General features: G+C 59.2%; 48 protein-coding genes, 3 tRNA genes and 1 pseudogene (1 of these 52 cut by a window edge). 31 read left to right on the top strand and 21 right to left on the bottom strand.

The window, feature by feature from the left end; genetic code table 11:
- On the top strand, positions 1–291 hold the final stretch of the coding sequence (locus M2447_RS08710) for a LysE family translocator (RefSeq protein WP_277509147.1). Its footprint begins 354 nt before the window's first position; 291 of the gene's 645 nt are visible here — the last part of the coding sequence; the start codon falls outside the window, past its left edge; it ends in the stop codon at positions 289–291.
- Between the two features lie 5 nt (positions 292–296).
- Here the strand turns inward: M2447_RS08710 and M2447_RS08705 are convergent, their stop codons facing one another.
- Positions 297–1,274, bottom strand: a complete 978-nt coding sequence (locus M2447_RS08705; protein ID WP_277558286.1) for an NADPH:quinone reductase — start codon at positions 1,272–1,274, stop codon at positions 297–299.
- A gap of 52 nt (positions 1,275–1,326) precedes the next feature.
- Between M2447_RS08705 and M2447_RS08700 the strand changes: the two genes are divergently transcribed.
- Together M2447_RS08700 and M2447_RS08695 are read left to right on the top strand one after the other, a co-directional pair.
- A complete protein-coding gene (locus M2447_RS08700) occupies positions 1,327–2,109 on the top strand; it encodes a hypothetical protein (protein WP_277558285.1) in 783 nt (260 codons plus the stop codon).
- A 115-nt stretch (positions 2,110–2,224) separates the two neighbouring features.
- Positions 2,225–2,998: a class I SAM-dependent methyltransferase gene (locus M2447_RS08695; RefSeq protein WP_277509145.1), complete on the top strand. Its 774-nt coding sequence runs from the start codon at positions 2,225–2,227 to the stop codon at positions 2,996–2,998.
- Between the two features lie 93 nt (positions 2,999–3,091).
- Here the strand turns inward: M2447_RS08695 and M2447_RS08690 are convergent, their stop codons facing one another.
- On the bottom strand, positions 3,092–4,462 hold the full coding sequence (locus tag M2447_RS08690) for an oligogalacturonate lyase family protein (RefSeq protein WP_277509143.1): 1,371 nt from the start codon (positions 4,460–4,462) through the stop codon (positions 3,092–3,094).
- A gap of 206 nt (positions 4,463–4,668) precedes the next feature.
- On the opposite strand from M2447_RS08690, the gene M2447_RS08685 reads away from it, so the two are divergent.
- Positions 4,669–5,979 (top strand): FAD-dependent oxidoreductase, encoded by a 1,311-nt coding sequence (locus M2447_RS08685; RefSeq protein WP_277558284.1) that lies wholly within the window; start codon positions 4,669–4,671, stop codon positions 5,977–5,979.
- 268 nt (positions 5,980–6,247) lie between these two features.
- On the opposite strand, the gene miaB is transcribed toward M2447_RS08685, so the two are convergent.
- A complete protein-coding gene (gene miaB / locus M2447_RS08680) occupies positions 6,248–7,615 on the bottom strand; it encodes a tRNA (N6-isopentenyl adenosine(37)-C2)-methylthiotransferase MiaB (protein ID WP_277558283.1) in 1,368 nt (455 codons plus the stop codon).
- A 222-nt stretch (positions 7,616–7,837) separates the two neighbouring features.
- Here miaB and M2447_RS08675 point away from each other — a divergent pair, with 222 nt between their 5' ends.
- Together M2447_RS08675 and M2447_RS08670 are read left to right on the top strand one after the other, a co-directional pair.
- Complete coding sequence (locus tag M2447_RS08675) at positions 7,838–11,494, top strand: MFS transporter (protein WP_277558282.1); 3,657 nt, start codon at positions 7,838–7,840, stop codon at positions 11,492–11,494.
- A 93-nt stretch (positions 11,495–11,587) separates the two neighbouring features.
- Positions 11,588–12,529: an alpha/beta hydrolase gene (locus tag M2447_RS08670; RefSeq protein ID WP_277558281.1), complete on the top strand. Its 942-nt coding sequence runs from the start codon at positions 11,588–11,590 to the stop codon at positions 12,527–12,529.
- 215 nt (positions 12,530–12,744) lie between these two features.
- Here the strand turns inward: M2447_RS08670 and M2447_RS08665 are convergent, their stop codons facing one another.
- Entirely contained in the window at positions 12,745–13,458 is a 714-nt protein-coding gene (locus tag M2447_RS08665; protein ID WP_277558280.1) for a PP2C family serine/threonine-protein phosphatase, read from the bottom strand.
- Positions 13,459–13,622: 164 nt separating this feature from the next.
- Positions 13,623–15,725 carry a helicase C-terminal domain-containing protein gene (locus tag M2447_RS08660; RefSeq protein ID WP_277558279.1) on the bottom strand — a complete coding sequence of 701 codons (2,103 nt, stop codon included), beginning with the start codon at positions 15,723–15,725 and terminating at the stop codon, positions 13,623–13,625.
- 417 nt (positions 15,726–16,142) lie between these two features.
- On the opposite strand from M2447_RS08660, the gene M2447_RS08655 reads away from it, so the two are divergent.
- The 5 genes from M2447_RS08655 to M2447_RS08635 all read left to right on the top strand — a co-directional run bounded on the left by M2447_RS08655 (position 16,143) and on the right by M2447_RS08635 (position 24,012).
- Positions 16,143–16,586, top strand: a complete 444-nt coding sequence (locus M2447_RS08655; RefSeq protein ID WP_277558278.1) for a hypothetical protein — start codon at positions 16,143–16,145, stop codon at positions 16,584–16,586.
- A gap of 20 nt (positions 16,587–16,606) precedes the next feature.
- Positions 16,607–17,287, top strand: a complete 681-nt coding sequence (locus M2447_RS08650) for a DUF6794 domain-containing protein (protein ID WP_277509133.1) — start codon at positions 16,607–16,609, stop codon at positions 17,285–17,287.
- A gap of 116 nt (positions 17,288–17,403) precedes the next feature.
- The gene (locus M2447_RS08645; protein WP_277558277.1) at positions 17,404–18,300 is read left to right on the top strand and encodes a hypothetical protein; all 897 of its coding nucleotides are present in this window, start codon (positions 17,404–17,406) and stop codon (positions 18,298–18,300) included.
- Positions 18,301–18,394: 94 nt separating this feature from the next.
- On the top strand, positions 18,395–19,807 hold the full coding sequence (locus tag M2447_RS08640; protein ID WP_277558276.1) for an MATE family efflux transporter: 1,413 nt from the start codon (positions 18,395–18,397) through the stop codon (positions 19,805–19,807).
- 383 nt (positions 19,808–20,190) lie between these two features.
- Positions 20,191–24,012: an autotransporter-associated beta strand repeat-containing protein gene (locus M2447_RS08635; RefSeq protein ID WP_277558275.1), complete on the top strand. Its 3,822-nt coding sequence runs from the start codon at positions 20,191–20,193 to the stop codon at positions 24,010–24,012.
- A 178-nt stretch (positions 24,013–24,190) separates the two neighbouring features.
- Here the strand turns inward: M2447_RS08635 and M2447_RS08630 are convergent, their stop codons facing one another.
- Positions 24,191–25,120 carry a LysR family transcriptional regulator gene (locus M2447_RS08630; protein ID WP_277558274.1) on the bottom strand — a complete coding sequence of 310 codons (930 nt, stop codon included), beginning with the start codon at positions 25,118–25,120 and terminating at the stop codon, positions 24,191–24,193.
- A gap of 710 nt (positions 25,121–25,830) precedes the next feature.
- Here M2447_RS08630 and M2447_RS08625 point away from each other — a divergent pair.
- The 4 genes from M2447_RS08625 to M2447_RS08610 all read left to right on the top strand — a co-directional run bounded on the left by M2447_RS08625 (position 25,831) and on the right by M2447_RS08610 (position 28,541).
- Positions 25,831–25,907, top strand: a tRNA-Glu gene (locus M2447_RS08625).
- A gap of 3 nt (positions 25,908–25,910) precedes the next feature.
- Positions 25,911–25,988: transfer RNA gene (locus tag M2447_RS08620), tRNA-Lys, on the top strand.
- Between the two features lie 546 nt (positions 25,989–26,534).
- Positions 26,535–26,610: transfer RNA gene (locus tag M2447_RS08615), tRNA-Arg, on the top strand.
- A 209-nt stretch (positions 26,611–26,819) separates the two neighbouring features.
- On the top strand, positions 26,820–28,541 hold the full coding sequence (locus tag M2447_RS08610) for a TROVE domain-containing protein (protein WP_277558272.1): 1,722 nt from the start codon (positions 26,820–26,822) through the stop codon (positions 28,539–28,541).
- Between the two features lie 273 nt (positions 28,542–28,814).
- On the opposite strand, the gene M2447_RS08605 is transcribed toward M2447_RS08610, so the two are convergent.
- Both M2447_RS08605 and M2447_RS08600 read right to left on the bottom strand, forming a co-directional pair.
- Complete coding sequence (locus M2447_RS08605) at positions 28,815–29,096, bottom strand: hypothetical protein (RefSeq protein ID WP_277558271.1); 282 nt, start codon at positions 29,094–29,096, stop codon at positions 28,815–28,817.
- Between the two features lie 17 nt (positions 29,097–29,113).
- Positions 29,114–29,479: a hypothetical protein gene (locus tag M2447_RS08600; RefSeq protein WP_277558270.1), complete on the bottom strand. Its 366-nt coding sequence runs from the start codon at positions 29,477–29,479 to the stop codon at positions 29,114–29,116.
- A 622-nt stretch (positions 29,480–30,101) separates the two neighbouring features.
- On the opposite strand from M2447_RS08600, the gene M2447_RS08595 reads away from it, so the two are divergent.
- From M2447_RS08595 to M2447_RS08585, 3 genes are all read left to right on the top strand, one after another.
- Positions 30,102–30,752 carry an HNH endonuclease gene (locus tag M2447_RS08595; protein WP_277558269.1) on the top strand — a complete coding sequence of 217 codons (651 nt, stop codon included), beginning with the start codon at positions 30,102–30,104 and terminating at the stop codon, positions 30,750–30,752.
- A gap of 122 nt (positions 30,753–30,874) precedes the next feature.
- Positions 30,875–32,404: an RtcB family protein gene (locus tag M2447_RS08590; protein WP_277558268.1), complete on the top strand. Its 1,530-nt coding sequence runs from the start codon at positions 30,875–30,877 to the stop codon at positions 32,402–32,404.
- Positions 32,405–32,683: 279 nt separating this feature from the next.
- On the top strand, positions 32,684–33,418 hold the full coding sequence (locus tag M2447_RS08585) for an ElyC/SanA/YdcF family protein (RefSeq protein WP_277558267.1): 735 nt from the start codon (positions 32,684–32,686) through the stop codon (positions 33,416–33,418).
- 249 nt (positions 33,419–33,667) lie between these two features.
- Here M2447_RS08585 and M2447_RS08580 read toward each other — a convergent pair whose 3' ends face one another.
- From M2447_RS08580 to M2447_RS08555, 6 genes are all read right to left on the bottom strand, one after another.
- Positions 33,668–34,687 carry an HD domain-containing protein gene (locus M2447_RS08580; RefSeq protein ID WP_277558266.1) on the bottom strand — a complete coding sequence of 340 codons (1,020 nt, stop codon included), beginning with the start codon at positions 34,685–34,687 and terminating at the stop codon, positions 33,668–33,670.
- Between the two features lie 12 nt (positions 34,688–34,699).
- Complete coding sequence (locus tag M2447_RS08575; protein WP_277558264.1) at positions 34,700–35,650, bottom strand: 5'-nucleotidase; 951 nt, start codon at positions 35,648–35,650, stop codon at positions 34,700–34,702.
- Between the two features lie 14 nt (positions 35,651–35,664).
- Entirely contained in the window at positions 35,665–36,237 is a 573-nt protein-coding gene (locus tag M2447_RS08570) for an isochorismatase family protein (protein WP_277558262.1), read from the bottom strand.
- A gap of 146 nt (positions 36,238–36,383) precedes the next feature.
- A complete protein-coding gene (locus M2447_RS08565; RefSeq protein ID WP_277558261.1) occupies positions 36,384–37,952 on the bottom strand; it encodes a glucose-6-phosphate isomerase in 1,569 nt (522 codons plus the stop codon).
- A 179-nt stretch (positions 37,953–38,131) separates the two neighbouring features.
- On the bottom strand, positions 38,132–39,253 hold the full coding sequence (gene holA, locus M2447_RS08560) for a DNA polymerase III subunit delta (RefSeq protein WP_277558260.1): 1,122 nt from the start codon (positions 39,251–39,253) through the stop codon (positions 38,132–38,134).
- A 252-nt stretch (positions 39,254–39,505) separates the two neighbouring features.
- Positions 39,506–39,916 (bottom strand): cytidine deaminase, encoded by a 411-nt coding sequence (locus tag M2447_RS08555; protein WP_277558258.1) that lies wholly within the window; start codon positions 39,914–39,916, stop codon positions 39,506–39,508.
- A 124-nt stretch (positions 39,917–40,040) separates the two neighbouring features.
- Here M2447_RS08555 and M2447_RS08550 point away from each other — a divergent pair, with 124 nt between their 5' ends.
- Entirely contained in the window at positions 40,041–40,637 is a 597-nt protein-coding gene (locus M2447_RS08550; protein WP_277558257.1) for a mechanosensitive ion channel domain-containing protein, read from the top strand.
- Between the two features lie 232 nt (positions 40,638–40,869).
- Here M2447_RS08550 and M2447_RS08545 read toward each other — a convergent pair whose 3' ends face one another.
- Both M2447_RS08545 and M2447_RS08540 read right to left on the bottom strand, forming a co-directional pair.
- Positions 40,870–42,021, bottom strand: a complete 1,152-nt coding sequence (locus tag M2447_RS08545; RefSeq protein ID WP_277558256.1) for a homoserine O-acetyltransferase — start codon at positions 42,019–42,021, stop codon at positions 40,870–40,872.
- Positions 42,022–42,066: 45 nt separating this feature from the next.
- Positions 42,067–43,125 (bottom strand): inorganic phosphate transporter, encoded by a 1,059-nt coding sequence (locus M2447_RS08540; RefSeq protein WP_277558255.1) that lies wholly within the window; start codon positions 43,123–43,125, stop codon positions 42,067–42,069.
- Between the two features lie 452 nt (positions 43,126–43,577).
- On the opposite strand from M2447_RS08540, the gene M2447_RS08535 reads away from it, so the two are divergent.
- From M2447_RS08535 to M2447_RS08500, 8 genes are all read left to right on the top strand, one after another.
- Positions 43,578–44,150, top strand: coding sequence for a TetR/AcrR family transcriptional regulator (locus tag M2447_RS08535; RefSeq protein ID WP_343215388.1), 573 nt, complete (start codon positions 43,578–43,580; stop codon positions 44,148–44,150).
- Positions 44,151–44,209: 59 nt separating this feature from the next.
- Positions 44,210–45,481, top strand: coding sequence for a multidrug effflux MFS transporter (locus M2447_RS08530; protein ID WP_277558253.1), 1,272 nt, complete (start codon positions 44,210–44,212; stop codon positions 45,479–45,481).
- An 87-nt stretch (positions 45,482–45,568) separates the two neighbouring features.
- Entirely contained in the window at positions 45,569–45,805 is a 237-nt protein-coding gene (locus M2447_RS08525) for a hypothetical protein (RefSeq protein ID WP_277558252.1), read from the top strand.
- A 36-nt stretch (positions 45,806–45,841) separates the two neighbouring features.
- On the top strand, positions 45,842–46,657 hold the full coding sequence (locus M2447_RS08520) for a hypothetical protein (RefSeq protein WP_277558251.1): 816 nt from the start codon (positions 45,842–45,844) through the stop codon (positions 46,655–46,657).
- Between the two features lie 453 nt (positions 46,658–47,110).
- Entirely contained in the window at positions 47,111–47,296 is a 186-nt protein-coding gene (locus tag M2447_RS08515) for a hypothetical protein (protein ID WP_277558250.1), read from the top strand.
- 52 nt (positions 47,297–47,348) lie between these two features.
- Positions 47,349–47,600, top strand: a complete 252-nt coding sequence (locus M2447_RS08510) for a hypothetical protein (protein ID WP_277558249.1) — start codon at positions 47,349–47,351, stop codon at positions 47,598–47,600.
- Positions 47,601–47,617: 17 nt separating this feature from the next.
- Entirely contained in the window at positions 47,618–48,028 is a 411-nt protein-coding gene (locus tag M2447_RS08505) for a hypothetical protein (protein WP_277558248.1), read from the top strand.
- Complete coding sequence (locus M2447_RS08500; RefSeq protein ID WP_277558247.1) at positions 48,015–48,467, top strand: hypothetical protein; 453 nt, start codon at positions 48,015–48,017, stop codon at positions 48,465–48,467. The genes M2447_RS08505 and M2447_RS08500 overlap by 14 nt, the downstream gene beginning before the upstream one ends.
- Positions 48,468–48,745: 278 nt before the next feature.
- Here M2447_RS08500 and M2447_RS08495 read toward each other — a convergent pair.
- The 4 genes and pseudogenes from M2447_RS08495 to M2447_RS08480 form a co-directional block, all read right to left on the bottom strand.
- Positions 48,746–49,426: pseudogene (locus tag M2447_RS08495) on the bottom strand (IS256 family transposase); the annotation flags it as partial.
- 194 nt (positions 49,427–49,620) lie between these two features.
- Positions 49,621–50,691 (bottom strand): inorganic phosphate transporter, encoded by a 1,071-nt coding sequence (locus M2447_RS08490; RefSeq protein ID WP_277558246.1) that lies wholly within the window; start codon positions 50,689–50,691, stop codon positions 49,621–49,623.
- 65 nt (positions 50,692–50,756) lie between these two features.
- A complete protein-coding gene (locus M2447_RS08485; RefSeq protein ID WP_277510821.1) occupies positions 50,757–51,398 on the bottom strand; it encodes a DUF47 family protein in 642 nt (213 codons plus the stop codon).
- Positions 51,399–51,580: 182 nt separating this feature from the next.
- Positions 51,581–52,195 (bottom strand): hypothetical protein, encoded by a 615-nt coding sequence (locus M2447_RS08480; protein ID WP_277558244.1) that lies wholly within the window; start codon positions 52,193–52,195, stop codon positions 51,581–51,583.
- Here M2447_RS08480 and M2447_RS08475 point away from each other — a divergent pair.
- Entirely contained in the window at positions 52,182–52,406 is a 225-nt protein-coding gene (locus M2447_RS08475) for a hypothetical protein (RefSeq protein WP_277558242.1), read from the top strand. The two genes, M2447_RS08480 and M2447_RS08475, sit on opposite strands and share 14 nt — an antisense overlap.
- Before the next feature lie 71 nt (positions 52,407–52,477).
- On the opposite strand, the gene M2447_RS08470 is transcribed toward M2447_RS08475, so the two are convergent.
- Complete coding sequence (locus M2447_RS08470) at positions 52,478–53,524, bottom strand: nucleoside hydrolase (protein WP_277558240.1); 1,047 nt, start codon at positions 53,522–53,524, stop codon at positions 52,478–52,480.
- Between the two features lie 403 nt (positions 53,525–53,927).
- Between M2447_RS08470 and M2447_RS08465 the strand changes: the two genes are divergently transcribed.
- The 3 genes from M2447_RS08465 to rbsK all read left to right on the top strand — a co-directional run bounded on the left by M2447_RS08465 (position 53,928) and on the right by rbsK (position 57,058).
- The gene (locus tag M2447_RS08465) at positions 53,928–54,956 is read left to right on the top strand and encodes a LacI family DNA-binding transcriptional regulator (RefSeq protein WP_108824764.1); all 1,029 of its coding nucleotides are present in this window, start codon (positions 53,928–53,930) and stop codon (positions 54,954–54,956) included.
- A 130-nt stretch (positions 54,957–55,086) separates the two neighbouring features.
- A complete protein-coding gene (locus M2447_RS08460) occupies positions 55,087–56,112 on the top strand; it encodes a GRP family sugar transporter (RefSeq protein WP_277510814.1) in 1,026 nt (341 codons plus the stop codon).
- Between the two features lie 16 nt (positions 56,113–56,128).
- Positions 56,129–57,058: a ribokinase gene (gene rbsK, locus M2447_RS08455; protein WP_277558237.1), complete on the top strand. Its 930-nt coding sequence runs from the start codon at positions 56,129–56,131 to the stop codon at positions 57,056–57,058.
- Positions 57,059–57,202 lie beyond the last annotated feature (144 nt).

Below are 57,202 nucleotides of genomic sequence, written 5' to 3'. Positions count from 1 at the left end.
GAGGGGTTCCTGTGCAACGTCACCAACGTGAAAGTGTTCGTGTTCTTCACGAGTTTGTTTTCGCAATTCGTGGTGGCGGGTTCGCCCATGAGCTGGCGGGTTTTCATGCCGGTGGTGGTCGTGATTCACGGGCTCGTCATGTGGTCGCTGATCACTTGGGCGTTGCTGTTTCCGCCGGTGGCGCGGCAGCTCACGCGCACGCAACGCTGGCTGCCGCGCGTGTTTGGCGTGATCCTGATCGCGTTCGCCTTGTTTGTCGTGTGGGAAAGCCTGCGCGGACTACTCGCGTGATTTTCTCACGGCACGAGCACGGTCGAGCCGGTTGTGCGGCGTGACTGGAGCGCGGTGTGCGCGGCGGCGGCCTCGGCCAGCGGAAAGCGCTGGTTGATTTCGATGCGCAGAAGCCCGGCGCCAATCAACGCAAACAACTCCGCGCTCATCTCCGCGAGCCGCTCCGGCGTGTTTGCGTAATGGGCGAGCGTGGGGCGCGTCACATAGAGCGATCCCTTGCGCGAGAGGACGCCCAAGTCCACGCCCGTCACCGGTCCCGATGCGTTGCCAAAGCTGACCATCAGGCCGCGAGGCGCCACGCAATCGAGCGAGCGCTCCCAAGTGTCCCGGCCCACCGAATCATAGACGACGGGGCATTTTTCGCCGCCGGTCAGTTCGTGCACGCGCGCGACAAAATCCTCGCGACTCATGTCAACGGCCTCCCACGCGCCGTGCGCCCTGGCGAGCGCGGCCTTCTCGGCATTGCCCGCCGTGCCGATGAGTTTCACGCCGAGCGTCTTTGCCCACTGGCACGCGATCAATCCCACGCCGCCCGCAGCCGCGTGAAACAGAATCGTCTCGCCGCCGCGCAACGGATACGTCTGGCGCAACAGGTATTGCACAGTGAGCCCCTTGAGTATCACCGCCGCCGCCTGCTCGAAACTGACCGTGTCGGGAATGCGCACGGGCGCGCTTTCCGGCAACGCGTGGTATTCCGCGTAGGCGCCGAGCGGACCCGACGCGTAGGCGACGCGATCGCCGGCCTTGAAGCGCGAAACCTCCGCGCCGACCGCCTCGATCACGCCCGCGCCCTCCGTGCCGAGGCCGGATGGCAGCGCGGGCACCGGATACAATCCACCGCGGTAATAAGTATCAATGTAGTTGAGACCGATGGCGTGATTGCGCACGAGCACATCGCGCGGCCCGAGCGCGGGCGGTTTGCAATCGCAATAATGCAAAACCTCCGGCCCGCCGTATGAGTTGAATTGAATTCTTTTTGGCATGATTATGTGAAGCAAGATTGCAACCCATTCCGCGGCTAATTTCCAGCAAACGATGACGGCATTTTGGCGGGCGTTCACCGGACTTGCGCTTGCCAAGGGCCGCTGCCCGCGCAATCATTTTCCGCATGCCTCCTTTCACATCAAAGACACCGGATTTTGGAATAATTTTATGAAAACTATCAAGATACTGGGAGTTTATATATCATTGTGCGTTGCCGCCATAGGCTACGGTCAGGAATCTTTAGTTCTTGATGAAGCTATATCAAAAGGGTTTAGGGATGCCCGGAAGAATAATTACAAGCCTATGGATTTCACGTCCTGGTTTCCGTGGGTCAAGAACGGGAAGGTGTTCTTTCAAAGAATGAACTCTCTTCATAGAGATTTATCTATTCATATTTATGTTTCAAAGGAGGGAAAATGTTTTTATTTGAATAACCAACTGGATTCTATAAACATGATGCTTGCCTGCGAAGTCGCCGAGGACAAGGCAACAGTTTTTTTAAAAAAGGAGATGGCTTCATTTGTTAAAACAATGCTCGAGGACCCGGCGGTGAAAAGCAGTCAAATAACCGGTCAGTTGATCAAGGGTTATAATTCCAGTGACATGAAAATAATTGGGAAATATGAATTAACTGGGGAAAGCGTAATAATAAAAGAAAATGAATGGACCGCGATTATTAACGTGGTAACCCAACATGGGGCAATCGAAAGCTGGACCGCAATCGGAACAATTAAGCCGCTGGCCGTAGGCACGTTTTCCAAGGCGCTGCTTGAGCCGCATGGAACAGTTGCTGGTTGGACATATGTAGGAGGGCGATCCGATCCATGTCGGTAGAACAAGAGATTGCACCCCGTGCGGCGTTGGGATGAATGGCATTGGCGCACAATCACAAGGGCGAAACGGGCATAGTTCCGATTTTTTTATCAATACCAAAAATCACCATAAAACCATGAGCGACGAAAACAAATCCATCCACGAATTCGATTTCAACTTGATCTGTGAATACTTTTCCAGCGTGGAGCGGCAGGGGCCCGGCAGCCCCGAGGTGACGATCAAGGCGTTGAGTTTTATAGACGGCCTCACCGAAAAATCCCGCATCGCGGACATTGGTTGCGGCACGGGCGGGCAAACGATGGTGCTCGCGCAAAACGCGCCGGGGCGCATCACAGGCGTCGATCTGTTTCCCGCATTTGTCGACCGGTTCAATGCCAACGCCGCCAGGCTGAATCTTCAGGATCGGGTGAAGGGCATCACGGGTTCGATGGACAGCCTTCCGTTTCAAGACGCGGAGCTCGATCTGATCTGGTCGGAAGGGGCGATTTACAACATCGGCTTTGAGCGCGGGTTGAGTGAGTGGGGGCGTTTTTTGAAGCCCGGCGGCTGCATCGCCGTCACGGAAGTCTCGTGGTTCACTGATGAGCGGCCTGACGAGATTCAGGCGTTTTGGCGCGACGCCTATCCCGGGATAAACACGATTCCCGCCAAGGTTGCCCAGATGCAAAAAGCCGGATACGTCCCCGTCGCCACATTTATCCTTCCGGAGAATTGCTGGACGGAGCACTTTTACGCCCCGCAAGTCGCCGCGCAGGAGGCGTTCCTGAAAAAGCACGCCGGCAACAAAGCAGCCGGGGAATTTATATCAAACCAGCGCCACGAGACCCAACTATATAATAAGTATAAAGCGTATTACGGTTATGTGTTTTATATTGGGAAAAAGACATAGCCGCGAAGATTTTTCATGCGGGCGCGCGCGACAATCCGCCGTCCGCCCCGCCATTGGCGTCGCCCAAAGGGTAAAGCTCGTTCGCAAACGCCCTTATTCTTCCGGCAGCGCGACGACCATCAGGTTGAGGGCCTTGCCGTTGGTGAGCATGCCGGACTGGATGAGCACGCGCTTGCTGTCCTTGCTCACGATCGGGTGCGTGTGGTCGGGGCGCATTTTGTGGCCGGTGGTGAGCATCGTGCGTTTGCCGGTGGCGCGGTTGATCGCGTAAACGCTGCCTTTGAAGGTGTCGCCGACCGCCCATTTGCCGTCGGGGGAGCCGTTGCTGTGCCAGAAGCCGCCGAGCTGGCCGTTGCCCATGTCCTCCTCGACCTGGCCGAGCAGTTTCATCTCTTTTGTTCGGAGATTGATCACGGCGATGCCGGTCGGGTGTTCGCGAAGGTAGGGGAGGTGGCCCATGATGTTGAATATGAGTTCGTCGGGGCCGGCCACGGTCTCGTGCGTGATCCACTCGTCGTCGGTTTCGACGTAGATGGGGCGATTGTTGGAGCCGTCGGCGTTGCAGGCCCAGATGCGCTGCACGGCGTCACCGGTGGTTTCGTGACAATAGATGATTTCGCCGGGCGTCCACGGGTTGGCCTGCAGGTGGCCGAGGCGGAAGGGGACTTTGATGACGTCGGTGATTTTGCCGGTGGCGATGTCGATCATCTTGATGCCGCAGTCGCCCTTGCCCGCCTCGGCGAAGCGCTTGCGGTTGGCTTCGCGGTCAACTTTCGGGTCGGTGTTGCTTTTGTCGATCTGGCGGGCGCCCTTGGAGTCGCGCGCGGCGGCAGCCTGGCGCTGGCGCGCCTGCAGGTCGGGTTTCGCGTAGTTGACGCCCCAGTAGAGGCGCGTCTCGTCGGCGTCGAGCGCGAGACCGCCGTCGCGCACATCGCCGGGAAGCGTGACGACAATGCGCTCGTAGGTTTCGGGAGCTTTCAGTTCGCCGGCCATGCTGTCGGCGATGAGGTCGCCGATGTTGAGCTCGATGACTTGGAGAGGCCTCGGGGCTTCCAGCGTGGTCACCGAGCCGGGCGGCAGGCGGCGCGGACCGCCGCGCGAGTAGAAGAGCTTCATTTCCTTGCGCGAAAGATTGATCGAGCCGGTGTTGGTGGCGGGATCGTCAGTGAGCTGGATGATGTCGCCGGTGATTTCGCTCACGACAAAAATCTGGCCGTTTTTGGCGCCGTCGCGCGTGGAGCGGAAGATGATCCAGTTGCCGTCGGCCGTCCAGGTGTCGTGCGTCTGATAGGGCTTGGCGTCGCTGAAGCTGGACGCGGTGAGCACGGTGAGCGTGGCTCCGGTGACGCGGTCGGTCATGGTGCGCATTTCCGACGGATAACGCTTGCCGGCGTTGGACGCGCCGAGCGCGACGGGAACGATAAATGCGCAGAGCGCGGCGATGAGAAGGGTGCGTGTTTTCATTTTTGGTTTTGGGAAAGGTGCGGATGAGGCAAAGACTGCGCAATTGGTGCGCATTGTCGCCGAATGTTTTGGTGGACTGTCAACTGGACGGACGCGCTCTTGCATTGAGGCGCGTCTCGCAAAATTTCAGATGATGGATGGACAGCGGCCGGTCGCCGTCTATTGTCCCGGATGCGACAAAGAAACGAACAACCCCCATCATCACCATGACTGACCCTGTTAATAATCTTTCGAGGCGAACTTTTTTGCAAACCGGCCTTGGCGCCGGCGCGGTTGCGTGGGCGAGCATTGCGTTTGGCGCGAAAAGCGCGTCCGGAAAAAACGCGTTGCCCGGGGCGCTTGAGCGACAATCGGCCAGCACGCAGTTTCTGGAAAACGAGGTCGATGTCCTGGTTGTCGGCGGCGGCACGGCGGGGCATGTCGCGGCCATTCAGGCGGCGCGCGCCGGGGCGAAGACCTTGCTTGTCGAACGCTCGTCCATGCTTGGCGGAACCATGACGCTCGGCGGCGTGGCCTGGCCGGGCATCTTTCACGCATGGGGCAGGCAGATCATCGGAGGGTTTGGCTGGGAGCTTGTCAAAAAGGCGGCCGAGTTTGACGGCGATCCCATTCCGGATTTCACGGTGCCCTACGAGGGTCGCAAACACTGGCAGCACCAGATCAGGATCAATCAACATTTATACGCGCTTCTCGCGGAGGAGGCGGTGCTGGGCGCGGGCGCGGAGCTTTGTTATTACGAGTTTCCCGCGGGCATACGCGCGGAGCCGGACGGCTGGGTTGTCGCCACCGCCGGGCCGGGAGTCTGCCGCACGATTCGCGCGCGCCAGCTCGTCGACGCCACCGGCGGCGCCGACATTGCGGGCATGGCCGGGTTGGCGCGGCTCCGTGAAAATGAAACCCAGCCGGGCTCGATTTTATACAAGGCGGGGAGCGGCTTCATTCCTGGGCGCGACAAAACCCGCGCGATTTATGTTCATGGCGCGGACTCCTCGTCGGCGCTCACGCGAACGCGCGACAACCAGCGGGCGCGGAGTTCCGTTTTGAAACGCCTGCGCGCGATCAGGGAAAAGACGCCGGAGAAGGCAAAGCTCACGCATTTGATGCCGGAGGTGTCCATCCGCGAAAGCTGGAGAATCGACGCGGAATACAACGTGACCGTCGATGACTACCGCTCCGGGCGAAAATTCCCCGACGCGGTGTGCAATGCGTTTTACCCGGTTGACCTGCACACAAAAACCGGCGTGCGTCCCGAGCAGCTAGGAGAGGGAACCGTGCCGACGATTCCGCGGCGCGCGTTGATACCGAAGGGCGGGAAAAACATTCTCGTCGCGGGTCGCTCGGTCGGCAGTGACCGGCTGGCCAACTCCGGCTTCCGCGTCCAGGCCCCGTGCATGGCGATGGGGCAGGCCGCCGGCGCAATCGCGGCGCTGGCCGCGAGGAAAAAATGCCAGCCGCTCGACGTTCCCTTCGGGGAGGTTCGCGCGTTGCTCGAACAACACGGCGCGGTCGTTCCCTGAAACCGCCGTGGCCGCGCCACCAACACGGCGCGCTCATTCCAACGCGCAAACAAATTGGCGTCGTAGGGGCGTCACTGGGTGCAATCCAAAGTAAGGGAGTGAATTACGCTTGCAGCGGAGCGGCGGTCTCCAGGCCGCCGGACGAGGCGCAACGCGCCTCGCAAAAAGATCGTTCGCATAACTCAAAGGGCGCGACTTCGTCGCGTCCGGCGACCTGGAGATCGCCGCTCCGGGGCGCTTTTTGCGCCGTTTTGAACGCGCGTTGGTATCAGGCGAGGTGGCCGTAGAGCGAGCTTACCGTGGCGCGCTCAATGCGGAGCGGCACGAGCTGGCCGACGCGGTGCGGCTGCGTGTCGAATATCGCGACGCGGTTGCCGCGCGTGCGGCCGGTGAAGTGGAGGCCGGTCTTGTCGCGCCCCTCGACGAGCACCTCCTGCACGGTGCCGACAAGCGACTCGTTTCGGCGGAGGGAATTGCGGTGCAGGATGTCGAGCAGGATTTGGTTGCGACGCTCCTTCACCTCGTCGGGAACCTGGCCGGCGAGCGCGCCGGCGGGCGTGCCCGTGCGTATCGAATATTTGAATACATAGGCCATGTCATAATTGCATGCCTCGAAGAGTTCGCGCGTTTGCTCGAAGTCCTCGTCCGTTTCGCCGGGGAAACCGACGATCACGTCGGTTGAAAAATAAATGCCGGGGTTTGCCGCGCGCAGCGAATCGACGATTTCCTTGTAGCGCGCGGGTGAGTAAGGCCGGTTCATCGCCTTGAGGATGCGCTCGCTGCCCGATTGCATGGGCAGGTGCACTTGCTCGCAAAGTTTCGGCATGCGGCCCGGCGCGAAGGCGTCGACCAAGTCCTGCTTGAACCCGCGCGGATGCGGCGAGGTGAAGCGGATGCGCTCGATGCCGTCGACGGCGTGCACGCGCTCAAGCAGTTGCACGAAGGGCGAAATGCCGCCGGTGTGCGTGTAATCGCGACGCCCGTAGCTCGTCACAATCTGGCCGAGCAGGGTGATCTCGCGCACGCCGCGCTCCGCAAGCCGCCGGCATTCCTCCACGATGTCGTCCATCGGGCGCGAGCGTTCGTCGCCGCGCGTTTTTGGCACGATGCAAAACGCGCAATCCATGTTGCAGCCCTGCTGGATCGAGACGAACGCGCTCACTTGTTTTTCGCCGGCTTCGTCCGAGTCGAACACGCGGTGATCCTTGATCGTGTTCTGGGAGCCGGCCTCCTCGGCAATGTCCACGATGGTTTCGCCGACGGGCAGGCCCGCTTCGCGCGCGGCGCGGATGTTGTCGAGATAACCGGGCACCTGGTGAAACTTTTGCGTGCCGATGACCAGGTCGACGTCGGGCAGTTTGTCGAGCAGCGCGGCGCCGCGGTTCTGCGCCATGCAGCCGAGGATGCCGAGGACGAAGTCGGGATTGCGGCGCTTGCGGCCCCGCATGTAGGACGCCTTGCCGATGGCTTTCTGCTCGGCGGCGTCGCGCACGCTGCACGTGTTCAGCAGCATGATGTCGCACTCGTCCTCGCTCCGCACGATGCGGTAGCCCCGGGCGCGCAACATCGCCGCGACCGCCTCGCTGTCGCGCTCGTTCATCTGGCATCCGTATGTCTTGATGTAAACCCGGTTCATCTTTTTTGCGCGCTGTTATGCGCGAATTGAGGGTGAATGAACAGACGCAAGGGGCCGCGTTCGTCAAACGGGAAAGCGCGTTTATTTGCGCGTTTGCCCCGCCATTTTGCCGCCGCATTAATCCACGCTTTGTGTTTTTCCAATCGTTGCGCAGCCTTGCGTCGGCTGGTTTTTCGGGCGTGACTCTCCGCTTTGCCAGCACTTCATATCACACACTTTCGCATGTCACAGCCCTCGAGCAGCCTGAACCTTCTTCGCACCCGCCGTTTTTTGCCGCTTTTTGTCGTGCAATTTTTCGGGGCGTTTAACGACAATTTTTTCAAGAACGCCTTTGCCATTCTCGCCACGTTTCAGTTCGCGGTGACGCACGGCTGGAACGTCGCCGTGGTCACCCAGGTCATCGCGGTGTTGTTCGCGCTGCCGTATTTTTTGTTCTCGGCGTTCGCGGGGCAGTTGTCGGACAAGCTTGAGAAGTCGCGGTTGGTGCGCATCAACAAGCTGTGCGAAATCGTGATCGTGGCCTTCGGCTCGGCGGCGCTGATCATGGGCGTGGCGTGGATGCTGTTCGCGACGATTTTTTTTCTGGCGGTGCAATCGACCTTTTTCGGGCCGCTCAAATACAGTTTGCTGCCGCATCATCTGCGGGAGAGCGAGCTGGTGGGTGGCAACGCGATTTTTGAGGCGGCCACGTATGTCGCCATCATCGGCGGGACGCTGCTCGGCGGCGTGCTGATCATGGTGAAGGGCGGCGCGTATATCGTGAGCGCCGGGCTGGTCGCGTGCGCGCTGGTCGGCTGGGGGGCGAGCCATTTCATTCCACAGGCTCCCTCGGAGACGCCCGGCCTGAAAATCGACCGCAACATTTTCACGTCCACGCGCGACCTGCTGGTTTTCACGTCGCGGCGGCGGCGTATTTTCTTGGCGATCCTGGGCATCTCGTGGTTCTGGCTCATCGGCGCGTTCTGGATCAACCTCACGCTGCCGTTTGTGAAGACGCAGTTGCACTCGGACAACCACACGGTGACGGCGATGCTGATTATCTTCGCCGTGGGCGTGGGCGCGGGGTCGATGTTTTGCAACCGCCTGCTCGGCGGAAAACCGTCCGCGACCTACGTGCCGCTGGCGGGGCTGGCGATCTCGGTTTTCATGGTGCACGCGGCGCTGCTGACCGCGGGCATCGGCGACCGGTATGAGACGGAGACGTTCACGTTTTTCTCGTTCACGGGCCTTTGGCTTTGCGTGGATTTGCTCGGCGTGGCGGTGTGCGGCGGTATTTTCAGCGTGCCGCTCTACGCGCTCATGCAGCTCTGGTCGCCGCCCGCGTATCGCTCGCGGATCATCGCGGCGAACAATGTCATCAACGCGTTTTTCATGGCGGTCGTCGCGATTGTGTGCGGGGTGCTTTTCAAGCTCGGCGCGAGCGCGTCGCTGTTGATTCTGTTGCTCGCAATCGTCAACGCCGTGATCGCGATCTACATCATCGCGCTGGTGCCGGAGGCGGTGCTGCACACGTTTTTGCGCTGGCTGCTCAAGGCGTGCTTCAAGGTCGAGGTGCGCGGGCTGGAGCACTTCGACGAGGCGGGCAAGCGGCGCGTGATCATCGCCAACCACACGTCGTTTCTCGACTCGGTGCTTCTGACGGCGTTCCTGCCGGTGCGGCCGACGTTTGCGATCAGCCCGGACTGGGCGGCGAAGTGGTGGCTGAAACCGTTTTTGCGACTGGTGAATGTTTACCCGGTCGATCCGACCAAGCCGATGGCGATCAAGGCGCTCACGGCGCTCGCGCGCACGGGCGTGCCGATCGCGATTTTCCCCGAGGGGCGGCTCACCGTGACGGGCGGAATCATGAAGGTCTACGAGGGGCCGGGATTGATCGCGGACAAGGCCAACGCGGACTTGATCCCCGTGCAGATCGACGGCGCGGTGCACACGATCTTCTCGCGCATGAGCGGAAAATTCCGCCGCCGCTGGTTCCCGAAAATCACCATCAGCATTTTGCCGCCGCGCAAATTTCACCCGCCCGAGGGGCTTCACGGACGCGACGGGCGCGCGCACATGGCGCGCGAGCTCTACGACATCCTCGTGCAGATCAACGTGGCGACGGCGGACTGCGGGCGCACGCTCTTCCGCAGCGTGATCGAGGCGGCGCTGCGCCACGGGCACAAGGTGCCGATTCTCGACGACACGAATTTCAGGCCGATCAGCTACCGGAAGCTGCTCGCGGCGAGTTTGTTTCTCGGCCGGAAAATGTGCGTCGGCACGAAGGCGGGCGATCCGATCGGCCTCTTGATCGCGACCAGCTCCGCGGCGGTGTGCGCGTTTTTCGGCGTGCAGTCGATGGGGCGCGTGTGCGCGATGCTCAACTACTCGGCGGGCCCGGCGAGCATCAAGGCGGCGTGCGAGTGCGCGCGGATTCGCGTGGTGTGGACCGCGCGCAAATTCATCGAGGTTGGAAAACTGCAGCACTTGGTTGACGCGATGCTCGAGTGCGGCGTCGAAGTGCGCTACCTTGAGGACGCGGCGAAGCGCAATTTCGGCGACTACCTGCGACTGCCGTTTTACCTGCGCGCTGCGCGCTGGGTGGCCACGAGCCGCGAGCGCCGCGCGGCGGAGGAATTGTTCGCGCGCAACCATTCGGGAAATGTTTACCAGACCGGCAGGACCACGCCGCCGATGCCGGTGCCGCCCGTCACATCAAACGACACTGCAAACGCCCCCGCGCTGAGCGGCGCGGCGGCGCGACGCCAGCGGCTCTACGACATGCTCGCGAACGCGCGTTCGCGGTTGGTGAAGACGATCGAGCGGTTTGCGCGCTACGACGAATCCGTGCTCGCGGACAAGCCCGCCGTCATCCTGTTCACCTCGGGCTCGTCGGGCACGCCGAAGGGCGTCGTGCTTTCGCATCGCAACCTGATTTCGAATTACCAGCAGTTGCTCGCCGGCGTGGACATCACGAGTTCCGACCGCTTTTTCAGCGCCCTGCCGATCTTTCACGCGTTCGGGCTGACGGGCGGCGTGGTCGCGCCGATCCTGAACGGAACGCCCACGTTCATGTATCCGACGCCGCTGCACTACGGCATCATTCCGGAAATGATCTACCAGACAAACGCGACGCTCATTTTCGGCACGAACACATTTCTCGCCGGCTACGCGCGCCGCGCGCATCCCTACGACCTGTTCTCCGTGCGCTACATCGTGAGCGGCGCGGAAAAGCTGAAGACCGAGGTGCGGCAGTTTTACTCGGAGCAATTCGGCGCGCGCATATTCGAGGCCTACGGCTCGACCGAGGCGTCGCCCGGCATTTGCCTGAACACGCCCATGTATAACCGCCCCGGCTCCGTGGGCATGTTCCTGCCCGGCCTGGAATGGCGGCTCGATCCCGTGCCCGGCATCGAGCACGGCGGACGCCTCTGGGTGCGCGGCCCGAACGTGATGCTCGGTTATCTGCTCGTGGAAAATCCCGGCGTGCTCGTGCCGCCGCCCGGCGGCTGGTATGACACGGGCGACATCGTGGACGTGGACGACGAAGGTTACGTCACGATCATCGGCCGCGCGAAACGCTTTGCAAAAATCGCCGGCGAAATGGTGTCGCTGGCGGCGGTCGAGGAGCTCGCCTCGGCGACCTGGCCGGAGGCGCTGCACGCGGCGATCTCGCGCAACCATCCGCAAAAAGGCGAGGAGATCGTGCTCGTGACGGACCAGGAAAACCCGCAACGCTCCGAGCTGCTCGCCAAGGCGAAGGAAAAGGGATTGGACGAGTTGCAAGTGCCGCGCGTGCTGATTGAGCGCGCCGTGCCCGTGCTCGGCTCCGGCAAACCGGACTACCTGACGCTGGAAAAAGAACTGCGCGAACCGGCGGAGGCGAATGCCGCGCAATAAACCGCCAAACCGCCTTTCCGTGTAAAAAAAATAAATCGAAAAAGCTCGTCACGTCACCGTCGAATTGGCCGCATCTTGAAAACATCCCCGTTCATGAAAAAACCTCATACTTCCCCCCGCAGTCGCATGCTCCGCCTTCAGATTATGGCACTGGTTGCCGTTGTGATTTGTTTCAACGCCGCGACCGCCTTTGCATTGGAAACGGGGCCGGGCGAATACCGGCACGAGGACCGCGAAACCGGCAAGACGCTCACCGTGTGGTATTACAAGCCGGCGGATTTCAACGCGCGGACTCCGGTCGTGATCATCATGCACGGGATGGGGCGCAACGGTAAAAGTTATCGCGATTCGTGGATACGCCACGCGCAGGCAAAGAGTTTCATGCTTCTGGCACCCGAGTTTTCCAAGAAGGACTTCCCCGGCAGCGAGGCCTATAATCTCGGCAACTACATGCTGCCCGACAAGCGGGTCAACCCGAAGTCGAAGTGGAGCTACACAATCATCGAAAGAATCTTTGATGATTTCAAAACCCGCCGCGAAAAAACCGATGTCCGGAAATACTACCTCTACGGGCACAGTGCCGGCGCGCAATTTGTCCATCGCCTGCTGCTGATGCTGCCCGAGGCCCGCGTGCGGCTCGCCGTCAGCGCCAATGCCGGTTTCTACACCGTGCCTGATTTCACGAAGGAATGGCCCTACGGCATCAAGGACACGAACATTCCCAAGGATTCGCTTCGCCAATACCTGGCTGTGCCGATGGTGGTTTTGCTCGGCGAGAAGGACAACGATCCCAACCACTCAAGCCTCCCGCGCGCGCCCCAGGCCTACGAGCAGGGCGACAATCGCTTCGCGCGTGGAAACTACTTTTTCGACTTCTGCCAAAACGCCGCAAAAAAAAGCGACGCTCCCTTTAATTGGAAGAGGCAAACCGTCCCCGGCGCCGGTCACAGCAACAAGCTGATGTCCGTTGCCGCCGTGGAGATATTTGCCGCCGACATGGCCCGCGACAAAGCCGCCCCGGCAAAGACGAAATAGCGCACCCTCGCTATATTTTGTCGCATTTTGAGGTAGGGCGAACCCTCCGGGTAAGCCGCGACATTCTCGGCTCACCCGGAGGGTTCGCCCTACCCAAAGGCATTTTCATGAGACAATCAAAACCGGGAAAATTCCGGGGTCTGTCCGAATGAACTTTGATCTTTCGCGGGTGGGGCGCGCTCGCCGAGCGCGCCGGGAATGGCGGGAGCCGGCGCTCAAAGCGCGTCCACTTGCACGAGCACACAGGTGGCGTTGTCGCGGCCGCCGCGTTCGTTGGCGGTGTCGATGAGGCGGGCGAGGATGTCGGCGGGCGCGTCGTCCTTTGTCAGCATGACGGCGAGCTCAAGTTCGTTGATGGCCTTGTTGATGCCGTCGCTGCAGAAAAAATAGCGGTCGTTTGCCTGGAGGGGAAGCTGGAGCGTGTCGACTTCCGGATATCCTTGCTGGCCTATGCAACGGGTGAGCGATTTTCGCTGCGCCTCGTTGTAACCCGCGTATCCGGCGGCGGCGCGGCGGCGCGCGTCGTTTTCGACGGTGTGATCCATCGTGAGCGGGGTGAGCTTGCCGCCGCGTATCCGGTAGCAGCGGGAATCGCCGACGTGCGCGAGGCAGAATTGGTTTTCGCGCAAAACCGCGTAGGTGAGCGTGGTGCCCATGCCGATCGGGCTGATTTTCGCGGCCAGCGAACAAACCGCCTGGTTAATGCGGCGAGTGGCGGGCACGAGGTCGGGGATGGCTCCGTCGGGCATGGCGGTGATTTCCTTGCGCAGGGTGGTGACGGCTATCTGGGCGGCCTCCGCGCCGCCGGGCAATCCGCCAATGCCATCCGCCACGCCGTAGAGATGCAGCGCGTCGTCGCAAACGAAGCGGTCTTCGTTTGCGCGGCGGACTTTTCCAATGTCAGTGGCTGCTGCGCTACGGATCTGCATATGTAGGTAATGTGCAAAAAACTGTGAGGGTATTCCGCGGCAAATAAAAGATGATTTTTCTTTTTGTTGTTTGTGCGGATGAAGGCGCATGTTTTCGAGCTCCGCCCGACTCCGCAAGATTCGTCCCGGATCGGTTTATGCCGGGGAATGCGAATGGGTGACAATCACTCAAACGGAAGAAATGCGTCGTCGCGGTTTTCGCGCGTCATGCGCGTGACGCGGCGCTGGGGCAGGCATTCGAGAAAGAGGCGTCCGTAGGTTTTGGCGTGGAGGCGCGAGTCGAGCAGGGTGACGACACCGCGGTCGGCGGCGGTGCGGATGAGGCGGCCCACTCCCTGGCGAAATTTTATTAGCGCGTCGGGCAGCGTGAGTTCGTTGAAGGGGTTGCCGCCGCGGTTGCGGATCCATTCGGCGCGCGCCTCAAGCACGGGGTGCGTGGGCACCTCGAAGGGCAGGCGCGTGATGACGACTTGCGAGAGCGCGGGGCCGGGCACGTCGATGCCCGTCCAGAACGAGTCGGTGCCAAAGAGGATGGCGTTTCCCGCCTCGCGCATGAGGCGAGCGAGCTCGGTGCGCGAGCGTCCGTCGCCTTGCATGAGAAAGGGGCGCGCGTGGTCGGTGAAATCGCGCGCGAGCGCCTGCGCGGCGGCGCGCATGTCGGCGTAACTGGTGAAGAGCACGAGCGAGCCGCCGGGGACGCGCAGCGTGCAGTGGCGCAGGTAGTCGATGAGCGCGTCGAGCGCGAGGCGCGCGTCCTTGGGCGAGGGAAGCGGGATGTCGGTCGCGGCGAAGACGCGCATGTGGCGCTCGAAGTCGAAGGGCGATTTTTCGACGGCCCAGCGCACGCCGGTCGCGCCGATGCGTTGCTGGAAGGGCTCGATGGCGCCGCCCATGGCGAGCGTGGCGCTGGTGAAGAGCACGGAGGTGTTGCGCTCGAGGAGCGTTTCGCGGAGCGCGGGGGCGATGTCGATGGGGGCGTTGCGGAGGGTGACGATGGTGTGGCGGCGGCCCGTGCGCTCGACCCAGTAAACGGATTCGTCGTCGGAGAGTTTCAGGAAGTCGCGCAGCGTGGAGAGGCAGGTGTTGAGCTTGCGGTATTGCTCCAAAAGTTCCTCGCGGGCGCGACCGGCCTCGCCGTTGTCGTCGAATTTGTCGGCGTAAGTGCGCACGGCCTTGATGAGCGCCTGGAGGGGCGGGTTGAGCCAAGGCTCGGCGATGCCTGGCTCGCGCACGCGGACGATGGCGCGCTGGGCGAGGACGCGCTCGGCGATGTGCGAGAAAAACTGGTGCGCGGCCTCGATGGCGTCGCTGACGAGCTGGAGGGTTTCGAGCGGGGCGCGGAGTTTGACGAGGAGGCCGCGTTTGTTTTTCGGGTTGTAGAGGTATTTGAGCATGCGGTCCACGCCGTAGCTGGAGAGGCGCATGCCGAAGTGGTCGGTGGCGACGCCGGGCACGGTGTGCGCCTCGTCGAGCACGACAAAGTCGTCGGGAAAAAGGATGCCGCGCGTCGCGCCGCCCTTTTCGCGCGCGCCGCCGGCGTTGATGAGGGCGAAGAGGAGCGCGTGGTTGACGATGATGAGATTGGCCTTGGCGATGCGGGCGCGGGCGCGCTGGTAGAAGCATTTTTCGCAATCGCAATATTTGCGCGCGCAGGCGGACGAGTCGGCGTTGACCATTTCCCAGACGTCGGGCGAGGGCGGCGGGTTGAGTTCGTGGCGGAGTCCGTCGCGTGAGGTGTCGGCCCATTCGGCGATGCGCCGGAGTTCGTCGTGCTCGGGCGTGGAGAAGAGCTCGTGCTTGTCCTTGAGCGCGGCGGCGAGTCGCGTGGTGCACAGGTAGTTGGATTTGCCGACGAGGACGGCGCTTTTGAAATCGGCGTATTTTTTGAGCTCCGGGCGCGAGGAAAAGATGCCGCGGCAGTGAGGGATGTCCTTTTTCTCAAGCTGTTCCTGAAGCGCGATGGTGTGCGTGGAGACGACGAGCTGGCGCGACTGGTCGACGGCGTGGATGATGCCGGGCAGGAGGTAGGCGAGCGATTTGCCGACGCCGGTGCCGGCCTCGAAGAGGAGCGGTTCGTCGTCCCGCATGGCCGCGGCGACGGCGCGCGCCATGGTTTCCTGCTGCGGACGGTGCTCGAGGTCGTGCCCGGACTGGAGCCAGCCGCCCTCGGCGAAGATGCGCGCGGCCAGCCGCGGCGCGTGCGAAGGCGGCGGCTCTGGCGGCGGAGGCATGTCCTCCGGCGAGTGCGGGTTGGAGAGTCCGATCATGTTGGCGGAGTGAAGGGAAAACAGTGAGTGCGCGGATGCGCGCGGCGCGAGCCTTGTTTTCCTCGGTTAGCCGCCGGCACACCTTTGTGTTTTCAGGCGAGCTGGGTTTGGAGGGTGCTCTTTCCACGGCGCATGGGGAGGCAATGCCCGCGTGCACAGTATTTCGAGCAGTGTGCCTTTAAGCATGACAAAATTGTGACTTCATAATGAACAACAAGCAGGTTCCAATGTGCTGGCGGAGAGTTGGAGGAGTCGCTCATTGGCGTGGATGGTGAAGGCAAAGTGAGCGCATGGTTATGCGGAGCGCCGCAGCCTATTTTTCCACGGGCGCGACGTGATGTGGCGGGGAAATGCGCGAGAAATGTTTGCCGCATGGAAGGCTTGCTCCGGGAAGGCGAGGCGGGAAATATGTTTTGCATGAACACGCCCCCGCCCTTGTTCCCCGAGCAAAGTAAAACAGATGACGGCCATTTGCGGGCTTTGGTGATTTGCCACTATGTGAACGCCGGGCTGGGCTTCCTTTGGCTAGGCTTCATCGGCATGCATTACGCGTTTATGCGGATGTTTTTCTCGAATCCCGAAATGTGGGAAAACGCGCAAGGCGGGAGCGCGCCGCCGGAGGGCTTTTTTGATATGTTCAAATGGTTTTATGTAATTGGTGCAGTGCTTGTGGTGGTGTCGATGGTGCTCAATTTGCTTTCGGCGGGCTGTATCAAGGCGCGACGGAACCGCGTGTTTTCCCTGGTGGTGTCCGGGCTTAATTGCCTGAACATGCCGATAGGAACGCTGCTCGGCGTCTTCACCATCGTCGTGCTTTCGCGACGGTCGGTGATGGAAGTTTATAATTTGAGGCAGAATTAAGCCAAACCCGTTTAAATAATATGAAACTATTGAAATGGTTGTGTTTGTTTTTGTTTATTGCCTGCCATGCGGAAGCCGAGGCTCCAGTCAAGTCGTGGACGCATGTCCCGGAAGACAAGTATGATTATCCTTGGAGGGTGCTGCTTTTGCCCAATGGAAAAATTGAGAGTCAGACACTTTTTGACGGAATTCGAAGATCCGACATATACAAGGCTCGCATCAATAAAAAATATATTAAATTCAAAACAAACAGCGGTATTGTTGTAAAGTTGTCGAAAAAAGAAGGGGAATTGGTTTTTCAAAATAAACTGGCGGGAAAGGAGTATGTTTTTCGTCCATCCGCCGAATGGGATTGTCGATTTGACAAGGCTCTCCCCATACCGAAAACCGAAACTGAAGCCATAAGCACACTGCGAAAGATCATGAGTTCCGATGAAATCGAACAGATTAGATCAATGAAGAAAGATGATCTAATCCGTTTACATTTTGGGTGGGGCATGTGGATTCGCAATGCGTTCGGGTTTTTAGGGGGGAGAAAATCAGCATTGCTTAAAGATTTAGGCGGAGGACATCCCGATCATGCAAGTGGGAAGCTTCTTTTGGCATTTTGGGAAGATTTGCAGAAGGACAAGAAAACGGATTCGGCTGCGCCGGTGGATTCAGAAACAAACACGAACAAACGCAGTGACAAGGATGGCTAGTCAAATCGTTGCCAATATTTCCGTTCGATTTCAAATTTGAGGCGGAAGCGGTTGGCTAATGGTAAATATTGAAAAAACAAGTTGCGCCATTTTAACAAATTTTCAAATTTACACGCATGTTTATTATCCTTGGCAGCGATGGTGTTGAGTATGGGCCGGTGGACGCGGCCACGGTTAAGGCGTGGCTGAACGAGGGGCGCGCGGTTTTGCAGACGAAGGCGCGGAGGGCGGATTCGCCCGAGTGGCAAACGCTGGCGGCCTTTCCGGAATTCGCGGAGAATGAAGCACCGCCACCGCTGCCCGAGTCGGCCAGAAAAACCCCGGTCACAATCGACGCCGAGGCGTATGCGGCGGATTTGATCGCGCGCGCAAAGCCGCTCGACGTCATCGGCTGCATTTCGCGCGGGTGGGCGTTTTATAAATCGGATTTCGGGCCGATACTCGGCGTGACGCTGCTGACGTTGCTGCTGATGAACGCGGTGCCGTTTGGCGCGCTGATCGCCACGGGGTTGGGCATGGCGGGAATTTATTATTATTACTTGGGAAAAATGCGCGGGCAGCAAAGACAGCTTTCCGATGTGTTTGTGGGTTTTTCGCGCATGACCGCGCCGCTGATCGTGGGCAATCTGGCGATTTTTGGGATCGTGCTCGCGTGCATGCTGCCGATTTATGTTTTTGTTGTGATCGGGGCGGTTCTGCAATCCCCGGTGGGTTTGGTGATGGCGGTGGTCGGCGGATTGGCGGGCATGGCCGTGGTGCTTTACATTTCGGTGGTGCTCAACTTTGTGTTTCCGCTGATCATCGACAAAAATCTCGACTGGAGGGATGCGATGAAGGTGAGCAGGCGTGTTATTGGCGCGCAGTTCTGGCGGTTTTTGCTGCTGATGGTTTTGGCGGGGTTGATTTCATGCCTTGGGTTGCTGTTGTTCCTAGTCGGTGTGTATCTGCTGGTGCCCCTGACCATTGCCTCGTATGCGCAGGCGTATGAGGATTTGTGCAATCCGAAGGATTGAGGTTGCGCGCCGGGGGGGCGGCATCGCGGCGATCCGCATTCCAGTTAATAATTGCGTTGCGCGCGCGCGGTTGCATGGTTCGCCGGTTCCAAGCATGGCATCCAGGGCACAGTCGTATCTTTCGGAGGCGCGCGGCACGTTGCTGCTCGCGGTGCCGATCATTGCCGGGCAGGTGGGGCAGATCGCGATGGGGATCACGGACAGCTACATGATCAGTCTCATCGGGGACAAGGTGTCGTTCGCGGCCTCGGCGTTTGCGGGCAATATTTTCAACATGTTCTACATCGCGGCGATCGGGCTGCTGGCGTCGGTGCCGGTGCTGGTGGCGCGCGCGCACGGCGAGAACAATCCGCGCGAGTGCGGCGAGCTGCTGCGGCACGGGCTGTTGATGGCGGTTGTGTTTTGCGCGATCGAGATGGCGGGGTTGTTTGTGTTGAGTTACCGGTTGCATTTGTTCGACCAGCCCGCGGCGGTCGTGGCGGCGGCGGGGGCGTATTTCCGCATCGTGGCGGTGTCGCTCGCGCCAGTGATGATTTTTCAGGTGTTGCGCCAGTATTCCGAGGCGATGGGGCGGCCCTGGGAGCCGATGTTTATTTTGATCGCATGCGTGTTTTTGAACGTGGCGCTGAACTGGGTGCTGATTTACGGCAACTTGGGCGCGCCGAGGCTGGGGCTTGTGGGCGCGGGTTGGGCGACGTTGATTTCGCGCGTGGCGGCGGCGTCCGCATTGTTCTGGTGGTTGAGGCGCGCGGCGGCGGCGGGCGCCGCGGATGATGCCGCGCGCGAGGCGTGGCCGGCGCGCTGGTTTTTTGCGACGAAGGGCTCGCGGGTCATGGCGATGCTGCGCATCGGCGTGCCGACTTCGGGGCAGTTGCTGTTTGAGAGTGTCGCCTTTGCGGCGGCGGCGGTGATGATGGGCTGGTTCAACAGCGTCGATCCGATCGCGGCGCACCAGATCGCGATGAATTGCGCGGCGTTCACGTTCATGTTTGTGCTGGGGCTGGCGACGGCGGCGTCGATCCGGGTGGGGCAGTGCGCGGGCGCGGGCGAGCGCGAGCGTGTGCGCACGGTGGGGTTTGGCGCGATGGCGATGTGCGTGCTCTGGATGGCGTTCACGGCCCTGGTGATTTCGCTGGGACGGTGGATGATCGCGGGTTGGTTCAAACAGGACGCGGCGGTGACCGCGCTGGCGGCGCAGCTTTTGCTGGTGGCGGCGGTGTTCCAGATTTTCGACGGCGTGCAAGTCGTGGGCGCGGGCATGCTGCGCGGGCTGACCGATGTGAAGGTGCCGACGGTGGTCACATTTGTCGCCTATTGGGTGGTCGCGTTGCCGCTGGGGTATTTTTACGGGGTGCGCGGCGACGGCGGGCCGGTGGGAGTTTGGATTGCACTGGCGCTGGCGCTGGCGGTTGCCGCGGTGACGCTTTCGCTGAGATTCGCGCGGCTGACGCGAACGGGGCACGGGCGCGGTTTTGACGGTTCCGTCCGCGACGATGTCCGGGCTTAATCCGTGCAATTGGTGTAAATCAGCCGGGCCAAGCCCTTGGTAGCCTTGTTTTTTTAGAATGATGAGGTTTTTATGGGAAACGAGGGCGGTTTTCAGATGAGTGAATCAATCGTGAGCGTTTCCCGCTCCCTCCATTGTTCCTTTCGGGTGCATTTTTGAAATAGTGTGCCCATCTGAAATTATTATGTAATTAACGCCATTTATTGCAAGTTCGTAACAATCTATCAATCAGCTGATTGCTTGACTTGTTTGCAGATTTCCCCAATTGGTTTTGCTCCCCAATAAAACCCCAGGCCCAACAGGCAGTTCGTAGAATTCACTCTGTCCCGATGGGATTAACGTAAATAAAGCATAAAAATAACCCATAATCAGTCCTCAAAACAATGAACACTAAACATAGTCGCACCACCACCCTCTGTTGCCTTGGTAATTGTTCAATTAAATCCCTCGCCACGGCCGCCGCCGTGTTTGCCGCGGGATTCTTTTCACCGCTCACGGCTGCGATACAATATGATGATGATGAGTATCGCTCGGATCCGGTCTCGACCGGCGTCGCGGGCAATGTCGAGGAGCTGCGCGTGAACAACGGTTATGCGGCGCAGGGCGGCGTCATCAGCGGCGCGGGCGGCGTGCTCAAAACCGGGGCGGGCGATCTCTGGCTGGCCGCGGAAAACACGTTCACCGGCGGACTGACGGTCAGCGGGGGCGTTATTTCATTTGACGAGGGGTATTCGCGCGCCGACGCCGCGCTTGGCGCCGCGGGCGGCTCAATCACGCTTGATGGAGGCATGCTTTACTCGAGCAACCAGATCACGCTTGACCCGGCGCGTCTGGTGTCACTTGGCGCAAACGGCGGCGCGCTGGCCGGCCGCATCGTCATTGAGCAGGCCTTCGCCGGTGCGGGACCGCTGTCCATCGAGTCCTACGGGGGGGCGTCCGATATCACCCTTGGCGGACTGCAAAACCACACCGGCGCGACCACGGTTAACAATTCCGCGCTTTATATCACGGGCACATTGGTCAATTCGGGCGGAATCACCCTGGACGCCGAGGCCTATCTGCAAGTCGGCGACTATGGTTCGGACGCGGCGCAATTGAATGGTTTGGTGAACGCCTCCGATGGCAGCGTCTTCTTTTTTGGCGAGTCGCGTTTCAACGGAACGATCAATCTCGGCTCCGACGGTTCGTCATCCTTGTGCACGCTGAGCTTTTGGGAGAATAGTTCCGCCGGAAGCTCCGCCATTAACATTAATCCCAACGGGAGCCTTCAATTTTGGGACAATGCCCTGCCCGGTTCGGCCACCATCAGAAACGACGGCGGAGCGATCGAGTTTTATTATTTCGACATGCCTGTTTCCGCGGCCTCGGTGAGCATCAGCAACAACGCCACCCCGTCCAGTCCTGGATACCTCTGCATCCAAACGATCGGCGGCGTGGGCGACACCTTCGCGATCGGACACCTTGCCGGCAGCGGCAACGTCTATCTCGGCGATTCCACCCTCGTGCTCGGCGGGCTCGACAACCGCGACATGCTCATCAGCGGCACCATCTCGTATGGCGATTCCTACGGATACGGAGGCGTGCTCGGCGGCCTTCAAAAAATCGGCGGCGCCACGCTCACGCTGGGCGCGGCCAACGCCTATTACGGCGCCACCTCCCTGATTGCGGGCAAAATTGTTCTCAATACGGCCGATGCCATTTCGTATAGCGCGCTCGTGACGCTCGCGGCGAACTCCACGCTCGCGATTAATGCCGACAACACCCTCTGGAACCTCACCGCCGACTCCGCGTCCGCCACGCTCGAACTCAACAACGGCGCCACGGCCACGCTCGTCAACGGCATCACCGAAAACATCGACACCTATTACGGCGGCACCAACGTCACCATTTCCAACGGCACCACCGCTTTCGCGGGCGGCATTACGGGCGACGGCTCAATCACCAAGACCGGCGACGGCACGCTTCTGCTCTCCGGTGTCAACACCTACACCGGCAGCACCACGATCGAGGAGGGCGAGCTCGTCATCGCCTCCGACGCCGCCCTTGGCGCGGCTGGCGGCGCGCTTTCCTTTGCGGGCGATCTCATCGCGCCCACGCTTGTCCTCACGGGCGATGTTGACGCGCCGGGCCGCGCGCTTTCCGTCGCCGCGCTCACCGATTCCTCCGTGCCCGCGGGCAGCATCGCCGCCAGCATCAACACCGCCGGCCACACGCTCGCCATCGGGCGGGGGCTTTCCGGCGACGGCAATCTCCAGGTCGCCGGCGGCGGCGAGGTTTCGATTGCCGGCCCCCTTGCGCATGCCGCGACAACCGAAATCACCGGCGCGACCACGCTCGCTCTCGCCGGCGCGGGAAGCGCGGGCAGGGTTGTTCTTGGCGACGGCGTTCTCGCCCCCAGCGGCGCCCAAACCATCGCCAGCCTCGAATGGCAGTCCGGCGGCACGCTCAAAATCGACATTGACCGCGGAGACCGCCTCAACGTGACCGGCGCTGTCGAGCGCGCCGGCGCCAGCCTGCTCAATGTCGCCCCTGTGAAAAGCGGCGCGTGGACACAAAACGAAACCCACGTCATCGCCACCTTCGGTAGCACCTCGCTCGCAAACGCCGATTTCGCCACCCTCGCGCTCGGTGATGGAATCACGGGCCGGATCATTGTCGATGGCAACACGCTCAAGCTCACCACCGCCTCCGATGTCGAGCCGGAACCGTCGACCAACCCCTACACGGCTTGGATAAACGGTTTCAATCTCCCCGTCGCCGATCGCGCGCCCACGGCCGATCCCGATGGCGACGGCATTCCGAATCTTCTCGAGTTCATCCTCATGCTCGATCCGACCAAGGTTGATTGCCATGGCATCGTCGCGACCACGGTCATCGTTGGCCAAAGCAAATATCCCGCGGTTGGCTACGTGCGCCGCCGCGCCCTTGGCGATGTCCGGTCGGCCGTGCGCATTTACAGCAATCTCAAGCAGGCTGCCGATCTTAATCCCGTCGAGGTCTCCGTCACCGCTCGCGACGCGCTGAGCGACTACGTCATCATCCGCTCCGCCTCGCCCCTCACGCAACGCGCCAGCCAGTTCTTCCGCATCGAGGCCACCGCGCCATCCTCGCTCAGGGGCACGGTCACGCGCTCCATTCCCATCTCGATGCTCTCCGACCCCGTCGGCGCGATGTATCGCGGTTTTTCATACGGCAGAACCGCCACGGTCGCGTTCCCCCTGCTCGACGATGTCTGGGCCGGCATCGTTTCCGCCGGTTCCAGCAAAACGATTACCTTCAACGAAACGCTTCCCGCGCTCGAGCGCGGCGCCAGTTACTACCTCGAGGTTGTCACCGGGCCGCGCGCCGGTGATCGCTATGATGTCGCGGAAGTTGCGGGCCAGTCCGCGAAGCTCGACCTCTCCGCGTCCTCATGCAGCACCGTGAAAAACGCGCTTCCCGCGGATATCGCCGGAGCCCGCTGCATCCTGCGCGAGCACATGACGCTCGCCAAGCTCGGGCAGCTCTTGGATGCCGGCAAAAGGGACTCCGCTGACATTGCGACGCCCGCGCACAAGTGTGTTTGCAAGAAAACATACAGGCATCGCGGCAAATACAACATCCGCAGCCTGTCCCACAGGCAGCTGTGCCGCGGAGATTGTTATCATGGCGGCAATGGCGGCAGCCAAAACACCTCGGCCTTTGGTTACAGCCACGTGGAAGTTTATCATGGTCCGTTGATGGGCTGGGTTTGTTATTATCCCGATAGCACGGGCGCGGTTTGGACCCTGCAAAAGAACCCCGGAAGAACTGCCGTCAACAAAGCCGGCACGATCATCGCCCCCGGCACGGTGGTCAAGGTTGTCGCGCGCGCACCCGGCCTCAGTCTTGTGCAAACGGGTTCCGTTCGCACGAACCCGTTCAACCTGCCGCTCGTCAGGGGCCTGCAATTGTTCTCGACCGGGTTTCCGTGCGCGATGAGCTCGGACGAGCTCGCGATGACACGGGACAACGGCTGGACGGGCGCGCCGCTTTCGTTGCTCGCGGACGAGGTCTACGCGCTGAGCTCCAAGACCACGTCGGGTTACATGCACTACCTCGACAGCAGGGGAGTCTGGAGGGCCCTGTTCGGCCAAAAATCTTCCATCGTCATCGGCCCCGATGATTACATCAAGGTCAAGCGCATGAGGGCCGACGAGGACTATACAATCCTGCCTCCGTTCTGATTGTATATTAACAAACGAAATAAAAAGGGCGCCCGGCCAGTTTGCCGGGCGCCCTTTTCGCAGGCGGAGTGTCCTCGATAAAACGTGTCCGCGAAAGTGCGACGCGACGGATTGCGCTTCGAGCGGAGCCGGCTTCGCTCGGATGTCAAAACAGGCCGCGCCCACATTTGACATTTCCCTAGAGTTTCAGCGCCGTGCGCAACCGATCCGCCAGCTTGCGCGCGTTCGGGCGCACTTGCTCGGTGCGCGGGTTCCAGGCGAGCACGAGGTCGCGTTTTAGTTTTCCCAATTCCGGCGCGTTTGCCTCGACAAAACTGCCACGCTCCATGTCGCGCAACGCGATCGCCGGCAGCACCGCCGCGAACCCGCCCGAGCGCACCGCCGCGAGCGTTTGCGGAAAACTCTGGCACACCAGCGCCGGCCTCATTTCCACGCCCGCCTTTGCGGCGACTTCGCGCAGACGTTGCGTGAACTGCCCGTCCGCCATTTGCGCCGCGAGGGGCAGCGCGCCGCCGAGCACGTCAACCAGGCCGATCTTCTGTTTCGCCGCGCGCGCGGGCCCGCCGAACAACGCCGACGGCACCACGCCCGCGTAGGCGAGCGCGCCGAGTGACGCGGACTTCAGGCCGCCGGCCAGCGCATCCTTGCGAATCACGCCGAAATCCACGCGCCCGTCGCAGAGTTGCTGCACGATTTCGTTCGTGCGCAGGTTCACCGTCACGAATCGCGCCTTGTCGCCAAACTCCGACACCAGCGCGCCGAGCTTCGGAATGACAAACCAGTGGATGAGGCTGTCGCCCGCCGCGATTGTGTAATCAATGCTCTCTTCGCGGCATTCCGAGCGGAAATCCTCCAATGCGCGCAACTGCGCGCGCGCCAGTTCCGCAAGACGCGCGCCCCGCGCGCTGAGCTTGAGCAGCTTGCCCTGCCGCCGCGCGACTTCGCAGCCGAAGAACTCGGATATCTCGCGCAACTGGCGGCTGTATTGGCTCTGGCGAATCAAATCGCCGGGAGCCGCCTGCGCGATGCTCCCCGCGTCGTGCACCTCGACAAGCACGCGCAACCGGTCGAGTGAAAGCCCCCGTTCTGCGAACAATTTTTCAAACATGATTATCCAGTCATATATTATGCGGCAACTCTTGTGGAAGGAAAATATTCTTCGTGTATTATCCGTCATCGTAGCGCGGACTGCCAAGTCTGCCTGACCTCAATTTTTCAAAACCAACCACATTTCAAAACCGCGTCATCCGACGCCATCCGCCATGAAACACACACGACTCAACAGCCAACTCGCCACCCGCCTCGCGGGACAGTATCGGTCGTGCGTCGGTATATGCGGGGTGACTGGCAGGCGAGATTTCGGGAGCTTGCGCGGCGAACAGGGCCCCAAGTCCGAAACAATGAATTTCGTCCATAATATAAACACACAAGGAAGCGGTGCCTAGGCGCACCCGGAACACACGTAGTGATTCCAACAGCGAGCCCGCTTCCAAATCCGGAAGCGGGTTTTTTGTTTCGCGCCAAAGTGCGCGGCAAAACGAAAGCCATGCGATGCTCCCGGAACCCGCCGGGAACCCCGTGCCCGTTTGTCAATTTTCATATTCCATAGGAGGCTTCACAGCTGAGCCCAGGTCAATCAGCCAACGTCCGCGCAAAATCCCGCGGTCGTCCAAACCGTGAGTATAAAAACAATACACACGAGAGGGACGCGGGTGTGTGTTCTTTTTTGTGAAAATAATAAATGAACCGTGCGCGGTGCGTCCGATATGGTGACGTCAAATGGCCGGGCCAGCCGCGCACGGACCATTTTTCAGATCACGCCTTGTCGTCTAACAAGCAAAGGATGCCGGTCTTTCAATCCGGTGATGCGGGTGCGATTCCCGTCGGGGCGGCCAACCGGAGCTGTGGTGTTTAACAGATAGCACAGCGGGCTTTTAACCCGCAAGGTGCGGGTGCGAATCCCGCCGGCTCCACCAATTTTTTAATCTTTCACCTGCGGTCATTGAGGGCGGCAAGAGCGGAGAAGTCTTCCGCCGCCGAGCGACCTGAGCCGCAGTCTAATTTTTCTCAGGCAGGGCGAAGCCTCCGGCTGAGCCGAAACGATTCGCATGCCGTAACATTCCCGGCTCAGCCGGAGGCTTCGCCCTACCCGCATATAAACAATATTACATTGAACCAATATTATTCAGCTACGATGCCAATCGAATACAACCCCAACGGGGTTTTATAACTTAGCCCGGGGTTGCTGTAGCAACGCGAAAGCTACCCTGGGTTAATATAGAAACAATAAACACGACCCTGCAAGGGTCGCACAATCGAAATTTCACGATGCTTTGCGCAACCCTTGCGGGGTTGTGTATTAAAAACTTTGATGCCCGGGGTAGGCTCCTGCGCCGGCAATCCTGGCTGATGTATAAAACTCCGTTGGGGTTTATCTCCGTTTTTCCAATTGCCCGAAACTTGCCCCAAGGCTCTTTAGATTTATCATTATAGTTTTTCAATTTTCCGGACAGTGAGGCTTGGAGTTACTTCGTAGCTCAATGGTAGAGCAATCAAATCCTAATTGATGTGTTGCGGGTTCAATCCCCGCCGAACTCGCAAGAGTTCATCACTCCAGCCGCCGTTCTTCCGGAAATCCTTTTTTCGGGCAGTGAAGGTGAAGATACTTCAACGCGAGGCCAGATGTTCCCGGGCCGAGGAATCGATGAGCCGGTGCTTGAGTGCGCCGGCTTTTGCGCGTAGTGCTAAAATCGAAACCGAGCGGTGTGTGGCGCGGCGGGGCCCTTAAACAAGCCCTGCTTTGCAACATGTCAGCGCACTCCGTCAGGGAGCGCCTCTTCGCCGATTTTTCTCCCGAAATCCTTTCGTGCGGGCAGTCCCCGCACGGTGTTGCGTCCACTTTCGAAGGCAGTGAGGGCGCGGTTGCTTCCCGTCACGAAATCCACCGCGCCCGTGAATCCTCCTTCGATTTTGGCGAACGCCGTTCTCCTGCAATGTTACATTACCACACGCAACCCGGCGCACCGGGCAAACCAAACAACCAGGAAAGGAGGCCAACCATTATGGCCAAATTCAGCAAAATCCTGTCCGCCGCGCGCAAAACTTTCATCCGCGCGCCGGACACCGTCAACCATGCCGGCGGCGCCGCCTACGCGCAGCCCGCCAAGCTCGAACTCGTTTCGACGCTCGTCACCTCGTTCCTTCAGGACGAGTTTTATCGCACCGAGCCGCAGACCGTGGCGCGCATCCGCGAACTTATCGCGATACTCGTCGCGACCGATCCGCTCTTTGTCGCGAAAGCCGCGCTCTACGCGCGCCACCAGCACGGCATGCGCTCCGTCAGTCACCTCGTGGCCGGCGAGATCGCCAGGCACGTGAAAGGCGCCTCGTGGAGCAAAAACTTTCACGACAAAATCGTGCGCCGTCCCGACGATGTGATCGAAATCCTCGGCTACTATCTCGCCGCCCACGGACGTCCGCTGCCCAACTCCCTTAAAAAAGGGCTCGGCGCAGCGCTCGCCCGTTTCGACGAGTATCAGCTCGCGAAATACCGCCGCGACCACGCCGCGTTCAAACTCGTCGACGCCGTCAACCTCGTGCGTCCGCCCGCCACGCCCGCGATCAACGCGCTCATGCGCGGTCGGCTCGCTCCCGCGACAACCTGGGAGACGCGCCTCACGCAGGCCGGCGCCGCCGCGGCCGCGGAAAGTCCCGACAACGCCGAAGCCCTCGCCGCCGCGAAAGCGGACGCCTGGGGCTCGCTCGTCCGCGAGCGCAAACTCGGCTACCTCGCGCTTCTCCGCAACGCGCGCAACATCCTCGAGCACGCGCCCGACGCCGTCGGCGAACTCTGCGGGCAGCTCGCGGACGAAACCGCCGTGCGCCGCTCGCTCGTGTATCCGTTCCAGTTCCTGACCGCGCTTGACGCGCTCAGGAAAGGCAACCTCGCCGGCACCGACCGCGTGATGGACGCGCTCAACCAAGCCGTCGATCACTCGCTCGCCAACGTCCCGCGCTTCGAAGGCGCGACCCTCGTCGCGCTCGACTGCTCGGGCTCGATGGCCGGACACCCGCAGGCCATCGGCTCGCTCTTCGCGGCCGTGTTGGTCAAGGCGAGCGGCGCGGACCTGATGCTCTTCAGTGACGACGCGCAGTATCACGCGCTTAACCGCCGCGACACCACGCTCACCGCCGCGAAAAGCATCCCCTTCGCCGCCGGCGGCACGGACTTCAACGCGATCTTCCAGTGCGCCAACCGCGCCTACGATCGCGTGATCGTGCTCTCCGACATGCAAGGCTGGATCGGTGGCGGCGCGCCCCTCGCGGCGCTTGCCGACTATGAGCGCGCGCACAACGCCTCGCCGCGCATCTTCAGCTTCGACCTGAACGGCTACGGCACGCTCCAGTTTCCGCGGGAGCGTGTCTATTGCCTCGCGGGCTGGAGCGACCGGGTGTTCGAGATCATGCAAAAACTCGACCACGACCCGCGCGCCCTCGTGCGCGAAGTCGAGGCGGTCGAGCTTGGCTGACGGACAACAATTCACGCGTTGCATGAGCGTGACACACGGGCTTCCGCCCGTGGGTTTGGAAAATGAAACACCGCAAAAGCGACATTTCACCGCGGGGCGATTTGCCCCGCGAGGTTTGCGCGGCATGGCAGCAACTTTTTGCCATGAGAGTTGGAGCGCACGGACGATTCACCGTGCCGCGCCGCGCAAACTTTTCCAACCCACGGGCGAAGCACCCGTTTTCTTTTCATTTATTCGTTTTTCGTAGCGCAGACTGCCAAGTCTGCTTGGTTTTTATTGTTTAACCCTCTGCCACGGTGCATCCCGTTTTGTTCGCCACGCCATCCATCCGGGCGGCATATCAGCCACCTCCAGAACAGATGCATCATGCCTGACGATCGATTCAAGCGACACTATCATAGTGTCATCGGTGGATTTTTCACCGGCATAATGAAACTGCCATCCGTGATCATCTTCGTCATGATATATGTATGCGATGTCGTGGCCACCTTTCATCACATGCGTTGTGGTAAACACTGCGTAATTTTTAGGCTGATCAAATGGCCAAGTATTCATATGCGGGGGACGGTTATCTAAGGGTTGCCTAGCCATTTGGAGTATTGTGCCCAATCGTTATCAACAATCTTCTGCTGATCTGCGAGTGACATATTATCTGTTCGAAACATGTTCCGCGCGCATTCGGGATATTCAGCCTCCAATAAAACATCTCGATAGTCAGACATGGCTGCTCCAATTTTTTTTCGAAGAATATCAATGTTTCCATTGGCGATTTTGAGTATCGCCAATTGAACCCGGGCTTTTCCAGCCTCTTCACTTTCAATTCCATATGCATCCAGAATAGATAAAATTTCAGCAATGTCATCGTGAGGAAAATCCCGTTGCACGATTCGCTCAACATCATTGCGAGATACATGTGGAATAGGTTGCGATATCTTCATGTCTTTTATCTGAGAGTCGTTACTTGTTAGCTTGCAATCAAACCTAAACATACGGCCTAAGGATCTGCGTTTCCATTTTCAAGCATGCAGACTTGGCAGTCCGCGCTATACTCACCGCGACGCCAAATGCCACATGCCGCAAACCGCGCAGCGATACGCCACGCGCCGCCGCTCGACACCCGCCAGCAACGCGGCATCAAGCGCGTCACCCTGTGATTTGTAGCGACGTTTGCGGGTGCACATCCTGTGCCGCAGTTCGCGAGACGGCTCGCGTGCCGGCTTCCTTGCCATGCGTGTGACACTATTTTCCGCCGCTCACCCTGCAAGCCGCTTCAACCATTTTTCCATCCAACAACCCTTCATCGTCCAAAAGCCAGGACGCGGCCGTGCGAAGGCCGAAATCGAGGTGCAAGTCCTCGTGAAGGGACCACTTTTTCAAATGTATAATGAATAATGCGCCAGCCCTGCCCTTACGCGCACATTCATCCGGTTCATTATACATTTAAAATTATCCATTATTCATTAGCGCGAAGCGCGCACAGAACACACACCACCGCTCACGACACATTATACATTCTTCATTTTCCATTCACCATTAACGCGCACTGCGCTCGCAAACACCATGACACCGCTCCTCGACAAACCGCTCGTTCTCTCGCTCAACCGCTCCTGGCAGGTTATCGGCCACCGCACGGTCAGGCAGGCGCTCGTCGCGCTCAACGGCGGAGATCCCTCCGCCGCCTCCGCGCTTCCGCCCGCGCTCGGCATCGACATCGCCTACGAGCAACACGCCGACGGCACTTGGGATTTTTCCCATCCGCTCTACCTGAATCCGCTCGCTTGGGACGACTGGCTCGCGCTGCCGATCCGCGATTTCGACCTCACCGTCAACACGCCGCGCCAGGCCGTCCGCGTGCCCACGGTCATGATCGCGACCAACTACGCGAAAATGCCCGTGCGCATGCCTCGCCTCACGCGCGAGGCGATCTACGAGCGCGACGGCGGCGTCTGCCAATACACCGGCGAATACGTCGGCCGCGGCAACGGCAACCTCGACCACATCGTGCCCCGCTCGCGCGGCGGTCGCGATACGTTCGAAAACCTTGTCTGGGCCAAGCGCGAAATCAATTCGCTCAAGGCCGACCGCCTCCCGCACGAGGCGGGCCTGCGCCTCCTGCGCCGCCCGCAAACGCCGCGCCCGCTGCCCGCCTCCGCGCTCATCCGCGAAGTGCGCCACCCAGACTGGCGCCACTTCATCACCGCATCCGCGTAACTAAAACAATAGCCGCAAAAGGCACAAGAAGCACAAAACGAACCCTGCTTTCTTTGCGCCTTTTTGGGCCTCTTTGCGGCTATTCCAATTCTCAAAAAAACACACACATTATGAATACCAACATGGAAATCAAAGCACGCGATCTCATCGCCGCCGGCTGGCACGAGGGCAAACGCCTCGGCCCTGCGCTCCGTCGCGCCCGCGAACTCGAGGCGTCCGGACTCCCGCGCGCGCACATGCTCGCGCAACTCGAGGCCGAGTTTCCGAAACAGCTCATCGTCGCCTTGCCGCGCCACGAGCCCGCGCCGCTTGCCGAGGCGATTGAGGCGGAAACGCCGGAGGAAATCGCCAACGTCGAACTTGCCCGCCAGCGCATGCGCGAACTGCTCACGATGCCCGTCGTGCAGCGCGGCGTCATCATGCCCGACGCGTGCCCGTCCGGCCCGCAACGCGCGTGCATTCCAGTCGGCGGCGCAATCGCCGTCGAAAACGCGATCATTCCCGGCGCGCACTCGTCCGACATTTGCTGCTCCATGTTCGCCACGTTTTTCCCGGCGAACCATCCGACGCAGGAAATCATGGACCATCTCTTCAAGCTCACGCACTTCGGCGCGGGCGAACGCCGCCGCGGCGAGCAATGGACCTCGCCCGTGCTCGACGAACCGGTATGGGAAAACCGTTTCCTGAAAAATCTCCGCTCTCGCGCGCAGGATTTCATGGGCACACAGGGCGACGGCAACCACTTCGCCTACGTCGGGCGTATCCAGTTTTCCGATACACAGCGCGCCGCGCTCGAATCCGCGGGATACACCGAGCTGGCCGGGTGGATCATGCGCCGCGACGGCGAGTTCAACGTCCTCGTCACGCATCACGGCTCGCGCGGCCTCGGCGCCGACCTCTTCAAGCGCGGCCATGTCGCCGCGCGCAAGTGGTGCGATGAAAACGCGAAGGACGTGCCCGACTCCGCCGCGTGGCTCGCCGCCGACTCACCCGAGGGCCGCGACTACTGGGACGCGTTGCAATACATCGCCCGCTGGACGCGCGAGAACCACGCGCAAATCCACGCCGCGCTCCTGCGCCGCCTCGGCCAGCGCGCGCTCGTGCAGATCGGCAACGAGCACAACTTCGTCTGGAAGCGCGGCGAGGGTGTCTTCATGCACGGCAAAGGCGCGACCCCCGCCTGGCGCGACGCGCAAGGCCGTCCGCTCCTCGGCTTGATTCCGCTCAACATGGCGCGCGAAATCCTCCTCGTGCTCGGCGCGGACAACGACGAATACCTCTCGTTCTGTCCGCACGGCGCGGGTCGCAACCTCTCGCGCTCCGCCATGCTCCGCGGCTACCGCGACGCCGACGGCGAACTCGATCCCGCGCGCGTGCAACAAACGCTCGCCGAGACGACCGCGGGCCTCGACATCCGCTGGCACAACGGCGCGCCCGACCTCTCCGAGTCCCCGCTCGGCTACAAGGACGCGACAAAAGTGAAGGCGCAAATCGAGCGCTTCGGCCTCGCGACCGTCGTCGGCGAAATCCAGCCCCGCGGCTGCATCATGGCCGGCGAGGCGCCCGAGCCGCACTGGATGCGCGTCCGCCGAGAAAAACGCGAGGCCCACAAAGCCCAGCGCCGCGAGGGCGACGCTGAGGCTGTTGAGTAAGGGGCGCGGCTCCACAGGGCCGTTTAGTAAAAGCGACGGGAAACGTTATGGAGCGCGGCGATTTATCGCCGCTTTGGGCAGCGGGATTCATCCCGCTGCCTTTTTCTTCATCGAACAGGGGGCTGAACGCGTGGCGGAGCGATGAATCGCCCTGATCAAAGCGGCACTGAAGTGCCGCACTCCAAAAGAACTTATTCACACCGGCGAATATAATCTCGCGCGGCGCGCGGCGGGTGCAATCAATCGGTTCGCAACCAAGCCGCCTTTCATCATCACGCCATGCGATTCTTTATACGAAAACAAGAACCCGACGCAGCGACGCCTTTTCATCGTCGCATCCGTTGGCTGCGCGTGGCCGGCGCGCTGGCGGTCGCAAGCGTGTTGTTTGTCGCGTTCGCGAATTATTATATAATCACGGCAAGCCGGGATTATATATACGATGATATTGCGTCCGTTCCGGCGCGCGATGTCGGGCTTGTGCTGGGGGCGAGCTCGCATCTGGCCGATGGTCGCGAAAACATGCACTTTGTTTCGCGCATGGACGCGGCGGCGGCGCTGTATCACGCGGGAAAGGCGCGGCATTTGCTTGTGAGCGGTGACAATCATAGCGCCGATTACGACGAGCCGACGGCGATGAAAAACGCGCTCATTGCGCGCGGTGTGCCAGCGGACGCGATCACGTGCGATTTCGCCGGGTTTCGCACTTATGACTCGGTCGTTCGCGCGAAGGAAATTTTCGGCCTGTCGGATCGCGTGGTGATTGTCACGCAGCGTTATCACAACACGCGCGCCGTGACGCTGGCGCGTGCGAACGGAATCGGCGCAATCGGATTTTGCGCGCGCGACGTTGTTTTCCGCCATTCAATCCGCACGGAAATCCGCGAGGTTGTTTCGCGCACATTCGCGATGCTGGAGATTTATATATTTCCGCACAAACCGCGCCATCTCGGACCTCGCGAGCCGATTGTTTTGTCCAAAGTTTCGGCAGGAGCACCGCAACTTGGGATGCAGTGATAGATTGAGCTTTTCGATGTGAACTATCGCGGGGAGATGCTTTTTGGGTAGGGCGAACCCTCCGGGCGAGGCGAGAATGTTTCGGCTCACCCGGAGGGTTCGCCCTACCAAAAGATGGGACTGAGCAAATCGAACATGCTCGCGACTATATTTCGTCCGGGTTTTTTTCGGGTGTTGTGTTCACCTCGCGTTGCGACCTTCAATCCGGTCACCCGAAATGAATCGCAATGATGTTGGCGGGAGTCCCGGTTACGGGGCGGGCGGCGTGCTTGTTGTCACGTTGATGAGGGGCGGTGTGACGAGGAGTTGTGAGTTGAGGCCGGGGAGTCGTTCGGAGAATTCGTCGTCGGGGGTCGCCTGACGAAGGGTGCGCTGAACCATGCCCATTTTGGCGTCGAGGTTGTCGACCATTGAAACGAAGACGGCCTCGGGCGTGGCGGCGTAGATGGCCGCGCCCCATTCGGGTTCGCCTTGGTGCGAGAGGATAATGTGCTCAAGGCGCTCGAGGAGGTCGGCGTTGAGGCGGGCCTTGAGTCCGTGTTTGCGAGCGATTTGGTAGCCGAGGACGACGTGGCCCTGGAGGATGCCCTTGCGCGAGCGGCGCGTGGCGAACGCGCCTTCGTATTCGATGGTTTTGCCGGTGTCGTGGAGGAGGATGCCGGCCATGGCGAGGTCGGGGTTGACTTCGGGATAGACGGGGAAAAGCGCCTTGGCGGCGCGCGCCATGTGCGTGGTGTGCTCAAGCAGGCCGTGGCGGTAGGCGTGGTGCATGGCGACTGCGGCGGCGGAGGCGCGAAAGGCGTCGCCGATTTCCTCGAAGACACCGCGCACGGTCATGCGGAGTTCGTCGTGCGCGATGGAATCGATGTAGCTTTGAAATTCGGCCCAGAGCGCGTCGGCGTTTTCGGGCGGGGTTTCGACAAGGTTTTCGAGCAGGTCGGGATTCTGGACGAGTTCCTCCTCGGTAAGCGGGGTGAGCTTGAGGATTCTGGGCGAGAGGCGTCCGTTGAAGTGATCGACGCGGCCCTCGATGCAGACGGGCGAGCCCTCGGCGAGCGAGCGGGTGGTGTCGAACTGCGGATGATCGGCGAAGAGGTTGGCGTTGAACGAACCGGTGCGATCGCCGACTTCGATTGAGAGAAACGGATTGCCGTTCGAAGCGGTCTTGGCCGTGCAGCGCTTGAGAATGTAGGTGCCGGTGAAAGGCGCGCCTGAAGGCGTGTCTTGTGAGCGAAGGTCGCGGACGGTGAGCTGGGGGGAGTCGGGCATGGTGAGGAAAGGTTAATTATCCTTTTTAATCTTTTTCGGTTCATTTGCTATTCCGAAAGGAATATGCACTAATGGAATGTCTTTGATTCGAGTGTCGAGGTGATCAAGTTGATCGTCGAAAAATATATGAGGTTTTAAGGTTTCTAATATTCTCTTTTTTTCTATTCCTCCCAAAAAGAACATTTCATCAACCTCAACATTCCAAGATTTTAATGTGTTGATTGCTCTTTCATGAGAAGGGGCGTTTCGGGCTGTAATAATTGCCGTTTTCAGAATTTTGTTTTTTATATAATTTTTTTGAAGTCTTTTTGATTCCAATTTCTGGAAAAAAGAGATTTTTTTAAAAAAGCTAGCTAACACTCCTGGGTTCAGCGGTATATTTACGTTTTCGACTTCATGCTGGTGAAATAAATCAAGTTGATTTGATTTTTTGTAAACTTTTTCAGCTTCATCGTCAGCTATAACACCATCGAAATCGAATGCAATACGCAGTTCAGAATCATTTTCATCATCATGAATGATAGTCGGAAGTATAACACCTGCTGGATATTTATTTAATATGGCCTCTTTGGCATCCTTCGCATTTGCCGTCAGGAAAAGAGATACATTAAATGCAGGAATATATTTGTATGGTGCATCTCCTGATGTGAAGCAGGCGCGTGTGATGTTTAGCTTGTATTCTTGTATGGATCGAAATACACGGGGGCTTATCTCTGGATTATTTCGTGAGAGCAAGATGACTTCTACTGGTTTCTCCTCGTGATATATTTCATTAATTTTGAGAAAACGTCTGATGAAAGGAAAAGCACATCCTTTTGGGAGGATGGCGTGGCGTTTTTCGTGTTGAATTTTTTTATATGCATCTAGTCCTTTTTCCTCAAATACACTGTGCTCAATGCGCAGATCAAACAAAGCGTTTGTAGAAATCCCTACCACCAGTTTGTCATCAATTGGGTATCCCATGTTCTTTATGAATACTATGTCGAATACTTCTTCACCAACTTCGTGAAATCTTTGAATGCCGGGTGTTCGGTGGTGCCCACCACGCTGTAGAAGATGGTTTCCGAGGGGAGGGCGTAGACGCCGAGGCGGATGAGGGCGTTCAATGCGTCGCGGGAATCGTCGGGGCGGCGGGCGCTGAGGCAATCGGTGAGGAGCGTGACTTGCAGGTCGCTGTTGATGGCGTCGAGCGCGGTTTGATAGACGCAGATAGGGGTTTCGATGCCGCAGAGGATGAGGTGCTCGACTTTGTGTTTTTCGAGGAGGGTTTCGCGGATGCCGTCGTCAGCCAGCGCGGAGAAGGTATTTTTTGCGAGCTGCAGCGGCTTGCGGCGCGTGCTTCCGGCGGCGGCTTTTAGGAATTGCGGCGCGGTGGGGCCGAGCTTTTGCGGGACTTGCTCGGTGAAGGCAACGGGGATGCCGAGCAGGCGCGCGGCTTCGATGGCGAATTCGCAGCGCGAGGAAAGTCGCCCGGCGTCGGGCATGGCTTTCAGGAAGATATCTTGCAGGTCGATGCAGAGCAGGAGGGCGCCGGGGATGGGGGAAGACATGGAGGAGAGGATGGAGGAGGCGGGAGGAATCGGAATTGATTAACCACGGAGGACGCGGATGAGCACGGAGAGGTGGAAAGGCAGAGTTCTTTTTTCTATTCGGGACTCTGTGTCTCTCCGTGCTCTCTGTGGTTAATTTTTTGCTATCAGAGCCGATACTTGGATTTGAAGGGGTTTATGTTGGCCTTCTTTTTGACGGCTTTGTTGGCGGCGAGGTGCTCCAGGATTTTGAAGGCGAGCTCGGGATCGCCGCCGACTTGCGCGGCGAGTTGCTCGGCGGTGGCGGGCTTGGCGTCGGGCGCCTGGAGCGCGGCCATGAGTTTTTGCTTGAGGGCGATCACGGCGGTGGCGGCTTTTTTGCCCGCCTCGACGCCGGGTTGGTGATAGGCGTTGATATTGACGAGGCTCGCGTAGAGGCCGACGGCGCGCTCGTAGAGGGCGATCAACATGCCGAGCGTGCGCGGGGAGATGTCGGCGACGGTGATCGTGATCGAGTGGCGGTCTTTTTCGGTGAGCGCGGCGCGGGTGCCGAGGTAGAAGCCTTGCAGGTAGTCGCCGGTGGTGACGCCGGGCTCGACCTCGATGGCGGTCTTGGCGGGGCGGTCCTTGAGGACTTCGATGAAGGTGATGAAGAAGTTGTTCACGCCCTCGCGGAGTTGCTGCACGTAGGCGTGCTGGTCGGTGGAGCCTTTGTTGCCGTAAACGGCGATGCCTTGGTTGACAACGGCGCCGGCGAGGTCGAGTTCCTTGCCGAGCGACTCCATGACGAGTTGCTGGAGGTAGCGCGAGAAGAGGAGCAGGCGGTCCTTGTAGGGGAGGATGACCATGTCCTTCGCGCCGCGTCCGTCGGTCGCGTGGTGCCACATGAGGGCAAGGAGGGCGGCGGGGTTGCGCGCGGTGTCGGCGCGGCGGGTGACCTCGTCCATGGCGGCTGCGCCGGCGAGCATGGCGTCGATGTCGATGCCTTGGAGCGCGGCGGGGAGGAGGCCGACGGCGGAGAGTTCGGAGGTGCGGCCGCCGACCCAGTCCCACATGGGGAAACGGGCGAGCCAGGCTTCGGCGGTGGCGGTTTGGTCGAGTTTGCTGCCGGCGCCGGTGATGGCGATGAAGTGCTTGGCGTAGTCGAGCTTGGCGGCGCGGAAGGCGGCGGCGGCCTCGAGCTGGCCGTTGCGGGTTTCGACGGTGCCGCCGGATTTGGAGATGACAATGACGAGGGTGCGGTCGAGGCGGCGGCGGAGCGTGTCGAGCACGTAGTCGATGCCGTCGGGGTCGGTGTTGTCGAAGAAGTGGATGTCCATTTTGTCGCGGCGGGGCTGGCCGAGGGCGTGCTGGACGAGTTGCGGTCCGAGCGCGGAGCCGCCGATGCCGACGACGAGCAGGTCGGTGAACTTCTTGCCGGTGGAGCCCTTGATTTCGCCGGAGTGGATTTTGGCGGCGAAGTCCTTAATGGAGGCGAGGGTGCCGGTGATGGCGTCGCGGAGCTCGGCGGTGGGGGCGAGGGCGGCGTTGCGGAGCCAGTAGTGGCCGACCATGCGGTTTTCGTCGGGATTGGCGATGGCGCCGCGCTCGAGCTCGGCCATGGCGGCGAAGGCGCGCTGCGCGGCGGGTTCCATGTTCGCGAAGAAATCGTCCGGGAACGGGATGCGACTGATGTCGAGCGAGAGGCCGAGCGAGGCGTTGTTGTAGTGGTATTTTTGGAAGCGTTGCCAGGTCATGATGAGTGTGGTCTACGAGTTTGCGAGTGGTTTGACATGCGGAATGAACCGCGGAATAGAAAGTTTGAGAGTTTGGATGGTGAAAATACAGGAGAAAAGCCGTTTGTTTTTCGGGGCGACACAAGCCGGATTTCAGACCTTGCTGAACGCCGGCGCGCTTGATGCGCATTCCGCGTGAACTAGGCGTTTTTGCCGAGGCAACGGAGGGTCATTTCCCGCAGGACCTGCTCCTGTTCGCTGGAGCGGCGGATGATTTCCTCGAAGGCGGCCAGGAACTCCTGCTGGTTGTCGATGAGGTCCTTCATAGATGGAAGCCGCGAGGCGAGGCGGCCGAGATACCAGGTGTTTTGGCTGAACAGGTTAAAATTGGTTTTCTCGGTGACGCCGGCGAAGTGGCGTCCGTAGGAATCGGGCGAGGCGAGTTTTTCGAAGGAGGATTTGTCGATGCCGTAATTGCCCATGCGCAGGTCTCCGGCATGGACGAGGGCGCGGGTTTGAAGCAGCAGGCGGTTGCGGCCTTGAAGCGAACTGATGAGCGGGCGGGCGTCGCCGCCGTTGAAGAAGTGACGGTGAATGGCGTCGAGTGTGCGCTGGAGGTTTCCGCTGAAAAATGCCTCGGTGGCCTCGAAGAAATCGCCCTCGGCGATATTGGGCGTGAGTTCGGCGACGTGGGCTTCCTCGATCACGGTTTCGCCGTCGTTGAGGTAGTTGGCGAGTTTGTGGACTTCCTCGATGAGGAGGCGCGTGTTGAGGCCGATCTTGGCAAGGAGGAGCGGGAGGGCGTTGGCGCCGAAAGTGACGCCGAGGGTTTGCGCTTCCGCGGTGACAATGGGGGCGAATGCCTCGGGCTTGTTCTTGTCGGATGAGTCCCCGCCGCAAAGGGTGAAGTCCGCGTTTTTCTCGCACCATTTGTAGAAGCTGCGGCGCTTGTCGATGGGCGCGGCGGTGATGAGGATGGCGACTTGCCCGGGGTCGTTGTCGGCGAGGATTTCCCGGAGGTTGTCGACTTGGGCGAGCGTTGACTCGGCGCGCCCGGTCTGGTTGTCGGCGAGGAAGGTGGCGTCCTTGAGCCAGACGAGACGGCGGTCGCCGAACATGGAGATGGTCTGCACACTGTCGCGGAAGCGGTTCACGGCGGCCTCGACCTCGGCGACGTTGTTGGCGGTGCCGTTGATGATTTCGCGTGAAAACTCGTCGGTGATGGTCGCGGCGATTTCATCGTAGCGCGCCTTGCCTTCGCGGCTGACGAGAAAATCGTCGGCGCCGCAGATGAAGATAAAGGGTTTGGCGGAAGCTGGCATGTCGTCCCCAAGATGCGAACGGCGGCGCGGGGTAACAAGAAAGAATCAAGTTTTCGGGCGATTTAATCACTGGAGGAGGGGCGTGCGCGCGCCTTTCGCTTCCCCTGGTAATTAAAGTCAACGCGCATCGCGGCGTCGGCGACCCGGCCGACCGGAAGGTGGATGCTTTTGATCGCGCCGCCGCGCACGGCGCTTGTTTTAAAGGGGAGGGCGCGACGGGGGCGGCGGGTTTTGTTTTTTGCGAACGGAAAGTCAGGCCAGGTTTTTGGGGCCGAAGGCGCGCGGCAGCAAGATGTCGAGCGTTGTGTCGACCAGGTCGTCGCTGTCGCAAACGGAGATGACGCGGGCTTGCGGGCCGAATTCGTTGATCACCTGGCGGCACGCGCCGCAGGGCGGGGATGCGGTTTTCGTGGGCGTGTAAACGACGACGCAGCGCACCTCGCGCTCGCCGCCCGCGACCGCGGTGAAGATGGCGGTGCGCTCGGCGCAGTTGCACAGGCCGTGGGATGCGTTTTCGACATTGGCGCCGGTGTAGGTTTTGCCGGAGCCGGCGAGGATTGCCGCCCCGACGGGAAACCCGCTGTAGGGGGAGTGGGATTTTTTCGCCGCGGCGCGCGCGGCTTTTTTCAAACACCGCACGGTTGCGGAGGGAATCTTTTTCATGGGATGAAAAGTGGGAGGTTGGGGATGATGAAAGAACTAGGTTGGGACACGTGGCAATTGTTTCCGTGCCGCCCTCAAAAGTCTTGCGATTTTCCCCCGTCAAGGCGTGCTCAATGCAACTCCCATGAACTGGCTCTTCGAACAGTCCACCATTGATGACATCAAGCGCGTTTCGTTGCACATCGTCGGCCATCTACCCAAGGCGCTTGTCTACATCGCATTCATCACGGTCTTGTATTTTATCGCCAAGCGGCTGCTGCTCTTTTTGTCGATGCGCACCAGCGCCACGTTTGCCGAGCCCATGCGGCGCGCGACCAAGTATTTTTTTGTTTTTGTCGGTGTGATCGCCGTGTTCGGCGCGTTCGAGGCCGACCTCGGCAGCCTTTGGGCGATGATCGGCACGGTGGCCGCGCTGATCGCCGTCGGGTTTGTCGCCATGTGGAGCGTGCTCAGCAATCTTTCGTGCACCGTGCTGATTTTGTTTTTCCGCCCGTTCGAGGTTGGCGACGACATAGAGTTCACCGACCCCGCCGGATTGCGCGGCAAGGTCATCAATCTCAACTTTGCCTACACGACATTGCGGGATGACGAGGGTCGCCTGCTCCAGATTCCAAACAACCTCTTCTTTCAGCGCATCGTGAAACGCCGCCCCGGGCGCAAGGACGTCGAGACCACGCTGGCCGAGCAACTCTACAAGGACGAGCACCACAAGGAGGTCTGAGGGCGCGAATTCACTTTCGGCGCATGTTTCCGGCCGGCGCTTTCCCGGTTGCCTGGGCGCGGTGTTCATCAACCGAGGACGCCAGTGTTTTGAGAACCGCGAGACCGTCCGCCTCCGCAACAGTCGCATCACCGCGGCGGGCACGTCGAAAGAAAGCGCGCGCGGCCGCGTTTTTTTGCGATGCCCGGAACCAAAACGCATCCCGCGTCGCCCTGGCGCATGCGCGCCGCTCCTACTTCAAAAAACCGCGCACGAGGGCGTAGAGTTCCTCGGATTCGAGCAGGAAGGAGTCGTGGCCGAGGTCGGTCGTGATTTCGGCATAGCTGGCGCGCTTGCCTTCGCGGAGCAGGGCGAGGACAATTTCGCGGTTTTGATCCGGGGGAAACAGCCAGTCGCTCGTGAAGCCGACGACGAGTGTTTCGGCCTCGATTTTCTCGAAGGCTTTTTCAAGCGAACCGTGGGCCTCGGCGAGGTCGAAGTGGTCGATGGCGCGCGTGATGTAGAGATAGGAGTTCGCGTCGAAACGATTGATGAAAGCCTCGCCCTGGTAGCGCAGGTAGCTTTCGACCTCGAACTGCGCGTCGAATGTGTAGGCGGCGGTGGAGCTTTCGGCGGCGGTGCGCTTGCGCCCGAACTTGCGGTCCATGCTCGCGTCGGAGACGTAGGTGATGTGCGCCATCATGCGCGCGATGGCGAGCCCCACGCGCGGACCTCCGTTTTTGGGATAGTCGCCGTGGTTCCAGTCGCGATCCTGCATGATGGCCTGGCGTCCGACTTCGTTGAAGCCGATGCCTTGCGCGCTTTCGCGGGCGGTGGTGGCCATGGGCAGGAGTTTGCGGACAAAGGCGGGATACTCGATGCCCCATTGGAGGACTTGCATGCCGCCCATCGAGCCGCCGATCACGGCGTAGAGCGATTCGATGCCGAGGGAGTCGATCAGGCGTTTTTGCGCGCGCACCATGTCGCGGATGGTGACAAAGGGAAACGTCATGCCGAACACGCGGCCCGTTTGCGGGTTGATCGTGGAGGGGCCGGTCGAGCCCTGGCAGCCGCCGAGGCAGTTGGAGCAGATGACAAACCAGTGGTTGGTGTCGACCGCCTTGCCGGGGCCGATGAGGTTGTTCCACCAGCCGGGCTTGCGGTCGGCGAGGGTGTGGATGCCGGCGCTGTGGTGATCGCCGCTGAGTGCGTGGCAGATGAGGATGGCGTTGTCGCGCGCGGGGTTGAGGCGTCCGTAGGTTTCGTAGCGAAGCGTGAAGCCGGGGAGTTTCTGGCCGCTTTCAAAAACAAACTCGCCGGTCGAAACAAAATCGCGCGGTTGCACGATCCCGACTTCCCCGGGTTCGGCGCGTTCGATTGTGTTTTTGCCAGCGGCGTCGTTCATGTTGTGCGTGCGGGTTTTCCGGGAGCCGAAAAACGGGCGCTCGGTTTATGCCATCCATTCAAATGAAAATAGCAAGTGCGCGAGTCGCATCAGGCCGTAGCCGATCAGTCCCGTCACCGGTATGGTGAGCACCCATGCCCAGACGATGCGCCCGACAATGCCCCATTTGACCGCGCTGAAACGCTTCACCGAGCCGACGCCCATGATCGAGGTCGAGATGACATGTGTGGTCGAGAGCGGCACGCCGAAATGCGTGGCGGTTTCGATGACCATGGCGGCGGTTGTCTCGGCGGCGAAGCCGTTTATGGGCTGAAGTTTTACCATCTTGTGGCCCATGGTTTTGATGATGCGCCAGCCGCCCGCGGCGGTGCCGGCGGCCATGGTGAGCGCGCAGGCGATGATGACCCAGGTGTGCACTTCCATCGTCTCGACGCGCAGGAACGAGAGCCATTCGGGCAGGTCCTTGAACGCGCCTGTTTGCGTGCCGGTGAGGAGCGCGAGGGTGACGATGCCCATGGTTTTTTGCGCGTCGTTGGAGCCGTGGCTGAAACCCATCCACGCGGCGCTCATCACCTGGAGCTTTCCGAAAATCATGTTGATGAAGCGCGGTCGCACGCGGCTCAACGCCTTGTAAAGCGTGAACATGACGATCGCCGCCACCACAAACCCGACGCACGGTGCGATTAACATGGGGCCGACGACCTTGGGCCAGAGGCCGGTGGCCCAGTGGAGCACGCTCCAGTCGCCGTGCGTGGAGGCGAGCGCCGCGCCGCAGAGCCCGCCGATGAGCGCATGGCTGGAGCTCGACGGCAGGCCGAGCCACCAAGTCAAGACGTTCCAAAAAATCGCGCCGAGCAGCGCGCAGAGCACCGTGGGCATCGCGATCACGCTGGTGTCCACGATTCCCGCGCCGATTGTCTTCGCCACGCTGGTGCCCATGATGAGCGCGCCGGCGAGGTTCATGACCGTGGCCAGCAGGATCGCCTGGCGCGGCGTGAGCACCTTGGTCGAGACGACAGTGGCGATGGAGTTGGCTGTGTCGTGGAAGCCGTTGATGTATTCAAAGGCGAGCGCGGTCAGCAGGACGATCAGGAAGAGTGTCATGAGGGATCGTGGCGGATGTGATGGTGCGGAAAAATGCGATGGAGCTTCAAATTGAATCCGAATCGCTGAAAAATTTCACGCAGATTTGCGGGAAAAAATTGGGAGCGGCTTTTTGCGAACGCCTTTTGCGGATGCCCTGGCGGAATGGCGCCGGGATAAGGATGGTTGTCGCCTGAAAGGTGGCGCCGATATTTCTTTTGCGCAATTCCAATACGTTGGAACGTGGCGGATTATGCGTCGGGCGGGTTTCGCGCGAGGCGGCGGTTCGCCATGGCTGCGCCGCCTTTGCCTGCGCCATTCCGTCCCGCCCTCCCTCGGAATTCTCCTTCCGCCCGCCGTCATGCCGCCTTCGATTTTTTTGTTCGCCCGGTTCCCGGGATAAAATCGTTGACTGCCTCGAATAATCTGATGAATGGGGCGCCTTTTTTTAATTAACGCTCATTAAGCAATTCATGCACGCAAAGAGAATGACAACTCAGGACAAAATTAGGCGGGCGGCCTTAAAACGATTCGCCTCGCAAGGGTTCGATGGCACGGCCATGTCCGAAATCGCAAAGGATGTCGGGATCAAAACCCCCGGCCTCTACGCTCACTTTGCGGGCAAGACCGAGCTTTTCCTCGATCTTGTGGCTCTCGTAATTGAGCAGGAGCTTTCCTACACACAACAATTCCTCAACGAACCCGGAACCCCCGAAAAACGTCTTTCCGCGTTCCTTCGCGAAACTGGCCGGCGCTTCGAGTCCAGCCCGCAGCTGCGCTTCATCCTCAACGCCGCCTACGTTCCCCCGCGGTCAATCGAAAAAAAGATCGCGAAGTCCATGCAGGGTTATTTCGACGGGATTGAGCAGATTGTGCAGAACGTCTTCAAGAACCTGCCGCCATCACGAATGACCTCCCGGCAGCTTGCCGCGGCCTACATCGGGATCATCGACAGCCTCCAGGCGGAGCTGCTCTACGGGGGACATGAGAAATTCCAAAAACGCCTTGATGCGATGTGGGCGCTTTTTTGCCTCGCAATCAAGTAGCGGGCGCGTCGCGCGCCGCCGCATTCAACAAGATTCCGGATACCGGAGAGGAAACTATTATGAAGAATCAACACGTCATCAGTGGAAAAAAGGAAGCCACGCTGGGCCTGCTCGTCCTGCTGGGCGCCTTTACCGCATTCGATTCCATAGCGATCGACATATACCTGCCCGCCTTCAACGTCATCGAGTCCGACCTTAATCTCCGCGCCGGATTGATGCCGGTGTCGCTTTCCGTGTTCCTCATCGGACTCGCGCTCGGGCAGGCGATCAGCGGGCCGATTGCGGATGGTCTTGGGCGGCGCATACCGTTGCTCGCCGGCGTTGTCCTCTTCGGCGCGGCTTCCTGCCTGGTGGCTGTTTCCACGAACGCCACCATGCTCATGACCGGCAGGCTTCTTCAGGGAATCGGCGGGGCAACCGGTCTTGTTATTCCGCGCGCCATTGTCAGCGACCTGTATGAGGCGAACCAGGCGACAAGGATATACACCTTTCTTATTCAGGTGCAGTCGATCTCTCCGATCCTTGCGCCCATCATTGGTGGTGTGATACTCAGCCTCATGGGCTGGCGCGCGATCTTTTGGGTTCTCGTGGTCTTCGCCTTGGCCGCATGGGGGTTCGCGTGTTTTTTCATTCCTGAAACCCAGCCGATCCAGATGCGTTCGCGCCTCACTCCCGCGGGCGTATTCAAAGACTACTGGGAGATTATAAAGAACCGGCGTTACCTCGGAATGGCGCTCTCCAGCGGACTGATCATGGGAACGCTCTTCACTTACATCAGCGGGTCGTCCTTTATTTTCATGACGCATTTCGGGATGTCGCCAACTGTCTACAGCATCATGTTTGCGGCCTATTCCGTCGGCATGATTCTGGTTGGGCAGTGGAACATGTATTTATGCTCCCGCATGAGTGTGCGGAAAAATCTTAGGTTTGGCTTTACTGTCCACCTCGGTTGCCTTGGCGTGCTGCTCGCGGCCCTGCTGCTCGGCGTTGAAAACGCGGTCGTTGTTTGCGGGCTGTTGTTCTGTGCGATATCCAGCCTTAGTTTTTTGTTCGGCGGGCTCACCTCCGAGGCCATTTACTGTGTCAGCGCCCAGCGTGCGGGCACCGCCTCCGCGTTGCTCGGCGTGGTGCAATACGTCATCGGCGGAGGGGCGGGCATTCTGCTTGGACTCATTCCCAACGGCACGTTGCTTCCCCTGGTTTTGCTCCTCTGCGCCTGTTCCGCGCTCGCCCTCATGTTCTGGCGATCCGCCAGTTCGCTCGCAAGTTTTCGCATCGTGAACACAACCGTGTCCGTCTCCACGGAGGAAGACCGGCGGTCGGTATCCTAGGAGTTTTTGAAGGGATCGGGCTCATGCTCGTTGATTAATTAAGTTGACCGAATGAAGGGGAGTCGGAGCATCGCGGGCATGCCCCGCATGATGCAAATCCAGTATCCGAATGTCCGTTACCGCCTGGTCGACCGCAACAATTACAAGGCGGAGCCAATGGAGTCGCGTCGGGAGGAGACGCTGACCCGTGCGCCAGTTTGGTGGATTGCGAAAAAGCTGAACTTGGGCAGGCCCTCAAGCGGTCGCAAATACGTGCGTGGAAATCAAATCAACACCTATGAAAATCAACAAAACCCGGCCCGTTCCCATTTGCCCCATCAGTGAAAATGATTGGATGGAATTAATTGTATGGAAATGAATATGAAAAAGAAAATATTACTATCATTATTGTATTTTGTCTTAATAATAAATGTTCTATCGAATGATGACGGTGAAACAAAATGCGCAATCGCATTCCCTATATTATTAGATAATATGAAAATATCTATTGTAGATGAAGTGCAAGTTCAGAAACTTAAGGCATGGATTGAAGAAAAGGAAATTCTGTCGCTTGATAGAGGGGCGCTTTTAAATAAACTTGGAGCGGTGACGCCGGCTTGTGTTGTCTTTTTAGGGGGGCGTGAATTGTGGGTTTACGTCGATAATCACGAAAAAAAAGAGCGTGGAGCCTTGACGAGGGATGAGCTTGCCGAATTGTATCGGTATTTTGAATTGGATAAAATGGCATGGCGTTTTCGTGATTTGGTGTTGTCGCCTTCTGAGATGTCAAAAAAGCAACGCGATATCCTAAATAAGGCACCTGAAAAAAAGGGGGGCGCTCAATATTCTATATCATTTAACAAATTGAACAATACGAAAATATTGATCGCTGACGAGGCGCGCAATAAAAGTATAAGAAATTGGCTCAAGCAAAAAAAAATTACCTCTGCCAATCCCGCAAAATTCGACCGGATGTATCCTGATTGCATTGTTCAAATGGGTGAGCATATTTTTAGAATATACACTTATGGAAAGAAAAAAATTCGCGGTGCCGTAACAAAGCAAGAACTCAATGAGTTTTTCATTATTTTAGAATTGGATAGGCTAGCGTGGGTTTTCCAGAGATACACTAAAAGTGAACCAGCCACGCCAACCATGTCAAATGGCATGGCAACTTCGGCTAAAATGCAAAAGTGAAACCAACGTGTTACGCGCCGAATTGATATCCGTGATTTTGCCGAATTGAGCGCGTAGCATTTTTACGATAATCCCGAAGTGTTGCCGGACAGGCGTCCACATTTGTCGCCATATTGCCGCGCTACAGTCGTATTTACGACGAGCATGGCAAACGTAAATGAGCATCCGGCGACCCACCCCGTGACATTCGGGAAGAAAACCCGGTATGCTGGGCGGAATGGAAACAATTGAAGCGGAAAAGGAGGTGAGATTCGCGTGGTCGGCGCATAATGGATGCGAGGAGAGGGGAGGAGTTGTTCGCGCGCTTTGATGCAAGCGGCATGACACAAAAGGCCTTTGTGAAACGAGAGGACGTGAACATCCACACGTTTGTCGCGAAAGGTGAAAATGGAGACAGGTAACATGAGACTCAGAGTCGAGAACTACGGGTAAGCGGGGTAGACTTTGGCTGTCATGTTACCTGTCTCCGCGGATTGCCTCATTCCCAACAGCACGTTGCTTCCCTTGGTTTTGCTCCTCTGCGCCTGTTCCGCGCCCGCCCTCATGTTCTGGCGATCCGCCAGTTCGCTCGCAAGTTTTCGCATCGTGAACACGACCGTATCCGTCGTCACGGAGGAAGACCGGCAGTCGGCATCCTAGGAATTTTTTGAAGGGACCGGGTCCATGATTGTTGATTAATTAAGTTGACCGAATGAACGGGAGTCGGAGCATCGCGGGCATGCCCCGCATGATGCAAATCCAGTATCCGAATGCCCGTTACCGCCTGATCGACCGCAACAATCGCAAGGCGGAGCCAATGGAATCGCGCCGGGAGGCGTCGCCGACCGGCGCGCCGGTTTGGTGGATTGTGAAAAAGCTGGACTTGGGCAGGCCCTCAAGCGGTCGCAAATACGTGCGTGGAAATCAAATTAAGGTCTATGAGAATCAACAAACAGCGTCCTGACCCTTTCAAAAATCCCTATGAGAATCAACAAACAGCGTCCTGACCCTTTCAAAAATCCCCTAGCATCACCCGAATTATCAAATAATGCATATATTATTTTAGGACACGAATTAGGACACGCTGTAGCCCGAATAAATCGATACGACACACCCACGAATTACAGAATTACATCAAGCGTAGGAGCCAATCTTGATTTGGGCATGGAAGGGGCAAATATCGAATTGATAGAAAACCGTTTAAGAACTACAGGTGCAACAAGTATGTATGGCTCACTGAAATCAAAAGATTCTGCACGAACCTCATATGGATCACACAGTGTTATGGATGCAATTGCAGGCAGCCCAGAGAGAGTTGATCAGTTTAATAAAATACGCAATCAAGTGAATAAATTTATAGATGGAATAAAGGAAAAATATGGATGTCATTAAAATTATATTTATTTTAAATACCGCATTGTTTTTATTTGGTTGTCAGCCTAAAATAAAAAATGAATCAGGCCCATTAACGGTGGCGGAGTTAAAAGGCGAGATTTTTCGAACAAACATGCTAATGGGCAAAATCATCGATGACCGGAGCGCTGCATGGCTTGAGAAAAATAACCGTTGCCTCTATTATTACGAATGCTTCGGTTATTTTATATCAGGGACGGGAATGGTGCTGCCAGCCGAGACTACTCTTGGCAATATACTTATCCGCCTGCCTGCGGGTCGGGCTTCATTTATTATGAGTTCGGCGTGTAAAGTTTCAATACTAAACTATAAAAAGAATTACAATATTTCAATCCATTACAAAGAATTTGAAAATGGTAGCGCTCTTCTGCGATATATTGTGCCCGGAGATATAATTTATGTAACTTTTCAACCATAGGAGTTTTGAATGTTACGGGCGAAGTCAAAGCAAGTCAAAAAGGGAGCAAGTCAAAAAGGGTCAGGCCGAGTTTTGTTGGTTTTTATTGATCCCACCGATTTCTGACATGATAGCATAACAACATGCCAGGTAGTGTCCGTCAAGTTTCGCACATTTTAAAAAGCATATAGTTGGCGGAGGAAGGTTATGTGTTGTTTTGTTGTTGGTTCTTTCGTGAGGGTTGAGAGCCGCGCGTAGGCCCGGCTTGGCGGGCCGCAGCGCGGTTCTCAACTTAAAGTTCACGCCGCTTGCCCTTGGGTTTCCACCAGCTTCGCGGCGTTGAGGTGGCTCATGTCCATGTAGCGTTTCTGGCCCCACTGGCTGCCGGCCACATGCCTCAGCCGCGCGGCCACCAGTATCATTGCCGAGTTGCCGTCGGGAAACGCTCCGACAGCCCGCGTTCGTCTTCGTATCTCGCGCATGAGCCGCTCCAGCGGGTTGTTTGTCCGCAATGAGCGCCAGTGCTGGCTGGGGAACTCATAATAATTGAGCGTCTCGTCGATGCTCGTTTCCACCAGTTGCGCGGCCGCGGGCAGTTTCATCTCGCGCAGCTTGGCGCTCACTTGCGCGGCTTTCACTCGCGCCGCCTCGCGGTCTTCGCTCGCGTGGATCGCCTTGAGCATCGCCGCCACTTCGCGCACTTTGCCCGCGGGCACCAGGCTCCACACGTTGCGGTAAAAGTGCACCGCGCAGCGCTGGTGTCTGGCTTCGGGATAAAACTCCGCCAGGCTTTCCACCAATCCGAGGCACTTGTCCGAGATAAATAGTTTCGCGGTTTTGAGGCCCCGTTCTTTCAGGCGTCGCAGGAAATTTTGCCACGAGGCTTTGTCCTCTTTTGTTCCTTCCTCGACTCCGAGCACTTCGCGGTAACCCTCGGCGTTCACGCCCACCGCCACAAGGATGCTCACGGGATTTTCAAAGGGGGGGATTTTCAAAGGGGTCGGGATGTTGTTTGTTGGGGATTTTCAAAGGGGGCGGGATGTTGTTTGTTGATTGAATCGTGTCGGGCCGGATGCGTTCTGCTGTTCAGAACCGGGTTGGCGCGGCATTTGGGATTGCGCTGAGGTGCGGCCATCCTCGTGGTGGTTTTATTCCAACACCGACTCGCGACGCATCAAAATGTGAACAGGACGTGCGCGAGGCGCATCAGGCCGAAACCGACGAGACAGGTGATCGGCAGTGTGAGCACCCAGGCCCAGACGATGCGGCCGACGATGCCCCACTTGACCGCGCTGAAACGCTTCACCGCGCCGACACCCATGATCGAGGTCGAGATGACGTGTGTGGTCGAGAGCGGCACGCCGAAATGCGTGGCGGCCACGATCACGCACGCCGCGGAGGTTTCGGCGGCGAAGCCGTTTATGGGCTGAAGTTTTACCATCTTGTGCCCCATGGTCTTGATAATGCGCCAGCCGCCCATCGCGGTGCCGGCGGCCATCGTGATACCGCAAAGAAGAATGACCCAAGTGTGCACCTTCATCTCGGGCGTTCGCAGAAACGATAGCCATGAGGGCAGGTCGTCGAACAGGCCGCTGGTGGTGGCAGTGCAAAGCGCGAGCGTGACGATGCCCATGCCTTTTTGCGCGTCGTTGGAGCCGTGGCTGAAACCCATCCACGCGGCGCTGACGATTTGCAGCTTGCCGAAAATCATGTTGATGAAGCGGGGGCGCACGCGTTTCAGCACAATGTAGAGAATGCTCATCACAATCACCGCCACGCCGAAGCCGATGCACGGGGCGATGAGCATGGGCATGATGACCTTGGGCCAGATGCCGATGATGTTGCCCGCCGCGTCAACAGACGACCAGTGCAACACGCTCAGGTCGCAGTGCGCCGAGGCCACCGCCGCGCCGCAAAGCCCGCCGATGAGCGCGTGGCTGGAGCTCGACGGCAGGCCGAGCCACCAGGTGAAAAGATTCCAGAAAATCGCGCCGAGCAGCGCGCAGAGCACCGCGGGCATCGTGATCACGCTCACATCGACGAGTCCCGCGCCGATTGTCATGGCCACGCTGGTGCCCATGATGAGCGCGCCGGCGAGATCGACGGTGGCCGCCATCATAACGGCCTGGCGGGGCGTGAGCACCTTGGTGGAGACGACCGTGGCGATGGAGTTGGCGGTGTCGTGGAAGCCGTTGATGAACTCGAACGAGAGGACGGCGATGATGACGAGCAGGAAAAGTGTCATGGTGTGGCGCTGCGGCTGCCGGGCGGCGTGCTGAGATTATCTGCGGGGGGACGCCGCCGGGTCGCTCAGGAGTATTTCAGCACGATTTGGAAAATCACGTTTCCGGCGTCGCGGCAGCGGTCGATTGCCTTTTCAAGCATTTCGAAAAACTCACCCAGGATGACGGTTTCCTTCGCGTCGTAGGGACCCTGGTAGAGTTCCTTTATCAATTCGAGCAGGTGCCGGTCGCCCTCGCCCTCGATGAATTGCAGGCGGGTGTTGTCCTCGCCGATGCGTTCCATGTTGGCGCCGCCGCGCAGCTGCTTGACCATGCTCACAACACACTCGGCGGCCTTGCTCAAGTAGGCGGCTTGCTGGATCAGGCTTTCGCGGGGGAGCTTGCCGGGATAAACCGAGATGCGCGAAACGAGTTTCTCGACCGTCTTGGGAATTTTGTAGAGCGCGGTCGAAAGCGCCTCGATGTCCTCGCGCTCAATGGGGGTCACGAAGGTGCGGCAGAGTTCCTCGGTGATGCGGTTGTTGATTTTTTTGTCCTTGCGACGGTTGTGAATGAACTCGTCGAGATCGGTGGAGGAATTGCGAAACGCGTCCAGCCGTTGGAGAAAGTTTGAAAGGAGCTTGGTGCTCGTGAGCGACTCTTCCGCGCTGGCTTCGAGAAGATCGTAGAATTTCTGGTCTTTGCCGAAAAGCTTTTTGAGAGAGATCATGAGGGAAGCCCAGAGGTTGGGAGATTCGACGCGACTTGGGAAATGAAAATTTTGAGAAAATAAAGGTATGTCGCAATGCGGCGGTGGACGATTGATTGCACTTCGCCTCGCGATTAGGCGCAAAAACCGGAAGGCGGTCGCGCGGGAGACGGCGTTTTATCCCGGTGGGGGGGCATTTTCCATCAATCCGCCGCCATTTGCCGGTCACCGTTGCGAGCGAATGCGGGAAAACGCACGCCGGTTTTGGCGCGGTGTGGGGTGTATTGCAATTGGTAGCAGTTTGATGGAATACGCGACGAAGCGGAGTTATTTTGGAGTGCGGTGGCAAAGGGAGCGCAAGCGACCGGCGACACCGCTTTGAACAGCGTAAGATTTTCACCGGGCGCAAATCGCTCAAAGCGGTGTCGCCGCTTCGCTTTGCCACCGCACTCCAAAGGATTGCATCTTTGCGTTTTGCTACCATTCGCAATTACACCCCGCGGTGTGTGTGTTGGACGCCTGGCACGGGACCTGTTTATTGCACGCATGGCGGTTTTGATCATGAGGCCGGAGGGCGTCCGCCGGGCGTTCTTTGAAAGTGCGGGCGACATGGGCGGGGTGGGGCGCGGCGTTTCCAAGGCATCCCAAAACTGAAGGATTTGGGGCGTGTCGCGATTGCGCGGCGTGGCTCCGAACAGCGCGATGCCCGCGGCCTTTGCGGCCGGTGGTGTCGCGTTGTCTGAAACCAAAAACATAAAACCAAAAGAAACCAAACTCTCCGCCTTTGCGCGGAGTTTATAAAAAATGAAAACAGTCAATAAACTCGCGGTTGTGCCCGGCCTCGCACTCGGTGGAGCCGTCGTCTCATCCTTCGCCTCCGGGGCGGAGGCAACTGATCCGGGGGCTTGCATCGTATCGTATCGTTCGCACAAACCTGAATTCCCCGCGCCCGAGGCAACAAAGGTGCTGTTGCCGGTGCGCTTCACGACCGCGTCGGACAACTGGGCGCGCCGTTTGGCGAGCCATTAAACAAAGCCGCCGCCCGCAATTGCGCGGGCGGCGGCTTTGTTGTTTTTAGAGTTATTTGAAGCGCGCGGCATTTACTTTTTCTGCGGCGGCTCGGAGGCGAGCGCCGCCAGGACCTCGCGCAGGCGCGCGGCTTGCACGGCGTCCACGATGAGGTAGTAGTTGTTGCCGTTTTTGTCGGCGACGAACTTTGTGTGGCCGTCGGGGCCGAATTCGACGTTGCCGGCGGGCGAGAGCGTGAAATAACCGCGGTCCTTGCCGGGCCACACGGCGTAGGCCACCGAGGTGAGATCCCAGCAGGGGCGTTCGTGCGGCGTGGGGTTGTAGGCCTGGTAGGCTTGCTGGACGGGGTGGTTTTTCACGTAGCGGTAATCGTTGTCGATGCTCCATGCGGGATAGAGCACGGCCTTGCCGATTTCAAAACCGCTCCACACGATGGGGGTCGGCCAGCCCGCGACGAGTTTGCGCGCGGCGGGCACGTCCCAGCGCACGTTGAACTCGGGCTTTTTCTTGTTGCGGGTGTCCTGTGGAAATTGCCCCGCCATGATGGAGAGGATTTTCACTTTTTGGCGGACGAGCTCCTTGCCCGAAAGGGGCGAGATGGCGTCCGGGCCGGATTCGAGCAGACGGGCGAGATTTGTGGAAAAACCAACTTGCACCATGACGATTTCGCGATCGCCGGCGGAGGCCAGCACGCGGCGTATCAAGTCAACCGATTTCGGCGCCTTGGCGGCGTTGAACTTGGCCGGATAAAGCAGCTTTCCCTTGCTGTCCTTGTAGGCGGCGACTTTCAGATACTTGCTTTCGGGAACGGCGACGGGGGCGTCGGGCGTGACTCCGATGGGAATGTTCGGCCTGCCGTAAAAGGTGTTCACCGCGGCGACAAATTGCCCCGCGTCGGGTGTCGGATAGGTGAGCGTGACGGCGAGCAGTTCGCTCTCGCCGCGGTTTTGCAACGAATGGAGCATGGCGAGCGCGAGCGCGTCATCGACATCGTTGCCCATGTCGGTGTCGAAGATGATTTTCACGGGCTTGCCCGGCTCGACGGAGTAATCCAAGGCGGACGCGAGGTTCGCCAGTAACAATGAGGACGCAATCGCTGCGATGATGAGGTTTTTCATAGGGAATAATCGTGTGGATTTTTGGGAGGGAAGACAAAAACGGCACCAAGTGAAGCACTTGTAGGGCTTCCAAAATGCGGGATTGAATTGGCAATGAGAAGAAATATGCCACTCGTGTCAACACAATCGTTTGCGCAGATTGATTTGCAGTGTAATTTAGTGTAAATCATTAAGTTGTGATATAATCAAAGGGGCTCTTTATTTATCCAATGGTATGGGGGCGCATAAATTAACCTGCGCCATGAAACTAAAAATCTGATTTATTAATTCACATCTACTTAATGTTCAATGAATTATTTTTTCATTGACGGTCGTGTTGAAATAAACTCTAACGATTGCGCAAAACCAGTAAACCCCCGCCCGCGCATTTGTCTTTGTTATCAATATAATCCGTTTTCTTGGAATGAATTCCAGGCCTCGCAACTCCCTAAAGCTCATCTCGGAAAAGTTTGGCGTTTCGCCAACCACGGTTTCGCGTGTGCTCAGCGGACAGGCCCAGAAATACCGGATTAGCCCTGAAACCGAAAAAGCGATCAAGGACTTCGCCGCGAAGGAAAACTTCACGCCAAACCCGATTGCGAAAGGCCTGCGCCTCAAAAAAACGCACACCATCGGCCTGATAATCCCCGACATCGCCAATCCCTTTTTCGCCGGCATCGCCAGCCAGGTCGTCAACGTGGCGCGCACGCACGGCTACTCAATCGTGCTTTGCGACAGCGAGGAAAACCCCGCGCTTGAAAAGCAGTCCATCGAGTTGCTCTGGGCGCGGCAGGTTGACGGCATGATTCTTTGCCCGGTCGGCCAGACGCCGGATTACCTCGAACGCTACGCGCGCGAGCAACGCCCGCTGGTGCTGGTCGATCGCGTCTTCCCCGGCCTCGGCCTGCCCTATGTGAGCGCGGACAATTTCACCGGCGCGAAAAACGCCACCGCGCACCTGCTCGACAACGGCCACCGCCGCATCGCCTGCCTGCAGGGCATGGTCGGCACCGCGCCCAGCGAGGCGCGCGTCGGCGGCTACACCGCCGCGCTCAAGGAGCGGGGCGTTCCCTTTGATCCGCGCCTTGTCGTCGGTGATTCCTTTGGCGAGCAAAGCGGCTACCTCGACACCAAGCTCCTCATCCGCGCGACCCCCGACATCACGGCGATCTTCGCCATGAGCAATCTTCTCGCGCTCGGCGCCCTGCGCGCCTTGCGCGAGGAAAACCGCAGCGTGCCCGGGGACATTTCGGTGATCGCCTTCGACGACCAGCCCTATCTCGCGCACCTTTCCCCGCCGCTCACGACCGTCGCGCAGCCGCACCTCGAAATGGGCGCCGCCGCCGTCAAGCTCCTCCTCGACGAAATGCGCGCCCCGTCGAGCGCGACGAAAAGCGGCCTGTATCTGCCCACCTCGCTCGTCATCAGGCAGTCAGTGCGAAAACTGGATTAATATAAATTAGTATAAAATAATATAAACGCCCGCGTCGCGCGTCCTGTCGTTCGCCCCGTCTTAATTTTCCGCCGTTATTGTCCAATATCAAACCTGCAAAACAAAATATAAACCCAAAATATAAAACATCATGCTAACAATACAATCATACCCCGTCGCGGTGATCCTGTGCTTCGTGACTATGCTCTGCTGGGGATCGTGGGGCAACACCCAGAAACTCGCCAGCCGTGAGTGGAAATACCAGCTATTCTACTGGGACTACGGCCTCGGCGTGCTGCTCTCCGCGCTCGTCATGGCGTTCACCATCGGGAGCATCGGCTCCGAGGGTCGCTCCTTCCTCGCCGACATCTCGCAGGCCGGCACCAACCACATGGCGCTCGCGTTTCTCGGCGGCGTTTTGTTCAACCTTTCAAACATCCTGCTCGTCATCGCAATCGACATCGCCGGCCTCGCCGTCGCGTTTCCGATTGGCGTCGGGCTTGCGCTGGTCGTCGGCACGCTGCAGACCGCATTCTTCCGCCCCGGCGAGGTCGGCAACGCCACGCAACTCTACATCGGCGTCGCGCTCGTCGCCGTCGCCATTGTCCTCAACGCCCTCGCCTACAAAAAACTCATGGCCGCCAAGAGCGGCGGCGGCAAGTCCGGCGGCTCCGCGTTTGGCATCGTGATCTCCGTCGTCGCCGGCCTCCTCATGGGCGGCGGTTTCTTCGGCCTTGTTTCCAAGGGCATGATTCAAAACTTCGCCGCGCCCGAGCCCGGCCTGATGACGCCCTACACCGCGCTCGTCGTGTTCGCGCTCGGACTCTTCCTCTCCAACTTCGTCTGGAACACCATCGCCTCGAAAAAACCCGTGCGCGGCGAACCCGTGCCCGTGAGCGACTACTTCACCAAGGGCAATCTCCGCCTGCACGCCGTCGGCATCCTCGGCGGCACGGTTTGGAATTTTGGCATGGCGTTCAGCCTCATCGCCGCCTCCGCCGCCGGCGCCGCCCTGTCCTACGCGCTCGGCCAGTGTGCCACAATGGTCGCCGCCGTCTGGGGGGTGTTCATCTGGAAGGAATTCAAGGGCGCGCCCAAGGGCACCTCCTCGCTCCTCGCCGCCATGTTTATTACCTTCTTCATCGGCATCGCCTTCCTCGTCATCTCGAAGCTCTAAACGCCATTTTCCCAATATGAAAAAACCTCGCATCCTCGTTGTCGGCAGCTCCAACACCGACATGATAATAAAACTCGGACGCATTCCGCGTCCCGGTGAAACGCTCATCGGCGGCCGGTTTGTGACCGCCGCCGGGGGCAAGGGCGCCAACCAAGCCGTTGCCGCCGCGCGCGCCGGGGCCGACGTCACCTTCGTCGCCCGCGTGGGCCGCGACATGTTTGGCGACCGGGCGCTCGCGGGACTCAAGGCCGACAAAATCAACACGCGCCACATTCAGCGCGACCCGAAAGCGCCCTCGGGCGTCGCGCTCATCTTCGTGTCCGAGTCCGGCGAAAACAGCATCGCCGTCGCCTCGGGTGCCAATGAAAAACTGCTCCCGAAGGACGTTCAAAACGCCGAGGCCGCATTCAAGAACGCCGACATGCTCGTGACGCAACTTGAAAACCCGGTTTCGTCGATCACGGCCGCCGCGCGCCTTGCGAAAAAGCACGGCGTGCCCGTCATATTGAATCCCGCCCCGGCGCCCGCCGCGCCGCTTCCGGCCTCGTTGCTCAAGCTCGTCTCGATCATCACGCCCAACGAAACCGAGGCCGAGTTTCTCTCCGGCATCAAGGTCACCGACACCGCCAGCGCCGAGGCCGCCGCCCGCGTGATCATGGGCAAGGGCGTGAAAAACGTGATCATCACGCTTGGCTCGAAAGGCGCGTATCTGTGCAACGCCGAAACGAGCAAACTCGTCCCCGTTCGCAAAGTGAAGGCGGTGGACACGACCGCAGCCGGCGACACCTTTAACGGCGCGCTTGCCGTTGCGTTGAGCGAAGGCCGGTCATTGGCCGACGCGGTGTGTTTTGCCAACGCCGCCGCGACAATCTCCGTCACCCGCTTGGGCGCCCAACCCTCCGCGCCAACGCGCGCCGAAATCGAGCGCCTGGTGCGGAAGAAATAAGCGAATGCCATTACTATTCAACCTGAAAACAGCGATTGAAGGAGGGGGAAAAGAGCACTGTTTCGCCCTAAGGAAAACTTCGTCAAGATGTTGGGTGATGAAAAACAACATTCACGAAGCGAACGAAACAGTGCATCACGAGTT

The sequence above is a fragment of the Ereboglobus sp. PH5-10 genome (assembly GCF_029504735.1).
GTDB lineage: Bacteria > Verrucomicrobiota > Verrucomicrobiia > Opitutales > Opitutaceae > Ereboglobus.
This window is presented reverse-complemented; position numbering and strand designations above follow the sequence as displayed.

What these genes read in the sequence shown, in the direction of transcription:
- M2447_RS08705 (WP_277558286.1), bottom strand. Translation starts at nt 1,274, where the DNA reads ATGCCAAAAAGAATTCAATTCAACTCATACGGCGGGCCGGAGGTTTTG.
- M2447_RS08700 (WP_277558285.1), top strand. Translation starts at nt 1,327, where the DNA reads ATGACGGCATTTTGGCGGGCGTTCACCGGACTTGCGCTTGCCAAGGGC.
- M2447_RS08695 (WP_277509145.1), top strand. Translation starts at nt 2,225, where the DNA reads ATGAGCGACGAAAACAAATCCATCCACGAATTCGATTTCAACTTGATC.
- M2447_RS08690 (WP_277509143.1), bottom strand. Translation starts at nt 4,462, where the DNA reads ATGAAAACACGCACCCTTCTCATCGCCGCGCTCTGCGCATTTATCGTT.
- M2447_RS08685 (WP_277558284.1), top strand. Translation starts at nt 4,669, where the DNA reads ATGACTGACCCTGTTAATAATCTTTCGAGGCGAACTTTTTTGCAAACC.
- miaB (WP_277558283.1), bottom strand. Translation starts at nt 7,615, where the DNA reads ATGAACCGGGTTTACATCAAGACATACGGATGCCAGATGAACGAGCGC.
- M2447_RS08675 (WP_277558282.1), top strand. Translation starts at nt 7,838, where the DNA reads ATGTCACAGCCCTCGAGCAGCCTGAACCTTCTTCGCACCCGCCGTTTT.
- M2447_RS08670 (WP_277558281.1), top strand. Translation starts at nt 11,588, where the DNA reads ATGAAAAAACCTCATACTTCCCCCCGCAGTCGCATGCTCCGCCTTCAG.
- M2447_RS08665 (WP_277558280.1), bottom strand. Translation starts at nt 13,458, where the DNA reads ATGCAGATCCGTAGCGCAGCAGCCACTGACATTGGAAAAGTCCGCCGC.
- M2447_RS08660 (WP_277558279.1), bottom strand. Translation starts at nt 15,725, where the DNA reads ATGATCGGACTCTCCAACCCGCACTCGCCGGAGGACATGCCTCCGCCG.
- M2447_RS08655 (WP_277558278.1), top strand. Translation starts at nt 16,143, where the DNA reads ATGAACACGCCCCCGCCCTTGTTCCCCGAGCAAAGTAAAACAGATGAC.
- M2447_RS08650 (WP_277509133.1), top strand. Translation starts at nt 16,607, where the DNA reads ATGAAACTATTGAAATGGTTGTGTTTGTTTTTGTTTATTGCCTGCCAT.
- M2447_RS08645 (WP_277558277.1), top strand. Translation starts at nt 17,404, where the DNA reads ATGTTTATTATCCTTGGCAGCGATGGTGTTGAGTATGGGCCGGTGGAC.
- M2447_RS08640 (WP_277558276.1), top strand. Translation starts at nt 18,395, where the DNA reads ATGGCATCCAGGGCACAGTCGTATCTTTCGGAGGCGCGCGGCACGTTG.
- M2447_RS08635 (WP_277558275.1), top strand. Translation starts at nt 20,191, where the DNA reads ATGAACACTAAACATAGTCGCACCACCACCCTCTGTTGCCTTGGTAAT.
- M2447_RS08630 (WP_277558274.1), bottom strand. Translation starts at nt 25,120, where the DNA reads ATGTTTGAAAAATTGTTCGCAGAACGGGGGCTTTCACTCGACCGGTTG.
- M2447_RS08610 (WP_277558272.1), top strand. Translation starts at nt 26,820, where the DNA reads ATGTCAGCGCACTCCGTCAGGGAGCGCCTCTTCGCCGATTTTTCTCCC.
- M2447_RS08605 (WP_277558271.1), bottom strand. Translation starts at nt 29,096, where the DNA reads ATGAATACTTGGCCATTTGATCAGCCTAAAAATTACGCAGTGTTTACC.
- M2447_RS08600 (WP_277558270.1), bottom strand. Translation starts at nt 29,479, where the DNA reads ATGAAGATATCGCAACCTATTCCACATGTATCTCGCAATGATGTTGAG.
- M2447_RS08595 (WP_277558269.1), top strand. Translation starts at nt 30,102, where the DNA reads ATGACACCGCTCCTCGACAAACCGCTCGTTCTCTCGCTCAACCGCTCC.
- M2447_RS08590 (WP_277558268.1), top strand. Translation starts at nt 30,875, where the DNA reads ATGGAAATCAAAGCACGCGATCTCATCGCCGCCGGCTGGCACGAGGGC.
- M2447_RS08585 (WP_277558267.1), top strand. Translation starts at nt 32,684, where the DNA reads ATGCGATTCTTTATACGAAAACAAGAACCCGACGCAGCGACGCCTTTT.
- M2447_RS08580 (WP_277558266.1), bottom strand. Translation starts at nt 34,687, where the DNA reads ATGCCCGACTCCCCCCAGCTCACCGTCCGCGACCTTCGCTCACAAGAC.
- M2447_RS08575 (WP_277558264.1), bottom strand. Translation starts at nt 35,650, where the DNA reads ATGGGATACCCAATTGATGACAAACTGGTGGTAGGGATTTCTACAAAC.
- M2447_RS08570 (WP_277558262.1), bottom strand. Translation starts at nt 36,237, where the DNA reads ATGTCTTCCCCCATCCCCGGCGCCCTCCTGCTCTGCATCGACCTGCAA.
- M2447_RS08565 (WP_277558261.1), bottom strand. Translation starts at nt 37,952, where the DNA reads ATGACCTGGCAACGCTTCCAAAAATACCACTACAACAACGCCTCGCTC.
- holA (WP_277558260.1), bottom strand. Translation starts at nt 39,253, where the DNA reads ATGCCAGCTTCCGCCAAACCCTTTATCTTCATCTGCGGCGCCGACGAT.
- M2447_RS08555 (WP_277558258.1), bottom strand. Translation starts at nt 39,916, where the DNA reads ATGAAAAAGATTCCCTCCGCAACCGTGCGGTGTTTGAAAAAAGCCGCG.
- M2447_RS08550 (WP_277558257.1), top strand. Translation starts at nt 40,041, where the DNA reads ATGAACTGGCTCTTCGAACAGTCCACCATTGATGACATCAAGCGCGTT.
- M2447_RS08545 (WP_277558256.1), bottom strand. Translation starts at nt 42,021, where the DNA reads ATGAACGACGCCGCTGGCAAAAACACAATCGAACGCGCCGAACCCGGG.
- M2447_RS08540 (WP_277558255.1), bottom strand. Translation starts at nt 43,125, where the DNA reads ATGACACTCTTCCTGATCGTCCTGCTGACCGCGCTCGCCTTTGAATAC.
- M2447_RS08535 (WP_343215388.1), top strand. Translation starts at nt 43,578, where the DNA reads ATGCACGCAAAGAGAATGACAACTCAGGACAAAATTAGGCGGGCGGCC.
- M2447_RS08530 (WP_277558253.1), top strand. Translation starts at nt 44,210, where the DNA reads ATGAAGAATCAACACGTCATCAGTGGAAAAAAGGAAGCCACGCTGGGC.
- M2447_RS08525 (WP_277558252.1), top strand. Translation starts at nt 45,569, where the DNA reads ATGATGCAAATCCAGTATCCGAATGTCCGTTACCGCCTGGTCGACCGC.
- M2447_RS08520 (WP_277558251.1), top strand. Translation starts at nt 45,842, where the DNA reads ATGAAAAAGAAAATATTACTATCATTATTGTATTTTGTCTTAATAATA.
- M2447_RS08515 (WP_277558250.1), top strand. Translation starts at nt 47,111, where the DNA reads ATGTTACCTGTCTCCGCGGATTGCCTCATTCCCAACAGCACGTTGCTT.
- M2447_RS08510 (WP_277558249.1), top strand. Translation starts at nt 47,349, where the DNA reads ATGAACGGGAGTCGGAGCATCGCGGGCATGCCCCGCATGATGCAAATC.
- M2447_RS08505 (WP_277558248.1), top strand. Translation starts at nt 47,618, where the DNA reads ATGAGAATCAACAAACAGCGTCCTGACCCTTTCAAAAATCCCCTAGCA.
- M2447_RS08500 (WP_277558247.1), top strand. Translation starts at nt 48,015, where the DNA reads ATGGATGTCATTAAAATTATATTTATTTTAAATACCGCATTGTTTTTA.
- M2447_RS08490 (WP_277558246.1), bottom strand. Translation starts at nt 50,691, where the DNA reads ATGACACTTTTCCTGCTCGTCATCATCGCCGTCCTCTCGTTCGAGTTC.
- M2447_RS08485 (WP_277510821.1), bottom strand. Translation starts at nt 51,398, where the DNA reads ATGATCTCTCTCAAAAAGCTTTTCGGCAAAGACCAGAAATTCTACGAT.
- M2447_RS08475 (WP_277558242.1), top strand. Translation starts at nt 52,182, where the DNA reads ATGAAAACAGTCAATAAACTCGCGGTTGTGCCCGGCCTCGCACTCGGT.
- M2447_RS08470 (WP_277558240.1), bottom strand. Translation starts at nt 53,524, where the DNA reads ATGAAAAACCTCATCATCGCAGCGATTGCGTCCTCATTGTTACTGGCG.
- M2447_RS08465 (WP_108824764.1), top strand. Translation starts at nt 53,928, where the DNA reads ATGAATTCCAGGCCTCGCAACTCCCTAAAGCTCATCTCGGAAAAGTTT.
- M2447_RS08460 (WP_277510814.1), top strand. Translation starts at nt 55,087, where the DNA reads ATGCTAACAATACAATCATACCCCGTCGCGGTGATCCTGTGCTTCGTG.
- rbsK (WP_277558237.1), top strand. Translation starts at nt 56,129, where the DNA reads ATGAAAAAACCTCGCATCCTCGTTGTCGGCAGCTCCAACACCGACATG.